Source organism: Bacillus sp. OTU530, from assembly GCF_038440375.1.
Genome location: NZ_JASATP010000045.1, coordinates 1 through 48,421 on the forward strand (window position 1 = coordinate 1; position 48,421 = coordinate 48,421).

Genomic DNA, 48,421 nt, shown 5'->3' on the forward strand with positions numbered 1-48,421 from the left:
TTTTTCATCACTTCTGCCATTTGTTGAGAATTTAAATCCTTTTCTTCATGGAGTTTATTAACGATGTTATGATAGTCCTCTTCATTACGATTTTGACTTAATTTATAGGACGCTTGAATTTCTTGTACCTTAATCTTAAATCCAACAATACCTTTTAATTCTTTTTCTAATAACTGAGGGGAAAGCTTATCCCATAAAACTGGGTTCTTACGGTGTTTTTCGTATTTTTGTAGCAACATTATAAGGTCTTGTTGCAACTCTTCTTCGTTCAAAATGCTGGCTGTACCATATACATGTACAGATTGATAGTTCCATGTTGGTACATTTTCATGTCCATACCAGGAAGAAGAGATATAAGCATGTGGTCCTTGGTACATAACTAGTATATCTTCACAGGTTTCGAGCGTTCTCCATTGGGGGTTCCCATAAGCCATGTGTCCCGTTATATAGTAATCATCTCCTTCTTTATTGAACTGTAATGGTAAATGAGTAGCAATTGGTTTACCTTGTTTTGTTGTTACAATCGTTCCAAATGAGTTCATTTGAACAAATTCTCGAATTTCATCCATATCCGTGACTCTAAAGTATTTAGGAATATACATAATCAGGTCCTCCTTGATTAGCTTCATCTGTAAAATATAGTATTATAAAAACTGACATGTAAAAAGGTACAATTTTAAATAAATATACATGTCAAAAGGGAGCATAAATGAAAAATACCATTTTTGTTTTTAGGGGTCCTGACGCATGCCTATCAAGCTAATTTCCATTTTCTCAATTTAATGCTGAAAAATTGGGCTTTTTCGTTATTCCCGAAAAGCACCTGCTTGAGTATATTTCTTCACAATCTTTTGAACATATAGTTAGTTTTTCTTTGATACAGATCCTTTTTTTGATACGGGAGCATTTTTGCCTAATATAACAGAAAAGACAACAATCACTGCTATTGCAAGAGTGAAAAATGTGATGGATTCATCTAGAAATACTGTTGCAAATAGAATCATAAAAAATGGTTGTAGGTATTGAATCTGACTAACTCTTGCTATTCCACCCATAGCCATTCCGCTATACCAAGCAACATATGCTAGAAATTGACTAACTACTGCGAGGTAAATAAAACTAACCCAAGCTTGTAAAGGTGCATGAATCATTTCAGTTGTAAGGTTTAGCCCAACTGGAATAATGAAAAATGGAGCACCTATCATAATTGCCCATGCAATCACTTGCCAGCTACCTAGTTCTTTCGCTAATCTCCCACCTTCTGCATAACTAAGTCCAAGTATAAGTACTGCTGCTAGTAAAGCTAAATCGGCAAGTTGTAATTGACCGAATCCAAGATGAAATGCATACATAATAACAGCCAAAGAGCCGACTACACTTGAAACCCAGAATTTGAGAGAAGGGATTTCACCTGCTCTAAACATAGCAAATCCGGTTGTTGCTAATGGTAACAGGGCTACTTCCACAGCACCATGAGAAACAGGCAAGGATTTCATAGCCCAAGAAGTGAGGAGGGGAAATCCTAAAACTGCACCAAAAGCAACAATAAATAGACTTTTGAATTGGCGAGGAGAGGGTAGTTTTTCTTTTCGAACAATCAATACCACCGCTACTATAATAGCGGCAACAACTGTTCTTCCTAAACCGACGACCGTAGTCCCAAAATACTCTACTGCAATACTTGTAGAAGGGAGCGTTAAGCTAAAACAAATGACACCTACTAATCCCAACAATAATCCAAATTTCTCTCTGGTTTTTCTCTGCATCTTATCCTACCCCTATCTTTTAATTTGTCTCACATCTGTACCATTTTCCGCTTTTAAAAAAAACAGTTCTGATATAATTAAAATGATAATAGGGTACATACAATAAAATAAATCATTCTTTTACCTATCTGTACTGGTACAATTGAAAGGAGATTAATATATGAGCTCAAAATATATCAGGATAATGGAAGAAATTAAGATTCGGCTTGCAGATGGATCGCTTAGTGCGGGTAGTAAACTCCCTTCTGTTCGTCAGTTATCTGAGTATTTTTCATGTAGCAAAAATACGGTTATTAAAGCATACACCGAACTAGAAAAAGAGCATTTAATTTATTCTGTTCCTAAAAGCGGCTACTATGTTGTGAATGAATTTCAAAATGCGACGAATGAAAACGAGGGGATTGATTTCTTGTCTGCTGGTCCAGATAAAAATGTTATGCCTTATCTTGAATTTCAACATTGTATGAATCAAGCAATTGAACAATATAAAGAAGAGCTTTTTACATACTCTGATCAACAAGGGTCTTACTCATTACGAGTACAGTTAGTGAAGTATTTGCAGAATTTACAGGTGTTCACTCAACCTGAAAGATTGGTCGTTGTATCTGGTTCACAGCAAGCCCTTAACTTATTAGTTTCTATGCCATTTCCAAATGGAAAAAACAATATTCTAATTGAACAGCCTACTTATTTCGGATTCATTGAGTCCATCAATCTGCACCAAACTACTACTTTTGGAATTGAGTTATCGATGGATGGGATTGATCTTGATCGTCTTGAATACATTTTTCGAAATAATGATATAAAGTTTTTCTATATTATCCCGAGATTTCACAATCCACTTGGACATTGTTACACGAATAGTGAAAAGAAAAAAATTGTTGAGTTAGCGGAAAAATACGATGTATATATAGTGGAAGATGACTTTTTAGGGGACCTTGATCCAAATGCAAAATCAGATCCTTTATTTTCTTTTGATCCGTCTGGGAGAGTGATTTATGTTAAAAGCTTTTCAAAAATCTTTCTTCCAGGGTTAAGGATTGCTACTGTCGTTCTTCCGACATTAATGATTAACAATTTTTTACGATACAAATTTAGTTCGGATTTTAATAGTTCAGCACTTTCTCAAGGCGCGCTAGAAATCTATTTAAAAAGTGGTATGTTTAATAACCATCTCAAAAAAATAAAAGAGGTATACCGTACTAAAATGCAACTCCTTCAAGAAGCATGTGAATTATTGCTACCGGCTAATACTCATTTTTCTAAACCGACTTCAGGATTCTATCTGTCCATCAGCTTACCCGAGAATGTGACAGCAAAACAGGTAGTTCATATGCTAAACGAGCAGCATATATATGTTGATGATGCCTCTAGAATGTTTTTACCAGAATATAAAAAGGAAAATCTCCTTCGATTAAGCATCTCTCAAGTGAACGAGAGTCAAATTAAACTAGGGGTAGAGCGATTGGCTCACTGTATTGCTTTAATTGATAGTAGAAAAAATCATATTACTCCAAATAACTTTTTACTCTTTTAGTATGTGTAAGTGTATATAGATGGTAGCATCAGGATCATGCGAATTTCCAACGCTAAGAAAATATGCTCAAGACAATGATTTTTGCGAGGGTCCTTCAATTAACTTGCCTCCGAAGTAGTGAAAACTGCCTCGTTTTGCAAAAAAAGTTCAACAAAAAGAGTGTTAATGCAGGAACATTACGCGTTATTTTTTTAGGTTTGCCCTCATTAAAAAGGAAATTTTTTGCTCATCTGTATTGTGGATCTGTTCCAGTTGATGCATAACTAGCTCTTGTCGATGTAATGAATGGTTTTGACTTAACTTCGCTTTCCCCTCTATCTTGTTGATTTTTATTTTGAATCCTTGAATTCCTTTGTTCATCCCAGCGAGAAAGTCAGCGTCTACATCTTGCAATTTGTATGAACTATTAGGAGCTTCATACTTCAATACCATGTCATACAAAGAGCTTGTTAACTCCTGTTCATCCTTAATAAGTTCGACTTCGCCGTATACATGAACAGTCACATAATTCCATGTTGGTACTGCTTGATTCGTCTCATACCAAGAGGGAGAGATATAACAATGAGGTCCATGAAAGACTGCTAAGACTGTTTGGTTTGCAATATCTTTCCACTGAGGATTCGAACGAGCAAAATGGCCATATAAATAGTTTTTCTCTTTATTTACAAGCAGGGGTACATGTGTCACAAAAGGCATTCCTTCATGCATGGAAAACAATGATGCAAAGCTATTCTCCTGTATTACATCGTAGATTGCTGTTAATTCTTTTATTTTAAATTGCTTAGGGATATACATAAAAAATCTCCTCTCAACCTTCATCTATAAAATATAGTATTATACAAATTGACATGTAAAAAGGTACAATTTCAAATAAATAAACATGTCAAAGGAGATCATAAATGAAAAACACCATTTTTGCTTTTAAAGATGACTCCCCCAAATACAAACAAATCTATGAGCAGTTTAAGTTATTAATTGAACAGGGGGATATACTTGCTGATGAACAATTGCCCTCCATTCGTCAACTTGCAGACTCCCTTCAAGTAAGTCGCAATACAACATTAATGGCTTATGATCAACTTGTAGCTGAAGGCTATATTCGCGGAGAAGGAAGAAAAGGTTATTTTGCAAATGAATTAGAGCCACTTTTATTCCAAGAATCGTTAATCCCTCATAATGAACATCAAAGAGAGTCGGTGACACCTACCCTCATTGATTTCCGAGCGGGCGCCGTGGATCAAACACATTTTCCTTTGAAAATTTGGAGGAGAATTGCCAATCAAGTATTAACGTTACAGGAGAGCTTTCAATATGGGGAACCCTTTGGTGAAGTGTGCCTACGTGAACAAATTGCCGCATACTTACTCCAATCTCGTGGGGTGAAAACAGATGCAAATGCCATTATTATCGGCAGTAGTACCCAACAAATGCTTATCAATCTTGGGCATATACTGAAGGTTGATTTCCCAAGCATTACAGTAGAGGACCCTGGATATGACGGCGCTAGGGAGGCTTTTCAATTTCATCGTTTTACGATTGAAACTTTACCAGTTTATGAAACAGGTGCTGATTTTTCGCAATTAGAACAAATGAAATCACGATTAATCTATGTAACCCCGTCCCATCACAGTCCGTACGGGGTAAGCATGTCCATTCAACAACGGCAAATGCTTATTCATTGGGCTAACAAGATGCATGGGTATATTATCGAAGACGATTATGATAGTGAATTTCGCTATACGCAACAACCATTTCCAGCTCTCGCTTCGATTGATTCTGCAAGAGTCATTTATCTAGGGAATTTCTCAAAGTCCTTTCTTCCAGGAATTCGTTTAAGTTATATGGTATTGCCACAGTCACTTTTAAACCGTTATAAAAATCAATTTCTTCATTTCGAGAGTACCACTTCCCTTCTTAGCCAGCTCACAATGGCTAAATTTATGGAAGAGGGAGAATGGAATCGGCATATTAAACGCATGCGTCTTGTTTATAAACGAAAAATGCAGCACTTGGTATCAGTATTAAAAAAGCAATTTGATCAAAATATATCCATTATTGGTGAGCAGTCTGGTTTGTATGTGTTAATCAAAGTACACCTGAAACATTCAGAAGAATGGCTAATTCAACAAGCTTCCTTTCATGGTGTTAAAGTGTATCCTACCTCACTCTACTTCATTAAAAACAATACCGATAAACCAGTTATAAAGCTTGGTTTTAGTAATCTTTCTTGTGATGAAATCAAGCTTGGCGTGGAGCTCCTAAAAAAAGCTTGGTTATAAAAACACACCCCGTAATTGTAGCTTATGTCTAATAATTACGGGGTAAATCATGGACTTTTAAAACACAGGTTCTTCTTCCACTAACGCACTCCATTTGTTTAAGTATATATTTTTTCACAATCTTGTCGAGCGCTTCGGTCCAGGCGCGCCACACGAGCTCACGGCGGGTATTCAGGGGGCGGGTAATGGTAAATAAAATGTAAACAGATTGTTACACCAATAGAATTGATGTGGCAGACCTCAATGTATACAATAGATACTTGTTGAGGAGTGATCGAAGATGAAAACCGTAACAGTAGATAAATTACAATTCAAGAAACATTTATCGCTGATTGAACAAATCACACTGAGAGATTTTCTGTATATCTGGGTAGGTGGCTCAACCAAAAGATTGGATGATTTTTTTCAAATTGAGTACACAGAAGATGTCTTTTCCAAAATGGAAAAAACGTCGAATGACACTGATTTGTTGATTTTTGATGATTATTATTTCAGATACATAACAGTGACAGAAGATAATCAAATTGTGATAGGTGTTTTAGATATGAATTCAGAATTAAAACATAAAATCATTTCACCAGATGAGATTAAATAATTCTTCCTTTTCTTTAAGACCATATAAAAAGAGGCAGCGTGGTTAACATTCTCTTCTTGATGTTAACCCGTTTAAAAAGAAGGTAAGTTATCTAAGTTATTTTCTTTAATACCATCAGGTTCACTACGTATAATATCCCTGCCATACCTATGAAATACGTCCACATGAGCTAACTTTCCTGCTTTTGCTTCATCAAGAGCAGTAATATAATCTAATTCTCTTCCACTACTTGTTTTAAAAGCAATAATATCATCCTCATCATTTTTACGAACCGCAACAATTTGTTCTACTCCTGAATCGACTTCCTCAACGACTTCCAATTGAGCTTGGTCTTCCCCTTGTTGTAAGTATTCATTATAAATTTTTTGAAAGTCTTTTTTATCCATAAAACCCACCTCCAAAACATTTTATTAGTATGTTCGGAAGCTATTAGTTTTATGTACTATGATCCTTAACAAAATGTATCGTTTTGACAGTTTTTCATACTTCCATTCCATAAATGCGAACCCAATCCAGCTTTTTAGCTCTTATTCGGCAGGTTGGAGTGTTAACGCAACGCTTTTAATGCGCCGCTTTGGGCATAATACAGGGTACATACGTGTTAGAGGAGGGATAATTTGAGACTGAAGGATGGAGACTTTTATACAAATGTTATGACCAATAAAGTGTATAGATTAAATGAAGACCGTGATGGCAGCTGGTATTTGAGTATGCCTAATGAAGAATGTAACCATCAAACGGCAAAGACATCGGGACGTGATATGTTTAAATCATTAAAAGGTTTTTATAAAAAAGCAAACAGCTGAAATAATTGGATGTTTTTTTATCAAATTGAGGTTTTTAAAAAATGAACCACCACAAAAAGCTGCCCTTTCCCGTCGGGTAGCTTCTGTGTCTCGAATATCGAATAGTACGTATTTAGATTAGAACCTCTTTAATATTTGTAAGAATGAAAGCATTGTATACCGAAGTACAAAATTAAGGCGGTTTTTATATCCGCCTCTTTCACTATTGCACTCGTTAGTTGAACAAGAAAAAGAGTCGCCGCTACGACTCTTGGTTAAACTCAAGCCCCCTTTCGAATCAGTTACTTCCTTATAGTTGGGTTCTATTTAAATTATCGATGGGCATAGTAAAAATGAGGTGAATAATGATAATCCCCTAATTTTTCAAAAGTTATTCTTTAATCCGATACGTTCACGAATGACATTCGTTTTATGATAAGTATTAAAACAGGTGCTTTCGTCTAAATGAAGACTGCACCTGTTTTCATTAGGATGGATTTTTATCGGCTACTATTTGTTTAGATAATCTTTTATCTATAACTCCAACAAGGAAAATAAGAAATAATGCTAAACAAATATAGTAAAATTGGTCCCACCACACGAGACTATGAAGAATTCCAATCTTTTCAAGAACTTGATTCACAGTATAAATAAATAAACCTGTTAAAATATATTTGATCCATTTCGGTTTCCAATTGATTTTAATCATAAGACAATAAAAAAGACTTGCGCATAAATAGTAAATTGCTGAGAATGCAATGGAATCTTTCCCTACATTCCCAAACCATCTAGGGCGATAAAATCTATTCAAGAAAAAGAGCATCGGAAGAATATGGGCACTGGCAGATATGGAACCCGTGATTAAATAGAGCATCAAATTGTGTTTGAATCCCCTTGAAGGGTGTAAAATCCATTTATAGAAAATCTTAGCTAAAGCAAAATATAAAGGGAGACCTAATCCTGTATATGCTAATTTCCACCAGTGCTGTGTATAGATATGAAGCTTTAAAAATAACCATTCAATCCCTACAAAGAATCCAGAAAAAAAGATGATCCAAAGCCAATTTAAGTGGAAAGTTGCTATCAAGGTTGCTGTGACCGGTAAAGCTAATGCGTTTGAGAAAAACGCTCCCAATTCACTGTCATAAAATGAATTACGCTTGATAATATTGGGGTTATAATCATAGCTTCCTAAGAAATTAAATATAGTGGTCTCGATGATATAACCAAATCCAACCATTGTTAAATAAAGAAACAGGGTTCGAGTGTTTCTTTTTTTTAATAAAATAAAACAAAACAGTATCGTGCTTGAAATGAGTATTGCAAAAAACCAATAACTACTATGCACACGGTTCACTCCAATACTAAAAGAATTCCTAAAGTTCATCCTCTTAATTTTTTTATTATTAGAGATTCTCTAATTTCTATACTTCATATTGATTCATTACGGTGAAACGTATCATAAATACGGTACATTAAAAATCATTTTTGTTGGCGGTACCTCGTAAAAAGGTGGCTTCCCCATCCCCATCTTAAGATACAAAGTCAATGTTACCGTAGGCAAAAATAAAGGATTAAACGAAGATATCATTATTCGATTTGTTTCCGCTGCATACGTTGAACTGGTGGAATGGTGGTTTAAAGAAGGAATACCTTATCCGCCACGCGTTATGGCAGAGCAAGTCGGAGAATTAGTAGAGAGAATATTATAATTACTAAAAAATATTAAAGCGCGGAAGTTCAACAGCCAGGTATGAACATGGCTGTTTTGTTCGCAGCAATAAATAATAAACTTTGTTCAAATCATTCAATATAATGGGTACTTAATTGATTTAGTATTTACACAATTTTAGAAATGCCTTTAATTTAGTTTGGTGACACCAGACAAATATAAAAAAAACGATTTTACTAACAAAGAAAGAATACTTTTTTCTTAATATTGTGAAGAAATACACTTAAACTAAACTGCCAGTTCGCTTAAGTGCATTTTTTCACAATCTTCACGATACAATAGAAAATGTTATTCAACAATCTGGCCCGTTTGCGGAACAACTTTATTGTAAAAGAAACGACTTTATTGTCATTCAACAAAAATAAAAAGCTACCTTTTCAGGTAACCTTCCATTCATAAGGTAGCGACATATAATTCTGAAGAAGATACGCCAAATAACAAAGAAAGTCACATTTATACTTACAATTTTATAATAAAATATGGTATATGAAATTATTTACAATTCATCTAAATAACAACAAAAGCTGGCTGACGGCAAAACGCAACTATTATACGATAAGGTGATTTTCGTAAAAGAAGTTCTTACTGTTGCTACGGTCAGACAACAAAAAAACAGCCCTGGATGAGCTGGTTAAGTCAGGTAAGAATCCGGCGCCTTATTATATTGCTACAATAGGTTTCCAAGAACCTCCCGCCGAACCGCCACATCATCCGTCCATTGTATTGCTCTTTTCCTAAACTCTACACGCATACGTGGCGTGCTCTGCCCCACACCCCCTGCCAGCCTAACAAAGGAAGTGCCAACCTGAATACAAGCAAAAATGCAGAAAAAACTTCCGAAATGTTTTACACTCTGTCCAATTTGTAGTCTGTCTTAACACAGTATAATGAACATGTTGGCAGAAAAGAGCAGGTTTTTCTTTTTTATCATCCCCAACCCAAAAACTAAGAGTCATAGGTAACAAAAAAGGCAACCTAAATGCGAGGGTTGCCTTTTTTGTTTATCTATTCGGTGTTCTGTTGCAAACTGATCTAATGCAGCCCCACGGTAGCATTTAGATAAATAGTCTTTCGTACTGGAAAATATTAAATCAGTATTTTACCTATTCGTAAAAGTAAACCTTTAGGAACGATCAAACATTGTATGAAACTATGCACTTCGAACAATATCTAAAAGATATCTCAAAAGATACATGTACCTTTAGGGGTACTGTTTCCAGCGTTGATGTATGACACCATTTGGGCCTTTCCTATTGTTAGGGTATTAATGTGGTGTCAATATTTATAAACAATGTCCCCCAGGTCACTTAGCTGAAGGACATTGTTTATTTACATAATTTAGCTTATAAACAGTGTATCCCTTTTGATTTTGTTGCGTATATATTTCGACATGTGAATGGCAGGATTTGACGAAGGATTAGTCACCCATGTGTAAGCGTTTTCTGTTATGATAGTAATTGGGTTGGATGGCGCGCGTGGCTGTCAAAGATATACAGCGTAGGTGGGGCTGGTATCAAGAGGAGCAGGACTTATGAGGTCCTTTTTACTTTGTAAGTACATTACCTTAGAAAGCTATCCAGGATTATGGACAGGCTTTTTTGTTTTTAGAAGAGAGAATCTTACTGTTGATTGACATAATGAACGAATCAAAAAGAGTGGTACCATGCAGGAAAACCTACCGTCAATAGACGGCAGGTTTTTATTTTTATAAACTTAATTTGCTCTGTTTCCGTATCCTACGAAGCACAAAATAGCATAACAACCCAAGCGGACCAAACATAAGGATGAGGAATAAAAGTATGGATTGCACCGGTAGCGGCACATACCGATGTTCCATGTTATCTCTATAAACGTAATGGCCGACCATTTGATCGAAGCAAAGCAAATGAAGCCAGACAAGTAAAGCAAAGTCTGGTTTTGACAACAGCCGGATGACTCCCTCCGCCGATCCGAAATCTTGAACGAATCCGAGGCTGGAGCCTGCGATGGCCGTTATAATCCCTACAATGTAAAGTGCAGCAAGATACATAGGAAAAATGGCTATGTTTGCAAGAAACCTTGTGGCCCGCCATGTCGGCAACAGTATCAAAAGAAGCCAGAACGGCATGGCTATGCTTGCGAGAGAAAACAATTTTTCATACACTGTTACGATGCCCCCTCCCTAGGAAAATATTTGTTTAATCGCTGTGCGACGATGGATTGGCAGACACCGCTGTCGGCCTTAGCAAATCAAATACAGCAGCAATAACTACGGCGAGCCAGACAAGCAGCATAGCACCGGAAAGGAGCGGCAATGCTGTCAATTCAAAAACAGAACGTCCGATGGCGGTTTGCAATCCGATCAGCAGGACGGCAATCGTCCAGGCAAAACTCCCGAAATGGATTCGCTGCAGGGCATGCTTCTTATCGGCAGCCCGCTCCGATAACCATCCCAGCAGCGGTAGCGCCTGCAAAGCATGAAAGCCGAGTCCATGAAGGACAATTAGATTTCCTGCCTCGCCCGTATACCGGCTCTGTAGCGCGATCATCCATATTCCTGAAGCAAAGGCAATTATCGTTGAGAAAAACGCATAGCGGATACCTAGCACTAAAAGCGGACGTTCACCCAATTGCTTTTTCCGATAAAACGGGATGGCAAGCAGCACAGTCGCGATGATGATCAACAGCGAATCAAGTCCGAACAAAGCGCCAGCAATTGAATCGGCTGTAGAGCCGACACGCGAGAACCGCGGATTGATTCCGCGAAAATGCTGGATCGTTTCGACCGCATAAGCGTATAGGACAGTCAGTGTGAAAACCCAGCGAAAAGCCGTACGTTTGCGGGAACTCAGCCCCGATACCGGCAAAATGGCTGCTATGGACAAAATAAACAATGCGATTGCGGCATCAAAAGAAAATGCCCTCTCCAAATTACCTTCTGGTGAAATGATCGCTCCATATATACCAATATACACAGCAATACCAACTGCAAGTGCAAAACCAAGCATACTCATCATTACGAGCAGCCTTTCTCCCTCAAAGAGCTTCATTTCCAGCATGACCTTTCGATTGCTCGCCTTCATCAATTGATCATTCCTTTCTCACGATTTCTTTTAATGGAATTGCCTCTCGATTATTTATTTATTAATAAATAAATAAAAATATGAATAAAATAGGCAGCATTGTTACTGCCTAGTTCGTCTGTTTCCGCTTCATTGATTTGAGCTGTTATTTCGTTTGATCCTTAAAATGGAGTAATTGTGGTAAATTCAAAACTTCTGATACCGTAATCAAGAGACCCATTCCGATAAATTCAGAAGCTGCCGCTTCTGCATTCGGAATTCCTGCCCTTTCAAATTTCGCAATTATACTTTCATGGATCATACGGAACTTCTCACTGACATACTCCCGAATCATTGGTTCAGAAATTGCATGAGCTTGCATGACCATGATAATCTCATCCCTATGAGATTCCATGATTTGAAGGAACGCGTGCCCCATCGTCTCCATCAATCGATCCGAAGGTGCTTCGACTTGGGTGAAGGTTTCATAAATCCGGGTAATTGCCCTGTCAATAACTGCTTTGAAGAGCTCTTCTTTATTTTTGAAAAAGTGGAACACATACGGCTGTGTTACTCCCACAGCTTTGGCCACCTGCGCTGTTGTCGCCTTGTAGTATCCAAGTTCCGCAAATATTCCTACGGCTTTATCGATAATTTGTTCTTTTCGGTCTTCGTGGCCGGCCAATATCCCTGCCCCCTTCCGATTTATTTATTTATTAATAAATAAATTGTATTCAAGTATCAAGTAAAAATCAAGAGTTCTTTGTGTATGATCTTAAACACTATTTCCCCCGTTAGAGGAGGAAAGTAGGAAAAGCTACAAAAGCCATGATTATTGCCCCTGCACCTTTCATGCCTTTCATATGACCTTCTTTGATAATGGCTTTACTTCCAAAGTAAAAAGGTTGGGGAACTAAACTCCCCAACCTATGACAACAGCAATCTTAATTCTAGGCTACGTTTTTAATTATTTTAATTTCATTGCTTTAAGAATTGCATCATGGATATAAGTATTCTCATACACACCTGTGAAGAGGTCTGCACCACGTCCCATTGCAGTAAGTGGTACATCTGAAGAAGTATGTCCGTCAGTAGTCCAATCTACCATAAATTGTTGATTAGAATTAGCAATGTTGAAAGGACCATCTTCTTTGGAAATGCCATCACCAGATTCATCCTTGTTACCTGTATCTTCAACCGCAAGGCCACCAGTTTCATGGTCAGCAGTAACAAGAACAAGAGTATCAGGATGATTTTTTGCATATGCCTTCGCAACTTCCACAGCCTTATCCAATTGTTGTCCCGCCTTAATAGTCAGGGAAGCATTATCATTGTGAGCCATTTCGTCAATTCCCTCTTCTTCAACCATTAAAAAGAAGCCATTTTTGTCCTTTGATAAGGTATCAATTGCTTTTTGTGTCATGTCTGGTAAGGAAACAACAGGATTATAAATATCCCCTTCTCCTTCAGGGTTTTGCTGGAACATTTCTTCGTTTGCAAACAAGCCTAGAAGTTTCTGACCTTTTGCTTGTTTCATTTCATCAGCATTTTTAACGTACGTATAACCTAATTCTTTCGCTTGATCTACTAGATTTCCATTTGTCCCCTTACTTGCTTCTTCAGTATCTTCAGGTGGGTTATCAGGATAAGAGCCAGGATTTCCTGCTGGGTACCAGTAGTCCTCCCCGCCGCCTAAAATCACATCCACTTTACTGTCTTCAAGATATTGTTTCGCAATATCACTTTGAGCGCTTCGATTCGCAACGTGCGCACCGAAAGCAGCTGGAGTCGCGTCTGTTACTTGGCTTGTCGTAACGAGCCCCGTTGCCTTCCCAGCCTTCTCTGCCGTCTCTAAAACAGTTTGAACAGGCTTTCCATTCATATCCACGCCAACTGCACCATTATAACTTTTTACACCTGAAGCCATTGCCGTTGCGGCTGCAGCAGAGTCCGTTACAAATGAACTTCCTGAAGCGGTACGAGCCATTCCTGCATACGGCATATCTTCCATAGCAAGTTTACCATTCACTCCAACTGTAGCTAGGCGAATTGCATCACGAGCGGCAGTTCCCATACCATCGCCAACAAAAACAATTACATTTTTAGCCTTTCCACTATTTGACTCATTAGCAGCTTGTACATCTGATTTAGACGCATTACCGAAAATTAATGCAGTCATCGCTGCAACTGATAACACAGCTGTGCCTACTAAACGTTTTTTCATGTTTACACCCTCATCTTTAATTTTAATTTTGAAGTAAGTTGCTAATATAATCGTAGATTATATATGTTAAATGTAGTTAAGGAGGGTATTAAAAATATGTAAAATACTTTGAACTGAATACAATCACAGGAAAATCATGCTATGAAATCGAATATGTTTTCAAAAGTGGACACAGTCGAATAGGAGGGCAGGAAAAAGTCACCTTTTTGCGGAAATACATTAACGTAGAAAACGGGAGGGAATATGCGACATCTTACACGCTCTTAGGGCTACTAAACTCGGAAAACATCGCTACGTAGACACTACATCAAAAAAAGAGGGGGAATGGACTCCTTATCTAGGACTCCATGAACTGTGTTTACCCTTGTTAGCGGAGAAAAAACGCTGCTCCAGCAAATTAGGTATGAAATTCTGATGATTACATGTATAATCAAGTTACAACATTATATTGTAAGCAAACTAGGTGCCCTTGTAAAAGCAAGGGGTAACAGGGAATCGGGTGCAAATCCCGAGCGGTCCCGCCACTGTAATTGAGGAGCTCTTTATCATTATGTCACTCAGCTATGTAGTTGGGGAAGACGATAGAGAGTGATGATGCAAAAGCCAGGAGACCTACCTAGGTTGTAACACCAAAGCAGCCTTCGCGGAAAGGAGAGGTGTACGAAAATGAAACGACAATCGTATTCTGCCATTTTGTCGTTTATTTGCACGTACCCATACATCCTCAATCTGTCATAGGTTGAGGATTTTTTATGTTGTACTTTTTATTTTTAGAAAAGGGAGGAATTTTTGAATGGAAACTGTATCACTTTTTTTACTTGTTTTTGTATTGGGGCTTCGACATGGATTGGATGCGGATCATCTTGCTTTTATTGATGGACAAACCCGTTATAATTGGCGAATGGGCAGTCCGTTTGCACGTTGGGTAGGTACACTATTCTCATTTGGCCACGGGGGAATGGTAGCTGTGACGGCTGGTATTTTGGGAATGGTGATGAAGAATTTTACATTCCCAGCTTATTTTGATAATTTTGCATCGTGGGTATCGATTATTTCTTTATTCCTCATTGGCACATTAAATACGTATAATCTATTACGTACGAGAAATAACAACGAAGAGTTTCAACTAAGCGGGCTAAAGGGAAAGTTTATTCCAAAAGTTGCGAAGGGAACAACGAATCCCTTTCTTATTATTTTAGTAGGGGCTTTATTTGCCTTAGCTGCCGAAACGGTAAGTCAAACAGCTGTCTGGTCCATGGCAGCAAGTAACACAGGTAAATATACCCCCTTACTTTTAGGCCTTGTTTTTATGTTTGGCATGATGATTACAGATACAATTGATTCCATGATTGTCCACAAAATGGTGAATCAATCAAGCAAACTTGGGCAAGCTGCTTCAAGAATAATGGGATGGGTAATTGTCGTCTTAGCGTACGGAGTTTCCTTCTATCTGGCATTTACCTTCTTTAACCCTTGGGCAGAACTCGATTTTGAAATTGTGGGAATCATTCTTTTCACTTTCTTAGTTGCTACATTTATCTTTATAAGCGTTCGGTCTAAGAGACAAAAAGTTGAAATAAATACTATGAATTAATAAATCAATGGCTCCTTTTCAGGGAGCCTTTGATTTTGTTCAGAAAGCCATGATTTTCTGAACATAGAAACCTAGTCAAAGTAGATGAATCAAATTTTTTAAAAAGATTCGCCGATTGGCGAGTCAAGTTTATACCATTTTTAAAACGGCACGGAAACGGGCTTGACCGGATATCATGTACTCATATGCTTCGTTCACCCGCTCGAGACTAAATGTTTCAATACTTGGGCGTACACCAGTTAATGCACTGAAATTCAAGGTATCTTCAGAATCCTTCGCATGGCCGCTATACCAACCTTCTACTGAACGTCGATAAAGAAGGAGCTGTAGAGGAGACACTTCGATTGGTTCACCCGATGCCGCTGCAATGAGGAGTTTACCGTTTTGAGACAGCCCATCGACAAGAGCAGAAATCGCCTTACTATTAGGAGCAGTGGTCAAAATCACGCGCGCTCCTAATAGTTTATTCAGCTCTTCTGTAACATTAGATATCTCTGTATTAATATAAACGTGAGCTCCGAGTTGACGTACAAGCTGTTCTTTCTCTTTCCCGTGGGAGAGGGCAACGGTTTTGAAGCCCAATTTATTCGCAAATTGGACGCCCAAATGTCCTAATCCCCCCATACCTTGAATCGCGACAACATCTCCACCCCTTGCGCCGCTGTTTCGTAGTGCGTTATACGTTGTGACCCCTGCACAAAGAAGGGGCGCAGCTTCTATAGAAGACAATTCATTTGGAATCAAAGCCAAAGCTTCTTGGGGAGCTACCATATACTCCGCATAACCGCCATCGTACGAAATACCGCAAGTCTGACGATTTACACAGTTCGCAAAATCTCCTTCACGGCAAACATTACATGTAAAACAATGACCTCCATGCCAGCCAACACCGACTCGCTGACCTGCACGCCACGTCGTAACTTCTTCACCAATTTTATCAATGTAACCAGCTACTTCATGACCCGGAATGCGTGGATACTGAATACCAGGGATCAATCCTTCTTTTACCATTTCATCACTGTGACAGACACCGCAGGCTTCTACTTTAATCCGTACCTGTCCACGACCCGGCTCTGGAATTTCCCTATTCACGAGTTCAAACTTTCCACCAGCAGTGGAGATTTGGGCTGCTTTCATTAGTACCGCCATACTTACACATCCTTTTTTTATTATCATTTTAAGGCCATCATCCATTATGGTTTGAGTTATAAATGATTAATTTGAAAAATGCTTATAAATGGCATGGAAAACTTCTTTAGAATTTTGAATTTGCTCAAGGGGGACACTGTATGATAAGCGGAAGTACCCTCTTCGCCCAAATTGGCTCCCAGGAACCGTAAGAACTTTAAATTTCTTAGCTACTTCAACACAAAATTCTATATCATCCTCAATTGGAGCTTTTGGAAAAACAAAAAAGCCTCCCTGAGGATCAATAAACTCAAAACCAGCTCCCCTTAAAATACTCACAATCAGATCTTTCCGAACTTTGTATGGGCTAGGGTCAATCTTTAACGTTACCATCTCACCAATTATCCTTTGCATAAGCATAGGAGCATGGATAAAGCCCAAAATTCGATTACAGTACACTAAAGCAGAAGTCAAAGTTTCCTTATTAGGTGTATCAGAACTCAGGGCAATATATCCAATTCTTTCTCCAGAAATCCCCAGTTCCTTACTAAATGATCCGATGAAAATTATATGCTTATATGCACTAAAAGGGTTTGAGTACACTGAATCAAATATTAATTGCTCATATGGAGTATCGTAAATTACATAAATAGGTTGATTGAATGTATGTTCATAATCATCTAGTAGCTTTCCAAGCTCATTCAGTTCTTGCTGTGTATGTATAATGCCGGTTGGATTATGCGGAGAATTAAGAATTATCGCTTTCGTAGTTTTTGATAAGGCTTGCTTTATAGATTCGAAATTTATACTAAAATCATTATTCAAAGAAACTGGGACTATTTTTCCATTAAAGTTCTGGATATATCCTTCGTACTCTAGGAAATAAGGGGACAAAACAATGACCTCATCTTGCTCATTTAATATAGTTTTTAAAACCACATTCATTGCACCTGCAGCACCAACTGTCATGACAATATGATTAGGTGTGAACTCTACAGAAAAACGCTCCTGTAAATAAAATGCTATTTTTTGGCGTGCTTCAAATATCCCTTGATAATCACCATATCCATGCTTTCCTTTTACAGGGCTTTCTATTACTTGATTCATTGCATCATAAAAATCCTTTGGTGGATTTAAGGCGGGATTTCCAATTGAAAAGTCAAAAATTTCTTTTTCTTCAAATTGCATTTTTAACCTTTTTCCCTCTTGAAACATGGTACGAATCCAAGAATGATTGTCTAAAGCTGTTGCAACCTTTGATGAAATCATAAAATCTTCTCCTCTCTGCCTTAAAAAGTAAAAGCTGCGTCTAAATAAAAAATCACATAATTAATATAATACAAATCAATGAAATTAAAAGTTACTGACCTCCTCTATTCCATTCGTTTACGTAAATGATTTACAAGAAATTAATTATTTTATGGTCAAATTAAAAGCTTAAAAAATTAAGATCCACACTTATCTGCAGGTAAGTAATGTTCATAAAGATTTACTGACACAAAAACAACTTTAACCGGTTGTACGTAATCTACCACACTAGCTAGCGGCCTTCCACCTCCCCTGTAATGCTCAATTTATACAAACTCCTCTCACTTCTACTTAGTTAGAGCACATAGTAAGTATTATAAACATAATTTTACATATTTTGAAATGTGTAACTTTTAACAATTGGTTATTAATGTAAAGATATCGTTAACATTCTTGAATTGGAATTTATAACCATGCTATATTTTGTTCTGTGATTGAAAGTACATTTTTAGGAGATGATGGAATGGTTCAAAATCAGGATGTAATTATCTCTCTTACTAGCCAAATCCGAACAGATTTAAAGAATGAAGTACAACCTGAAAAGGAAGTTGTCGAGCAGTTGATTGCAGAGATAAAAAAGCTTGAAGGGACTTGCTCAAGTGAACTCATTCAAGCATTCGCAGAGGAGACAAAATCCTTCTTGCTTGACGGGAATGCTCCGAACTATTCAAAGACGCGTGAATACACGAATGTGGCCCAAACCGAAATTTCATTTGTTGCCGGCCTGTTTCACTCTCCATATAATCCAAGATTCGGTTTTGAGTGTATTTTCTACAAAAAGCACGATGTGAATAATGTCGTGACAAAGCACTACCCGAGCTCGGTTGTCCTTCCCGTGACGGTGCTTGGATGCACAGAGGGATTTAAAGAAACTATGAATGTATCTTTATTTCCTGAGTTTTTTGTCGCGGATGCACCAATTGATGATAAAAACAAAGTTTTCTATTTTACTAATCGCTTTGAACAACGAAATCAACTACTTACCAAACCGGTGCTTGAGCGAATTACGACACCAGGTAGCCTTCAATTCATCAAATCCGCTTCTAATGAAGAGATTCAAGAGGCTTGCATTGCATGGGTGTATCTTCATGAGTATCACCATCGTACAGGCGTACTTCCTATCCCTAACTTTTTAAGTCTGAAGGGTAGCCGTTCAGCTGCTTCTTTAGAGGAGCTGCGTGTTGATTTGCATTCCATTCTTGCTTGTATGGATTTATATTTTAAAAAAGATTTCGAAAAAGGACTCTTATTTGCAGAAGTGATCTTTATCGAACGATTGCTTCGCTATCCAATTCAAATTGATCCGAATCAAAACTTTGACAGCCGTGCTTCTCAGTTGTTTTATACATTCTTATCGGATTTAGGGATTGAAGTTTTCGATGGAGAACTGATTAACATTGATATCGTTGAGGCGAGGGAGACGTTACAAAAGATGGTCAGCTTCATTGATATGTTCGAAAGACAGATTGCAAGGCTCACACCAGCGGAAGCCAAAACACAAATTGAACACCTTTGCCGCTCCTTAGGCGGATACAATGCAGAAACTAAGGAATACGAACGTATGCCGATGTACAAAAAGATGATTGAAGTATGCCAGAACAATAACATTCCGGTTGTTATGGCTCATTAATAAAATTTAATAAAAAGAAGGAATCAGTATGATAGTGGCTTATATCATTATGTGCTTCATCTATGGGACAACCTTTCTTGGCATTAAGCTAGGAATTATTGCAGGATTCACCCCATTCTTTTATGCAAGTCTGCGCTTTAGTATAGCAGGTATTCTGATTCTTGCCTTTTTGCTATTCAAACGAATAACATTACCAAGAGATACGAAGTTTTACACTGATGTTGCTTTTGTTGGCATGTGCATGACTGGAATTGAGTTTGCTGGTTTTTACTGGGCGGAACAGTACATCTCCTCAAGCTTTGCTGCATTACTAGCTGCCTCTACTCCTCTCATGGTTACTCTATCTAACCGTGTAATCGAGAAAGAAAAATCGAGCAGAGTAGAAAATGCAGGAATTGCAATTGGTTTCGTTGGAGTTCTCATGATTGTTTTCCCTAGATTACAAGAGGGATTCGAGCTAACCAACTATTGGTTATTAGGATCACTTGCAATCATTATAGCTGAATTGTTCTACGCAATTGGAACTGTAAAATCACGAAAAGTGCTTGCCGCAGGGTATTCCCCAGCCTTGATAAATGGATTTCAAATGTTTTTTGGAAGTTTATTTTTATTCACTCTTTCATTTCTATTTGAAGATCATCTATTAGAAAGCGGCGGCAACCTATTAGGCATATCTTCACTGGTGTATCTGGTTGTTTTTGGATCCATTATCGCGTCTGGTATTTACTACTGGTTAGTTAAAGTGACAAATCCGCTTCTTCCATCAACGTGGACCTATGTTTCCCCGTTGATTGCCTTGGTGGTTGGATACCTATGGTTAAATGAAACAATTCACTTTATTTCCTTTGTTGGAGCGATTGTTGTGTTAGGTGGTGTATTTTTAACAAACTATAAAACCTTTCAGACGTTCCTTGCTAAACAGAAGGCAGCATAGAACAAAGGAATCAGCACATAAATTTTTCCATATGACGAACCTGCCCATCTATATGTTACGGTATAGATCTTACTATACACTTGAATACAACTAAGGGATTGATTTAAAGTGAATCGTTTTTTTGGTCAGTTGCATGTTTATGCTTTGTTTGTATTACTTTGCTTCATAGGGGGAACTACTTGGGCATTTCAAAAAGTAGGCTTAACGAATAGCCTCCCACTATGGTCTGCTGGAATGAGATTTACGATTGCAGGGCTGCTAATAAGTATACTGTTATCCATTCAAAAGAAATATGTAATTTCAAAAGAGTTAATAAAGCTATCCATACTGAATGGACTCATGTACTTTGCTATACCATTTGGTACGGTCTACTGGGCAGGACAATATTTATCAAGCGGGCTCATCTCTATTCTCGCAGCAAGTATTTCGATCTTTCTGCTTCTTTTAAATAAATTATTTAAAGGGATACCCACTACTACAACACAGAAAATAGGCGTATTGCTATCCATCATTGGAATGATTGTTGTTTTTGGAAATCAGCTATCGATTAAAGCTTCATTGATAGAAGGAACAGCAATGAGTTTCGTTATATTAGCTATGTTTGGTTCTGCTTTTATTACTATTCAAGTGCAACAACGAATTCAAGATATCCCTATATTAACGTTTAATTCATTTTCTATGTTAAGCGGAGGATTCGTGTTGTTACTATCTAGTCTTTTTCTTGAGCATGGAAACAGAACGTTTTCTGGCATCAGTTTGGTGGCATTGTTATATTTAGCCATTGTGGGATCTGTACTAGGACTATGGATAAATATGTATTTATTAAAATCCTGGCATATCTCTAGAGCCACAATGCATTTATTTGTTTCCCCTGTACTAGCCTTATATGTAGGATTTGTTTTCTTAGGTGAACTGCTAAGTCAAAATATTTATATAGGCACTGTGTTTATTTTAACTGGTGTATTCTTAATTAACAGAAAAAAACAAGAAGGGGGAAGCTCTCATGTACAAAAACAAACATCTGGCTATCATATGTCAAAATAGCCGACTGCCTTTTATTTTTGAAGAAGCTCGTGAGATGGGAATCAAAGTAACCTTTTTCTTCCATTCCCAAGAATCTATGCCACATGAACTCCCAGTTGTATCTAGGTATATTGGAATTGACTTATTTAACTCCCCTGAAGAGGCGCTACTGGAAGTCAAGAAAGCATATGAGCAAGATCCTTTCGATGGTGTCATCACTCTATTTGAACCGGCATTGGCTTTTACAGCAAGGGTTGCGCAGGAGCTAAACTTAAGATTCCTGCCTCTAGAAACGATTCTAAGTTGTAGAAACAAGAATGAGACTCGAAAAATCCTTAAGGAAAACAACCTTTATACCCCGGTATTCTATGAAATTCATTCGGATCAAGATTTATTGTCTATAGATTGTGCATTTCCAATGGTTGTGAAACCGTCCAATGGATTCTCAAGTCAAGGCGTTGTTCGAGTTAATACCTATGAAGAATTGCTTGAAGCTGTTAGGAAGGTAGAAGAGATTAACAAGCATGACCTTAGTCAATTTGTACAAAATGAAGCTAAGATCATTGTTGAACAGTTTATTGATGGCCCTGAGTTTGCGATTGAGAGCTTTTCAATTCAAGGCGAAGTTCACATTCTATCAATCGGCTATAAAGGGGACTGTAAGGGACCTTACTTTGAGGAAGGGGTATATATTGCTCCAGCACAATTAGATGAAACTATTCAAAATGCTATCGTACAAGAGGTTAAGAGTGCAATTAAAGCTTTAGGAATCACTGATGGCCCTTCACACACAGAATTGAGGCTTCATCACGGAAAAATTCCGTATGTCATTGAAATCGGAGCCAGAATAGGCGGCTCGGGCATTTCCCATTATATTGTGAAGGAAAGTACAGGAGTTAATTATATACAGTTAGCTATCAGCAACGCCTTCGATAGCTTAGATAAAGATACAATTGACCAAGATGCTAAACCATTTAAGGTTGCAGGCAACTATATTATTCCTGTGCAGGGTTCGGGCATATTTGAAAGAATTGACGGACTAGATGAATTAAACGAAATGTCAGAAGTTGTTCGTGTTTTTCAATTCATAGACCCAGGTACTGCTATTCTACCTTATCCTCATTTTTCCGGTTATCCAGGGTTTATCTTAACAACCCACGATAGCTACGAAGAATGCGAGACGTTTTACCGATATCTGGACAGTTACCTTAAATTAGAATATAGAAATAATGTAATTATATAGGAGGTCAAAATGAGCGTAGTTAGTATCCAAGAAAAAACGAATTTAGGCAAACGGATTAAATCAATCCATACTCTGGGACCAACAGGAACAAACTGTGAAAAGGCTGCTAAATTATGGTTTGAAAGAGAAGGCATCAATGGAGAAGTTATCTTGCATAAAACTCTAGAAGAGGCAATTATCCAAGTTAAAAACACGGAAAATTCAGCATTATTAGGCTGTGCTGTGTATCCTAAGCTCCATAATCTTGTTTTTGCAAATCTAGCCCATATTGAACTGGTAGATAGCTTTATTATCCCTACATACAATATGGTTTTAGCAGCACGTAAAGAAACAGATATGCATCAGGATTGTAAACTAGCTTCTCATCCGGCTCCCGTTGATCTCGCTTATACCTTTAGTGACAACATACTATTGGTAAACAGCAATTCCCAAGCTGCCCTAGATTGTGCTTCAGGGAACGCAGACGCTTGTATTACCACCATAACAGCTGCTAGAAAAAATAATCTGGTCATTATTAAAGACTTTGGAGAAGTACCAATGTGCTTTACCCTTCATGCAAAAGGCAAATAATATAATGGGGAGGAATCCATCTTGTTAACACAAATCTCAAACCGTCATTTAGTAATCTATGTGAATGAATTAATTATACCGAAAGTAAATCAATTAAGGGAATATCAAGATCCAAAAGGCCCAATTACTACGAACGCGAGACATGCAGAAGAACTCTTACTGATTTTAGTACATGATGTAAAGAAAATATATAAACTTGTAAACTTAGAGTCTGTCGGGGAAGCATTTGAAAAAGATATACTCGCATGGATTCAAAGAGGTGTTAGCACAAAGCCTCACTTTGATCATAGCCTAAGCGCCTATCGGCCCCCTTTAAATAATGAAAGAACGTTCTTTATAGCTCCTATGCAAACACCGAACGGGCCGACAGATAAAGGATTTTATTTTGAAGCTTTTTTAGCTGTTCGAGATGAACCTAAATTTATGGAAAAAATTGAAGAAGAGCTGCCCCATCCTAAAAATGGTTGCCAATCGCTAAAAATTCTAGCTGGTACAAAGGGATTTATGGAAGGAAAATGTATCGTTTTCTTTCCAGAGAATGTTTCTGTAAGTGAAGCAGTCACATCCCAAAAGTTTGCTATCTTTTTCTTTAATAAATTTTATAAAATCTACTATAAAGATACGCTAAAGAGAGCTTCTACATTCTTTAAAAACTATCCATTCCAATCGAAAGCCATGACCGAAAGTCAGGTTTATGAGGCTAGGGTACTATGGGGATATCTTCATGATTACTTTCATCATGGTGGAGTAAAGCCTTTTGATCAACATATACAAGCTAAAATGAATTTCTTTGCAGGGATTCTGGAAGAAGTCAAAGTGGATTGTCAATCAGTTCTTCTGTTACATAAGAACAAGTATCCCTTTGCTGACCAGATTATTGAATTTGTATTATTTGAGCGATTATTAAGATACCCAAGTCAAATTGACGCTACGAAAAACTTTGACTCAGGGACTGGCTTTTTTCTTCTTAGCTGGCTATTTAAAAATGGTACTTCTATTCAAAAAAACAACGACTTTTTATCTTTAGATATAAAAGCTTGTTTGAAGGATTTAGAAAAACTGGTTCATGAAATTGAAACGCTAGAACAATTAAATGACGATGACTATAAAGCTGCCGCTGAAAACTATGCGCGGACGTACCTACCAGATTCCGGAAATCAAGATAGGTTTAAAATTCCCGATGCCTACTTTATCTATGACGAAAACTTAAAGCTTAATATTAATGACTTAACTTTTTATGAGTTAGGTAACTCACAAAGCTCAGGCATTTAGAAAGGCTCTGTTGTTCAATTCCCTACGATAGACTAAGGACATGATAAAATGTCCTTAGTTTGCCTAATAGGTGCTTTTTAATACAAAGGAAGAGCACAATACCTATCACAGATTGTCTAATACATTTTCATTTTCATTTTCTCTATTGAAGGTCAGAACCTTTTCAGCCGGTTCATAGGATTTTCCGTAAAAATGCTGGTCCCTATAGGTGTGAATCATATCATATGTTTTTTTCATTGCCTCATAAATCAGTTCTTCCGACGCTTTATTTGGCGCCCAATAAAGAATCTCCATCGTATTAACCTCTTTTGTCGCTAGAGATCTTCTTCTATACCCAATTGACATAGCATGCTCAAATCCTTCTCGCTTATAAAAGTACAGCCTTTTCTCAGTATCACTGTCTTCATAGTTAACTGGTTCTACTTCAAGTAGAATCGGTTTTCCTTTTCGCTTCATTTTTTCGATAAGTTTATGGCCTAGTCCCTGACCACGAGCATTTTTTGAAACAAAGAGATAATCAATAAATACAAAGCTGGCCAGTTCAGCATACATTAAAACATGATTAGGCCCCTCATCTTTATGATATATATCCGGACGATCCTTAAGCAATGTTTCCATGTGCTCTTTTGATTTCATTTCTTCCACAGGAAAGTATTGATTTAATTTTTCATACCAATGCATTGATATACACTCCTTTTTAACGGTTTCCTAAAAACTGGCCCACTAATACGGAACTCTTGTTATTGGAAGTATTTATTAACTTGCGAATTTAATACCCATTAATTTTAAATGCAAATAGAAAATCCTGATTTTTCCTCATAATGATATTTAAAATTCCTTAAGATTTGAATTTTATAAATATATGGTATGTGAAATTATAAAATCTTGTTCATAAAGAGTCCAAAGGAAGTTTTCTTTGAGCCTGTTTTATAGATTCACTTTTCTCAAAAATTAATCCCTTCATGTTTGAGTAGCATTTTTGAATCAAAAGCTCTAAGAAAACACACAGTTCTTACCCTCCCACTCAAAAGGAAGGTTATCCTTTTGCTTATTCCAATACTCTTCAATCTCCAAAGTTATTTTAGATAATAACATCTAAGCACTAATCATCGTGTTAAGAATACCTTCTACTCTTGCATCCTTTACCTCATAATAAACCTCCAAGCCTTTTCGTGTACTTGAGATGATCTTAGCAGCTTTTAATTTCGCTAGGTGTTGACTAACAGAAAGATTTTAGAAACAGTTTTATTATGTTTTCATCTTGCACTAACCTGACCCATTGAACAAGAAATAATGTATATTCTACACACGTCAGGTTTACATAGCCCAACATTATCGAAAGTTAATATATTGAGTAGACTACCAAAAGCCCTTCAATTAAATCGAGGTTAAAATTCCAAAAAATGTATTACCGTATAATTTTCGCGTTTTGACGTCGAGACCCTATGCCCATCAAGCTAATGTTTTCTAGTGCCCCCAGAACGAAAATTTTGTGCAATTCTCTCCACGATTTATGAATCTATGTTATTCATCCACTTAATACTTTGGCATTTTTTAACTAAGGCTACCAGATTGTTCAATATCCGAACCCCTTCAGTTTAATAAAAAAAGGCACTAATCCTACTTATAGGAAAGCACCCGTTTAGCTTAATAAGTAATATCCGTATATGACCAGTCTCTTGCATGTTTCAAAGTAATATCGATAAATGCTGATAAAGCTGGGGAAATCCACTTGTTTTTATGATAAGCGATTTGGGAGAAAATCTCTTTAAAACCACCTTCGCAGGGAATAATCTTTAACCGTCCTTCCTTGATTTCATCATTTACAGTCACTAAAGGTAAACAAGCGATACCAAGCCCACTCATTACACAACGTTTCATCGCTTCAATACTCCAAAGTTCCATCTTGTCGTAAGGGACGATACCCCGTTCCAGGAGGTATTCTTCAAACAATCTTCGATAACTGCATTCTTTCTCATTGGTAATCAAACACTCGCTTATCTTTTGATTTTCGTAGCTTTTATCTAAAATATTTAGCGAACAATCAGGGCTTCCAACAAGGATAATTGGTTCATTCAACAACGAATGGGTGATTAATTCTAAATCCTGCAACTGTGGCATCATGACAAATGCAATATCTGCACTACCATTAAATAATGCTTTTTTGTTATCTCCACATGTAGCGTTACTTAAACTGATGCTTACATGAGGAAACTTCTTTCTATATTCACGTAATATCGGCTCTAAACGATACACAGTTAAAGACTCAGGAGCTGCTATTTTTAACTCTCCCCGAACATCTTTCTCGTCACTTGCAATGCTTTCAATCTTGTTATAGGTATCTAAAATTTCTTGTGTATATGGCACCATCTTTTTTCCAACATCCGTTAGCATTACCTTTCGACCCATTCTTTCAAACAGGGGTGCACCTATTTGTTGTTCAAGTGCCTGAATGTGAGAAGTTACAGTCGATTGGGTGTATCCTAAATGCTCTGCCGCTTGTGTGAAGCTACCGAATTCAATGACCTTTTTAAACGTAACAAAATGACGCATTTCCATTCCTTCACCAACTTTAATTTTGATGTTTGTCCCTATAGTATCATAAAAACCAATGGGTTTATTCATAAACTTCAATTTTACAAATGGTTTATCATGCTTTATCGTAAAAGAAACTCGAAAAAAGCATCATAACTGTGATTATTCTTAGTTCAACAAGGAGGTATCACCGGTGGGCAAAAAAGCATTTTATTTCAGTAATCTCCATTACGGATGGATTGTCATCAGCGTCGTATTTTTAACCCTCTTAGTAGCCGCTGGTGTTCGTTCAACACCGAGCGTGTTAATGGTTCCCTTGGAAGATACTTTTGGCTGGGATAGGATGAGTACCACTTTTCCATTGGCTATCAATTTGGCTTTATATGGAATCTGTGGACCTTTTGCAGCAGCTATTATGGAAAAATACGGTGTAAAACGTGTCATGGTCTACGCACTTACGTTGTTAGTAATAGGGACAGGGCTTTCTGGATGGATGAAGACGGTTTGGCAATTCACACTGTTGTGGGGGCTAGTTGTTGGAGTCGGTACAGGATTTATGTCTACTGTACTCGGAGCTGTTATAACTAATCGCTGGTTTAAAGAGCGAAAAGGATTAATTATGGGAGTTCTAACGGCAAGTGGAGCCACCGGACAGCTTGTTTTCTTGCCATTATTCGCAAAATTGACTACAGAAGTTAGTTGGAAAATGACCGTTTGGGTTACATCTCTCGCCTCCCTGATTGTTATTCTGCTAGTTCTTATTTTCATGAAAGAGAGACCGAGTGATGCCGGAGTTATCCCATACGGTGCAACAGAAACCCGTAAACCAGTGCCAAGTTTTGTTGGAAATCCATTTCGTTCTGCTTTAGAAGGTTTGCGAATGGGAATGCATTCAACACAATTCTGGCTGCTTGCAGGAAGTTTTTTTGTCTGTGGTTTATCCACGAATGGTTTAATTGGGACGCATTTAATCCCAGCTTGTATGGAACACGGAATACCGGAAGTTACCGCAGCTAGTATGTTAGCGTTTATGGGGATTTTTGATATTTTGGGAACCACCCTTTCGGGTTGGCTTTCAGACCGCTGGGACAGCCGATGGCTATTGTTTTGGTACTACGGATTAAGAGGGCTTTCTCTTATTTTTTTACCAACCGCTTTAGATTCAACATCCATTTGGGGATTAACCGTTTTCGCTATCTTTTACGGATTGGATTGGGTTGCAACTGTACCGCCTACTGTTCGTTTATGTAATGATTTTTTTGGGAAGCAAAGCGGAATTATATTTGGCTGGATTTTTGCATCCCACCAATTAGGAGCAGCTACCGCTGCATTTGGTGGCGGAACTTTACACGTCTTGATAGGCTCATATACCTTTATTTTTATTTTTGCAGGTATTCTTTGTCTTGCTGCGTCAGGATTTTTTATTCAAATTCGCAGAAATAGGACACAAATTGTAAAAAGAAAAAAGGAGGCTACCCTATGAAGACGATATTGGATGCACTTGGAATTGAAATCGTTGAAGTGTCAAGTGAGAAGGTTGTTGCCACGATGCCTGTTCATGATGCAACTAGACAACCCTTTGGACAGCTTCATGGTGGAGCTTCAGTGGTCTTGGCTGAAACTGTGGCAAGTGTAGGAAGTTGGAATCTCTTGGATAGGGAGAAAGAATACGCGGTTGGATTGGAGATTAACGCCAATCATGTTCGCGGAAAGAGCGAAGGAACTGTGAAAGCGACTGGTATTCCAATCCATAAAGGAAAAACAACTATGGTGTGGGAAATTAAGATTACCGACGAGCAGAATGAAAAACTCATCTGTATTTCTAGATGTACAATGGCGGTCATAAAAAAAGATGAAGAAAAGTCCTAATTTTTGAATAGAGCAACCTTTATAAACACACTTGGAGGAATTAATAAATGATTACGGTTTACGAAGATAGATATAAAGAAGAAGTCATTAATTTAATATTGTACGTACAGAATGTTGAATATAGTGTAGGGATTAGTGTAGAAGAACAACCAGATATTCGGGATATTCAATCAAATTATATAAACGATGGAGGAAACTTTTGGGTAGCGTTAAACGATAACGGTGAGGTTGTAGGATCTATCGGTTTGCAAAAGAAAACTAACGAGGTTGCTGTACTAAAGAAATTTTTCGTTTATAAAGATTACCGTGGTAAAGAGTTTGGGATAGGAACAGGGCTTTACGAAGCTTTGCTTGATTTTGCGAAGAAACAAGGGTTTTCTAAGGTAATTTTGGACACTCCATCTAAAGCCACTAGGTCACACAACTTTTACAAAAAAGTTGGATTTAAGGAGATTGCTAAAGAGGATTTGCCAATTAAATATGATTATCCTGATAGAGATTCACTTATTTTTGAATTAGACCTAGCTGAGAATTAATCATCAGACAATTAGGATAAAAAATGATAAAAAATCCTCATCCTTTTCTGTAGGGTGAGGATTTTGCCTGTAATTTTAAGGGGCAAATAAAGCTAGCAACACTCGAATATATTTATTCTTCAATGACGTGGGTTATTCAAGTCAACTGCATCTTTAATTTAATAAGCCAGTTGTATCATTTCTTTTAAATACGATACCCATGAATCAGAAAAACGCTATCCTATTATTGTAATCATTAAAAAGGATGGCGTTTTTTTATGAATTTTTCACTTTCAAAAGAATTACAGCTCTTCGCTCAGGAACTCTATCGTCATTTATCTCCACAAATCCTTCAAAGGCTTGCAAGAGAGACAGGCTTTGTCCGCCGGACCAGCAAATATAGGGGGAAAGACCTTGTATCGCTGTGTGTTTGGCTTAGTCAAGAAGTGGCATCTGTATCTCTCAACCAACTATGCAGTTCGTTAGAGGCTGCGACAGATGTGCTCATCAGTCCGCAAGGACTGAATGAGCATTTCAATTCCGCCGCTGTCCAACTTCTGTATGATATTCTTACTGAACTGCTTCAAAAGAAGATTGCGGCACAACCTGCCATTTCTAATGCTCACACAGAGCATTTTCGTCGTATTCGTGTACTAGATTCTACCGTATTTCAATTACCCGATATATTTGCAGACAAATATGGTGGAGCTGGGGGAAGCGCTCATAAAGCCGGCGTAAAAATTCAGTTTGAATGTGATTTATTAAGTGGAGACGTACTTCATCTTCATGTAGGGGAAGGGAAAGAAAATGACCAAGTATATGGCTCCCAGTGTATAGATTCCTTAGAAGAAGGCGATGTTCGTATTGGTGACCTTGGTTATTTCTCCTTAGAGGATTTTCGAGCAATTTCCGAAAAAGAAGCCTACTTTCTTTCTAGACTTAAACTCAATACACGAATCTACTATAAGAATCCCAATCCAGAGACCTTTCGAAACGGTACAATGAAGAAGCATTCGGAGTACATTCAAATAGACCTCGAACAGCTCCTTGATACATTACAGCCTGGCGAAACAAAAGAATTGTCAGATGTATATGTCGGTATGTATGAAAAATTGCCGGTCAGGGTTATCGTTTATCGGCTAACGGAACAACAGCTGCGAAATCGAGAAAAGGACATGGTAAAGAAAGAGAAGAAAAAAGGCATCACCTACAAGGAAAGAAGCAAGCGCTTGAGTGCCATTAATCTATACTGCACCAATATTCCTTCGGAATATGTGGGAGTAAACCGGATTCATGATTTCTACTCCCTCCGTTGGCAGATTGAAATTTTGTTTAAAACATGGAAGTCCCTCTTCTCTATTCATGTATGCAAGAAGATAAAACTAGAGAGGTTGGAGTGTCATATTTATGGTCAACTTATCCGTATCCTTGTTTGTTCATCTACTATGTTTCAAATGAGAGAGTTACTTTTACGAAAAAGGAAAAAAGAGCTGAGTGAGTATAAGGCAATGTATATGATAAAGGACTATCTGCCATTGTTATATGAAGCCATACAGCAAGATGTCGAGCAATTGATAAGGATACTTCTTCGCCTCTATACACTCCTGGAGAAAAACGGGCAAAAGTCGCAGAGGTATGAGAAGAAAACTGTTTTTAACATACTGGGAGTTGTGTACGAACGAAGTGCAAGGAAAAAGAAAGCCGCATAATTTCAAAAAAGCACCAGTTTGGGGCTTCTTTGGTGTGTGAATTTTACAGAAAGCAGCAGAGGGAAACAAAGCGAAAGATGTACTGAAGCACATTTATATCTAAATCCCCTTATTACCCTCCGCTAGCTTGATGGGCATGCGTCGAGACCCCATGCCCATCAAGTTAAAAGCCCAGAGTTGCCCCAAAACGAAGATTTTGCACAGGTTGGACAATTTTATCGTTTTGGGGCATTGTGTTTTTGTTAAGTTGATGGCAATGGCCCCCACACTTAGATTTTCTATGAAGCATATAGTATTTTATACACTGTTGATGTAGTAAGGTTTTACAATATCCCTCATTTGAAGCATGGTAGACGAATAGATGAGGATACGGACAAGTTGACCATAGATATGATAATCTAACCTCTCTAGTTTTGTTTTTCTGTTTACATGGATAGAGAAGAACAAGGGATTTTATTTTGAGGCAGCTCTATGACGGAGAGATTGAAATAGGGTACCCAACCTGTGTATATCAGACTGTAAGCCGCTTTCAGTATGTTTTGCCTTCGTGCTAAAGTTTTAATGTTCTGCTGCTTTTCACTGAATAACTTTAAGCATCAAGGGTAATATATGGAAAAATGACAAAATATATGCATTAATATAACACACTAGTCTAGACTACCAAGATAAACCATAACGAGGAGTTTTATATTCGTTTATCTTTAAAAGGGAGACTATTATGAAGCAGGGAAAAATAAGTGCGCTCCAACTCTTTTATGTGATGATCGGATTTGAAATAGGGAATAGCATCATTTTCGGGACAGCGGCAGGTGCAAAACAGGACGCCTGGTTAGCTATTTTACTTTCTATGTTATGCGGTCTGATATTGATGTGGATATACACCAAGTTATCTGATTATTATCCAGGTGAGACATTAGTACAGATGCTCCCTAAGATTATAGGGAAATTTCTTTCCTATCCGCTAATTATAATTTACGCTTTATATTTTCTGTATCTTGCTTGTACAGCTTGTAGAGACTTCGGAGAGCTTATCGCCTCGACAATCTTAACAGAAACCCCAATGATTTTGGTAATCGGAATCTTTATGGTGTTAATCGTTTATTGTCTTCGCGGTGGAATTGAAGCATTTGGCCGAATGGGGGAAATTGTGTTTCCTATTTACGTACTTATACTAGTTACGTTATGGATTCTCATGCTAATGGGCGCCGAATTCGATTCCAAGCGCCTTACACCTGTATTGGGAAATGGAATACAACCAGTCTTGGGAGCAGCTTTTCCTCCTGTTCAGTCTACCTTAACCTTTCCGTTTGGTGAAACAGTTCTAATCACTATGCTATTCCCAGTTCTCAACAATAAAAACAATATCAAAAAAGTAGGCATGGCTACCATTCTTATAGGCGGAATATTGCTGGCTGTCAACTCAATTATCGTGATTTCTGTTCTAGGTCCTGATATTTATGGTAAAGAGTTTTTTCCGTTTTTTACCGCAGCCCAAATGGTTTCCATAGCGGATTTTCTAGAACGGTTTGATGCGCTTATTATTGTAATGATAGTGTCAGGTGTTTTTTTTAAGGTTGGTGGTTGGATATATGGTTCCTCCATTATCATCTCCCAAGTATTCAAGTTAAAAAGCAATGATTCTATACTGATTCCACTGGGAGTAATGGTCACCTGTTTTTCAATCTTGCTCGCCACAAGTTTTATTGAGCACTTGGAAATTGCTTTGAATTTTATCGGACCCTATTTACACATTCCATTACAGCTTGTGCTCCCTATTTTGTTACTAGGTATCGCATATACTCGCAAAAAATTCCAAGCATAGTTTTTAGCCCTTTCATGGAGGAGTTAGAATTGAAAAAAATTAGGCGGTTAAAAGGCTTCATCTCGACAAGTCAGAAAAATAAGCGGGAGCAGAACAAGGATCAAGAATGGGATGCATTAACCGGCGTTCTGCAAGACGATTTTCAGTGGTTAAAAACAAGGTTTGATCGATCTTCCGATTTCTCATATCGGAAATTTGAAATAAATTCTACTCACAAAGCAATCATACTTTTTCTGGATGGGCTTGTTGATATGGAGCTGGTTGAGTCGAATATATTAACCCCTTTATTAGCAGATAACAAACATGTATTACAGCAATCGATGCCTCTAATAGAAGGAATAGAGAAAGTGATTTGTTCAGCCACTGTAAACAAAGGAGAAACGCTGCAGGAAGTGGTCGATCATGTTTTGTCTGGAGATACGGTTTTACTCGTCGACGGTGTAAATCAATCACTATTCATCAGTGAGAAATCATGGGAACAACGGGCTGTTGAGGAACCAGCAACAGAAGCAGTTATTTACGGTCCACGAGAGGGCTTTACTGAAAATATCCGTACAAATACAAGCATGATTCGAAGACGATTAAAAACATCGCAGTTGAAAATCGAAAGTATGAAGATAGGAAAGCTTTCCCAAACCGAAGTTGTGATTACCTACCTTGATGGAATTGCGGAATATTCTGTAGTTGAGGAAGTTCGAAGTAGATTGAAGCGAATCAATATTGATGCCATTGAAGACAGTGGATATATTGTAGAACTTATTGAGGATAATCCGTATTCCGTTTTCCCCCAAGTGTTACAGACCGAACGGCCTGACAGAGTTGTTGGCAATTTACTAGAAGGCAAAATCGGTATTATGGTCAATAATACCCCGTTTGTCCTTATAGTGCCTTTGACCTTTTATCAACTCATGAATGCGACTGGAGATTATTATGAACGTTTTATACTATCTTCAGCAATTCGATGCTTGCGCTACTTGTTTTTACTCATTGCACTCTTGTTTCCTTCCATCTATATTGCTGTGACAACGTTTCATCAGGAATTATTACCTACAAGTTTATTATTTAGCGTTGCTTCTGCCAGAGAGACGGTTCCATTTCCAGCCATTGTTGCAGCTCTTTTGATGGAAATCTCTTTTGAAGCATTGCGAGAAGCTGGAATACGGCTGCCACGCCCAATCGGATCAGCAGTAAGTATTGTAGGGGCATTGGTGATTGGGCAAGCTGCCGTACAGGCAGGGATTATTGGCGCTCCATTAGTTATTGTTGTTTCGATTACCGGTATTGCATCATTTATGTTTCCAAGCTATAGCTTGACAGGTGCCATCCGCTTGCTTCGGTTTCCTATGATGATTTTGGCTTCTATACTAGGAATGTATGGAATATTGGTAGGCATTTTTTTCATTTTAATTCATCTCGTTCGTCTTCGGTCCTTCGGGGTTCCTTATTTGTCACCCATATCTCCTTTTAGTTTTAGTGGCTTGAAGGATATATTCATTCGTGCGCCATGGTGGGCGATGATCGAACGTCCAGATGATACTGGAAAACGGAATCCGAACCGGATGAGAGAATTTTTGCGACCGCGGCCTCCAAATAGAAAAAATTAGATCGCTTCCAAAAAGGCAGGATGATGTGTATGAGAAAGTTTATAACACCGCTAATAATGGTTATGATCATTCCATGTCTGGCAGGCTGTTGGAATCGCGTTGAGGTGAATGATATTGCCATCGTTACAGCAATAGGATTAGACAGGATGGAGAATGGCGATATTCGCTTATCATTGCAGATTGGGATCCCGGCAAACCTTGGTCCTATTGGGGCTGGCGGGGGGAACAAAGGCGGGAAGGGCACATTTGTTATTTCAGAGACGGGGGAAACGATAGCAGATGCTTACCGAAAACTTCAAGAGAAAATAGCAAGACGGATTTTCTTTTCTCACAGCAGAGTGCTGATTATAGGAGAAAAATTAGCTAGGAACGGTGTTTCTCAAATTATTGATTTTTTCCCGAGATATAAAGAACCGCGTATGAACAGTTTTATTATGTTCACAAAAGGACAAGCCTCTGAATTATTAAGAAGTAAGTCCAAATTAGAAAATGTCTCTTCAGAAGAAACGAGAGAACTAAATAAACTGAACGTAGGGCTTAAGGTCTCTATAAAAGGGTTTTGGGAGATGATGCTTGCCGAAGGAATAAATCCTACCGCTCCCGCGGTGAATCTTAAATATTTAGAGGTGAAAAACAAAAGCGAATCAAAAACAGAACATTCTCCATCTGAAAAGACGCAATCTATAGTTGGAGCGGCGGTATTTAAAAAGGACAAATTAGTTGGTTGGATGAATGATGCAGAAACTCGGGGGATTTTATGGCTCCGAAATACATTAGAAGCTGGAGTCATTACAGTCAATATTCCAAAGAAACGGGGAGGCGGCAAGATAAGTACAAAAATTATAAGTACTAAAACGGGCATTAACCCAAAATTTCAAGGTGGCCAACTTACAATAGAAGTAAACACTCGTTCTGAAGTGATTGTAGTGGAAAGTACATCCAAGATGAATCTTACTAAAACAAAAATGATAGAAATTCTTCAAAGTAAACTGGAAGAGGATATTAGGAACAAGATACAGTTAGCTCTAGATAAGGCACAAAAGCAATTTCATTCAGATATATTTGGATTTGGAAGAGCTGTCTATCAAACATATCCAAAAGTCTGGAATAGAAAATATAAAAAAAGATGGGATGAAGAATTTCCGAAGTTGAATGTTACAATTAAGCCCAAGGTAGAAGTAAAACGAATCGGTCTCACAATAGAAACAAAGTAGGACAATTCTCAAGTGATTTGTATCATAAGCTATCCCAAAAAATTATTGTCTATGGAAGAAGGAGATACTAAATGATTAAGCTTATCATGACTATACTCCTCTTTGTAATATTAACAGCTTGGGAATTACCAAACTTAAGGAGGAAAAAGGAGAAAAAGGAATGGATTATTTTTTTTCTGCTGATGTTAATAGGGTTAGCTTTAAGTGTTTTGCTTATATTCCATGTATCTGTATAGAAAAGTTATAAAGTGTATAAAAACCACTGGTAAAGCTTGCTTTTCGACATCGCCGTGCTTTTCTTCCATTTCGATTTACATCTTGAAAGAGCTTGGTAAGTACTAAAACAGGATGTTGGGATGTACTGAAGAGTGCGGCGTGTATCCTGATGAGATAAACTTGAACCATATAAGCACATTTCATCTCACTTGCTTCCTTCTGTTGCTTCTCCCACAAAAGTCTCCGCATTTGATAGGTAATGCTTGCAACCAGGCATAAACGCAAGAGCTGTCCATACTTGGCATCGTTACTCACTCCATAGTCCACTTCCAGTTCCATAAATTCCCCAGATAGGGGGTCGTATTCCAACTGAATTTTCACACCGGCTTCAGAGCTTCCCCCTCCATTTCCCCGCTTAGTTTTCATTACCAATTTAAACCATTTAGGAATATATACACATCCTCATATACCTTCTCACGTTCCTTATCTAGGGTAATAATGTGGCCGGATTGTTCATACCATTTTAGTTGTTTATATTTTGTTTTCAAGTTATCATAAATAACTCTAGCACTCTCAGTGTATAGATAATCATCCAAGCCTCCCTGTAAAACCAGAGTGGGAGAGGAGATTAAAGAAAGTTTTTCGTTCATATGATCAATCATTTGTTGAAGCTCTCTAAGAGAATGCATAGGTGTTTTTTTTAATTCGTTTATTTCGGTAGAGATTTGCTCTTCATTTTTCCCCTCAAGTTTCTTGTATCTCTCAGCGTAATCGAGGACACGCTTCCATAATCTATCAATGTTTTTACCTCGTACAGGAGCACACATTGAAACAACAGCTTTAACAGGTAATTCAGCTCCTGCTTTTAAAGAGAAAACTCCCCCTAGGGAAACTCCTACAACAGCAATCTCCTTGAAGCCTTCATCTTGAAGAAAATGATAGCCATTTAGTACATCTTGCCACCAATTTTCTGGATTCGTATGTATTAGTTCTTCAGGTTCTAGTCCGTGGCCTCTGTATAAAGGAGAATGGCAGGTATAGTCGCGTTCATGTAAATACCTGCCTAACATTTTAACGTCTCTCGTATTTCCAGTAAATCCGTGAAGCAAAAGAACAGCTTTATTTCCGCCTCTATATGTAAAAGGCTTAGCTGAAACTATCTTCATTATGTTATCTCCTTTATCCTGAATATTGTATTTTTAAGTTTAAATCGCCTATATCTAGAGTAATATAAGTTTTATATAGCACTTGTAAAACTCCATATGTTGTCTTTAAACATTAATCAAGTGGTTTTGGTGCAAAAATAATTCGCTAGAACTATAGAACAGCAATACCCTATTAACCTTGAGATTAAGCAACTAACTTAAATAACTTATGAATGACTTCAACCTCATTTTGGGTTATAGTTCACCCTTTGATGAATAATGTTTCCACTTAAATTCTGTTGGCTTTTTCACACGGATACACATCCCTTTAAGAGTAATAGTATCAGAATATCCAAGCTCCTAGATTTTTTGCACCAGAACTGAAAAAACAACTATTTCACACCTGATTTTTCCAATTTCTTAAGTGAGAATTGAATAAGATAAATAATAGCTTGTGTACGAGTTGTAAAATCATTCTTTTCCTTAAAATCATCAATACGTTTTAATAATTCCACCGGATAACGCATATTTATAAATTGTTTCATTGTTTAATCCTCCATGTGTATGAAAGTAATGTATGATAAACTGGCTATATCTCCTAACGATTTACAAAAAGGATGTGACACAATGTTCATCCATAAAGCTTGTACATTTTGTCTAGATGCTAAAAGGAATCACAAACAACATTAACTAACAAACTAATTGGTTACATTCAGTATATGCATGGGAAAATTCGTAGGCTAACGTACTTGTGTAAAGCTCTTTTAACCGCTGAACCGCGTCAGTGGCTGTGTTGATGCCTTTCGGCGCATTCTCCCAAATTACAGAAGATGGTATCGCTTTTAAATTTTCTTCTGTCAGATCATATTTACTAAGATGGAAGAGCACTTCCTCTTTGTTCTTTTCTCCAAGCGGATTTATGGATGCGGCCAGATGACCGTGAGCTCGAATATCTTCGAGCAGCTTCGCTACCTGAAGTACTTTTTTCATATATACCGTATTGTTAGAGATAACAGATACAGGTTCGATATCTCCTTTTATATGACTTGTCTCAAAGGATAGAGGTGATCCCCATGTAAAAAAAAGCTCCTTCAATTCTGGATCAACATTCTCATCACCGTTCTCATGTCGCTCATATTGTTCCATCACATAGCTAAGGCTTGGGACATGAAAGTTTCGCCATGGACTTTTGTGGTTTTCCTGTATTCTTATTCACAATACCCCCATGATTTGTACTTCTTCCCCATTGTTTTACATTATTTAAAGTAGTAATTATCAATTGCTTAAGGCTAAGGATAATGCAATAATTGAAATAAATAAAATGTTAAAAAATTATACGTACTTATAAAAAAGTTTTATATGATATAGATTTTTTGGGGAGAGAGTAATGGATTACCGGGATTGGGAAATACTGAAGGTTCTCTATATGAACTGCCGGTTCTGGTGCGAAAACTTCAAGAAACAGGATCATTGTTTTATAAAGAAGCGAGTTCGTTCTATGTTAGGATTGAAATCATTTCGTACAGCCACTTACATACTGATTGGCATAGAAGCGATGCATATGCTTAAAAAGAAGCAGCTTCATCAAGGGGTGAAATCTGCCCAAAATCGAAAAGAATTCATTGCTAAATTGATGGCTTATTTTAAATTATCCTTCTCAATATCTTGAAACGAAGGAAATAAACAGCTAATAATAACAGAGGCATAAACAATCCCAAAGTTATACTAAAAGGAGTCCAAATTTTGGTATCCCAATTCATCATATACGTAGTATTAGGGTAGACTATCTGAGAAAAAACGATTAGGATAATACCCATTGGAAAAGTAAGGACACGAGAATCACTTAGTTTTAAGATTTGGGACAGACCTTCCACACATACATAAAAATACAGCGTTAATTTAAAAAAAATGGTTATAACCCATAAAGCGCCCACAATAGCATCAATTCGTTGCAAAAAATCTCCTATCCTAATCATTCTAGCTAGTGCATAACTTGGATACAGATGTCTCGCGGTCATTTCTACGCCAAGTACCGAAATGGTTACCTCCGTTATGATTAAGATCACAACCCCAGAAAAAAAGCTACCAAGGTAAAACCCTTTTTTTGCCTTCTCAAAGTTATTTACCAAAGGGAATATCATAAAAAAAGATATCAGTGTCAAGGATGATATACAAATGTAAGATAATGTAGCGCGCAATACCGACTTCAATTCTGTCTGGAATAGAGGACGAAGGTTGTCAAAATCCACCTGCGGAGCAACGAATATGATCATCCCAATATAGAGTGCTACAAACCATGGAAATAAAATTTCCGCCATTCGGGCCAACGTTTCAATACCCAGGCGCAAGGCAACCACAACTGGAATAGCAAAAAGAATCATAATTGAATGTATAGGGGACCCGACCATAATTTGTGTCGTCATAAAATTACCTACGTAAAATAGGAGGGTGGCAGCGCCGTGAAAACCCCAAAAAATTAACAAGAGTGAAACCATCTTACCCAACCATTTTCCAAGAATGACTTCACTATATTCTATAAAGGTCATTTGCGGAAAAAGACAAGCCACCCTATTATAGAGATAGATGGTCAAAAATGATATGATCATCCCAATAATGATAGCAATTAGGGTATCCTGCTTAGCATTGGCAGCAAGGCCCGACGGGACACTAAGAATTGTTGTGCCAACTGAATATAAAAAGACTAATAAAGTAAATTGGCGAATACTCATTTTTATTTTCATGCGGTTTTCCGACTCACTTTCCTTCTTCGTTTCTCATATTTATTTCAAAAGCCCGAACAACCAGTCACCAAAAGGAGTAAAAACGATGCTAATCAAATCAGAGGGATTGAGAATCTTCATTTGCAATGCTTGACCCATACTTATTCCTGCTGCAAGGATCATGAAACATATAAATGCCCACTTCTCTTTCTTCCCCTGATCTTTCAATAGAGTCTTACATTCCACCCAAGACAAAAAAACAAATAACAACAGGATTCCGGTGACTGATGCCATTTTTTCATTCCCTTCAATCAATATCCTCTAGAATAGAGTTTGTTATTGTACCCATCTGCTTAATTTTGGCTTCAACATGAACCTGTACGGATAAATCAGGAAATTCCTTCAACCAAATTCGTTCGAGTTTCTCCCACTCTTTCGGTTCATCCCGTTCGATTGTTGAACCAAAACCAAAGATATCAACTTTTAATTCTTCTTGCGCTTTTTGGATCGACTGCTCTATTTTTCGTTTGATGTTTTGTTCAACCCGATTTTCTAATTCATGAATGGCTTTGCTTTTCGTAAGATCCAGGTCATTCGTTTCAATATCGGAAACATTCCCAGTCACTTGTATTTCAATAACGACTTCTGGTTTTCCGTTTCTTACTTTGCTGTGGATGGTTTTCTTCGCTTCAATAATCTCAATACCAACCCTCCCTTTCTTATAAGCGACGTCTTCAATGGTACTTTTTACTTTTCCCTGCGTATAGTTATATCCTTGGCTTTGATCCTCATCGAGCCATCCTATCAGCTTATCTTTGTTAAAAACAGCCAAGCCAGTATAGATGAGCTTAACAGGCACATCAATCCTCTCTACAGATTCTTGTAGATTCCCTTTTTCTCGTTCTCCCTGAATGCGGATTCCTGTTACTACCGGCGCTTTTTTTCCTTTACTGGTTAAACTTTTAATTAAATCAGCCAATGTAATCGTTCCCGTAGCAGCCCATTCCTTTTCGGATGTTCGAAGCTTTGTGAAAATCTGCTGCGCAGGGATTTTTTCAATAGGAGTCATTACTTTTAATACACTCTCCGCTCTTTTTCCTTTGCTGATTATAATATAGAAATCAGGTCGAAATTCCGGGTTTCTACTAATAAAGTCTAGGACTTTCGCTATCCCTTTTGTCGCTAAATCCTCTCCGATAACGACCATCCTGAGATGAGCAAAATAAATTTTCCGAGGAGACTCCGTCGTCAATCTTCTTATTGCCTCAAACATAGTCGTTCCGGTTGCTTCAAAAGTATTGACTGGTGAGCGCCCCCCTTCTCCAGTTTTTGCACTTATTTCACCAGGGTTTACAAGCTGGACGGTTACTTTATATTTTTTCCCAACCTTGTCGATCCCCATTCCCATCGCAATTCCGAGTTCATTTAATTCCCTTTTATTTGTACAACCTGTAATACATGTCAATAATAAAACCATAATAAATAGGAGCCAAGCTTTTCCCCGCATAAAACCACCTTCTTCACGATTTCCTTGGCTTTGCTTCCGAGGCCTGTTGTTGACGGATGATATTTTTCTGATTGATTAAGTGTGGGCGGGAAAACATGGCCCATAGTGGAAAACGAAACATAGCATCTTTTTGGTCAGACGGGATAAATGGAGCAAATGGGGACATATAGGGTACTCCAAAAGAACGTAAACTGGCCAGATGCAACACTAAGAGAAACAGTCCTACTGTAATGCCAAAAAGCCCGTAGGTCGCACTTAACACCATGAATACAAATCGCAATAATCTCACTGAAATCGCCATATTGTAAGAAGGAAAAACAAAACTGGCAATGGCAGTCATAGATACCACGATAACCATGGCCGCAGATATGATTCCTGCTTCAACAGCCGCTTGACCGATTACTAAAGCTCCAACAATGGAAACAGCTTGTCCAATTGCTCTCGGCATTCGAATTCCAGCTTCACGTAATATTTCAAACGTGACTTCCATTAAAAACGCTTCTACCATAGCCGGAAAAGGTACTCCTTCACGTTGGGCAGCTAAACTTATCAGCAGATGTGTCGGCAACATTTCCTGATGAAAGGTGGTAATGGCAATGTATAAAGACGGTGCCAAGAGAGCCAGAAAAAAACAAAGATAACGTAAGATTCGAATTAACCCTAAATCAGAACGTTGATAATAATCTTCAGCGGATTGGAAGTATTGCGCGAATAATGATGGAACGACTAGAACAAATGGCGTTCCGTCAACGAGGATGGCTATACGTCCCTCTAGAAGAGCTGCCGCTACAACATCCGGTCGTTCGGTATTACTCATTGTAGGAAAAGGGGTAAACGTTTCGTCTTGGATTAGCTCTTCGATATAGGCCGATTCCAAGATCCCATCAATATCAATGCGATCAATACGATTTTGAACTTCCTCCACTATCTTTTCATTGGCGATACCCTTGATATACATAATTGCAACATCGGTTTTTGTAACCCTGCCGACAGGTTTTGTTTCTAATCTAAGGTTAGGGTCTTTAATCCTCCTGCGAATTAAAGCTGTGTTGGTCCGTATCGTTTCTGAAAAAGCTTCCCGTGGCCCGCGGATAACATTCTGAGTAGCTGGCTCAGTCACCCCTCGGTCTTTCCAACCCTTCAGCCCCAAGATCAAGCATTGGGAAAATCCATCAATCATGACGGCCGTATCACCTGATAGAATAGCGGTTAAAAGAGTATCGATATCCGTAGCATCTTTAACCTCCCCTACAGCTAATGCATGATCTTTCAAGATTTGAATCGCATTGTTATGTGAGAAGTGGGGAACTGAATCCAACATGATGGACTCCAAGATGAAATTATTCACTGACTTAGAATCAGCTAAACCATCTGTGTATAAGATCGCTACCTTTACTGCTTCTTGACCGACGTATAATTCTCTAATAATAATATCAGAACTGTTACCAACAGCTTCCTTTACTATACAAAGATTATTTTGAAGATTTATATCTAATGGTCTTTTTTCATTCGAACCGTTATGGGAATCCCCTTGGCTTCGAGAGGTTTGTTTGTTCATTTTGTTCAGAATAGTCTTGATGTTAATTTTTATCCCTCCTCTGTATTACTATTATCGGCAACACAGTAAAAATTATGTAGGATTAAGATCATCTTGCACTTGAAGAATGCCTATTAATCAATGACTTAAAGTTAATTGAAGGAACTCTATCATCCTATAGATTGCATCCATGCTAGGCGCACATGAACAAAAACCGTTATTTTTAAAATCGAGGATAATACAATCAAGAGAAAACAGAAAGCAGCCTCGTTTGAGACTGCCAATTGATACAACATTCCAAAGGGGAAATTATTTGTTTTTTAAGGGATACTTAATAAGCTATCTAACAAGGTTTAAATTGCCTGCAAGTATACCAAATAAATTGGATATGCTAAAGCTGAGTACCATAGTTTCCATCCACATAAAAAGCACTCCTAAGGGAATACTCTAATTTCTTATAACTGCTTTTTTACTTCTTCAATTCCTTTTTCCTCAAACTCTAATTTTTCGGGGAAAATCTCAAGCACGTTATTATTGTACTTTTCATCCTCCATTCCGCCCTGATGAAAAGCTTCTTCCTCGTTAAAGCGAATATAAGCAAGATTTTTAAGTTTATGAAGATGGTAAGCAGCATGTTTACTGTTTTCAAAACCTAGTTCTTCAAAATTAACTTTTTTCTCGTAATTGAATTTGTATTCATACAAGGAAAGTAAAAAATTCATATCAAGTTCATCTAACACTCCAATACCTCATTTCTATATTCTTACACCCGACAATTAAAAACAATATCCTCTCATCGTCTCAGTAAGTATTTTTGTATTGTGAAATTCAACATAGCGTTCTATTTTCCCCTATGCCGCTTTTTGTTCCCTGACGCCAAAAATTTCACCAATCATGTAGGAAACGCCCCATACAGATGAATCACGAAAGCCTGATATGTATTTTAAGCTGAGTTTTTGATGTTAATCTTAGAAATTTTCAAACCTAAGTGTAAATTCTCTATTAGGACAATCTAAATAACATTTTCATTTAAGGTTAAAGCTGCAATGACCCCAGCCTTATCAACAAGGCTGCCAACAAGATCTTCCTCTAACGTATCATTCGTTTTATAATTGTCCAATTCAATCACTATTTCCATGTTTAGTCACCCCTTTTTTGAAAATTTCCTCGTTCCCAATCCATATTGCACACAATTTAAGAGCTTTATACTTACCGAGCTACCTCTATTTATCGCATCTGGCTTCTTAACTTCTTTTTTTGTGCCTTATAGTGTTCAGAACTAAACTGCATATTTCTTTATTTAATTTTAAAATAAATACGGTAATTGAAATATTAAAACCCTGTTCAATTAACCTAAGTCAATTTTCTAACAATAAAGTTATTGTTAGTATTAGTATTAATATGATTTTTATCATTTATGTTAATTTAAAATCACCTTATTGGCATTGTTTTGTTTAATGAAACGAATAAAGGAACAATAATTGATTGAGCCATCATCAAAGACTTCCTTCGTTCGGAAATAGGCAATAGCCAGTCGTGTAATGCACGAATGAATCAATTGGAAAGATTCTTATCATTTGTATTCAGGTCAGAACGTTCCAGCGGTAAAGAAGGAAATTTCAGCATTGGCCGTTTTGATCGTGCAAACAGGATTCGAGGAAAGTACTGCTGGATTTGTTGCAGAAGTATTTTCGTTTTCGATATGTAGACGGGGACAATCGTTAGTTTTTGTTGTGGCATATGAAAAGCACCCTACTTAAATTAATACATTTATCGTACCAGGGTGCTGCTCTTTCATATAAGTTGTTTGAATACAGGCTTACTTTAAAGATTAATCATAATTATTTTGAAGTTTTTGCAACAAAACCTAAACAGGATGAATTATTTTCAAGAAAAAATAACTATTTCACACCTGATTTTTCCAACTTTTTAAGTGAGAATTGAATAAGATAAATAATAGCTTGTGTACGAGTTTTAAAATCATTCTTTTCCTTAAAATCATCAATACGTTTTAGTAATTCCACTGGATAACGCATATTTATAAATTGTTTCATTGTTTAATCCTCCATGTGCATGAAAGTAATGTATAATAAACTGGCTATATGTCCTAACGATATCCAAATAGGATGTGACTCAATGTTCATCCATAAAGCCTATACATTTAGTCTAGATGCTAAAATGAATCACAAACAACATTAACTAACAAACCAATTGGTTACATTCAATTTGTACTCTTCTATTAATAAAGATGACGTTTGTTAATTATTTTTTGTAACATAGCAATTTTTAATAACATAGTTCTTACAACTAAACAAGTTGAAAGCCCTATATAAATTCAACTTACCTTTCCTCTAATCTTAGGGGGCCCGCTATCAAGATATATTCTTGAAATGTGATATCCCAAGTTAGTTTTTTCCGGGCATATCTACTTAACATGTCTTATTAGAAACTAAATAAAACAATTATTCGCTTTCATTACTATTGTTTCCGTTGCCATGAATATATAGCGAATTTGCTGAAGAAGCATAAAAAATATAAAGTGTAATCAATATATTGAAGGAGATAATTCTAATGAAAAAACTTTTAAATGTAGTCGCTTTGGTAATGGAAGAATGCATAAAAGCAGCAGCATACGGAAATACCCGAATTGGTAGTAAATAAATTTCTTAACTTAAGCAATCAAAAACGAGGAGTAAATCATAATTTTTTATCTTCTCATTCTTTCTTTGTATAGGATAATTCACCTCAAGTTTCCATAACATGCATTCTCGGTAATTAATTCACTAAAGCACTCTATCAAAAATATTTGATATTCCCGTTTGATTTAAGTGAAAACTTTCACAATTCTTAAGGGACGTTCTATGCCTAACTTTATTTTCTAAATAAAACTGCGTATTTCATTTACCTTGGGTTAAATGCATCAAATGGTGATTTTTTACCACATACAAATAAGCCAAAAACAGACATGTTTTAAATAAAGACATGCATGTTTTTGGCTTATCAGAGTGATTCCCTTTTCAATAATCGTACGTTTAATTGAAGAGGCTATCAACCAATAAATTGCCTTAATAGCTCATTAAACTTGTCACGTTCTTCCCAGAAGGAACCATGACCGCTGTAATGAAACGGAACAAGCTGTGAATTTCCTATTTTTTGATTTAGTTCCTGAGCTTGTGCAAATGGAATAACTTTGTCGTGAACACCGTGAACTATTAAGGTAGGGACAAGTATTTTTGGCAAATCGGCATAAAGCGTCTCATCTCTTAGTGTAATTATGATCGCTGCCGTTGACCAGCCTGCTGCTTGTAAGCCCAATTGAAAAAACCACTCAGAGAATGCGCTTGTTATATATTGAAAGAAAAAGGCGTCTGTCACTTCTTGCATCATCTTAGGACGGTCATTTAACGCTTGAGTAAGGAATCTAGTCGCAGTTTCTGTAGTAAAGCCTGTAGGAGCTGCAGCGTCTACAAGGACAAGGTTGGATACTCCGTAACCATTATGTCGGGACATATACCGAATCGCGATTGCGCCACCTGTAGAGTGACCTACAAGAGTGAAATTGTCTAATTGAAGTACACCAACTACTGCACATATATCATCTGCCAATCGGTCAAAATTGTAACCAGTTATTGGCTTATCCGACTTTCCGAATCCTCTCCAGTCAATTCCGATACAGCGATAACCCATTAAGGCAAGAACATCAAATTGATACTCAAACTGTTTATGGCTTAACGGCCAACCATGTAAAAACACGATCGTCTTACTGCCCTCGGGATATATATCTTCTACATATAATTTTACGCCTGATTCTACAGTAACATAGTATCCCACACCGATTCCCCCTAAAAATGGCCTTGACAATAAGATATTCATTTAAGCAAACATAGGTGAATACCTATTACGTGTTCGAATGCCGTGTCGGTGGTAATGGACGATGCTTATTGAACGTTACTGACCTTTGTTGAACAAGAAATAACGCATATTATATTCATTTTTAGTTTCATAACGCGATATTACAGAAATTCAATGTATTTAGGAGACTACCAAGAACCCTCCAATTAAGCTATCTGAAGGGCTTTCGTGTTCATATAAAATGTCTTATTGGAAGTCCATTTCATGAAGAAAGAGGAATTACATCATGAGACAGGCTACTATCCATGCATGCCTTTTACATCCTAACAATTCCACTTACTCCAGGCGGAATAAATACACTTCTAGGCTTTTCTGGTAATTTATATTTTTCAGATGGTACTCCCGGTTCTGGTTGTTCAGAATTACGTTCCTCTGATTCAGAGTGTTCTATCTGTTGCAGGTATAAATTTTCTATAGTTGGATCTTCTTTCTGTTGTTGATAAGAGTGGTTTAAATAAGCCTGTTGAAGTTGTTGGTAAAGTTGCTGTTGCTGTGAAAAAGTTTCCATAAGGTGATTTAATTGAAGTTCTATATTTGCTATCCTTTGAGCAATATGTCGTGACTCTGATCTTGTCTTTGCATGAGTATTATTGTAATCAAATGAGTTCCAATGATGATACATAATATCCCTTCTTCCGCACTCTTTCATTGATTAAATCATTAATACAAATCACATTCGCAATTTCGGTTTTCCATCTTAATTTGTATACTTGGAATTACATACGTACAATTATTGCTCCACCACCACCACCAGTCATTGTATTTGTATTTACATTATTCTGATGCATGTAACGAAGCATCTGATTATTCTGTTCGACCATTTTAATAAGCATCTCTAGTTGCTTCTCAATATTTGTGATTCTTTGATGGATATTTATTTGATCCATATGGGCATATCTCTGTTGATTCGCGTAATAAGGATAGTATTGCGGCGAGTTCATCTGAGCATTCACTCTCCTTTATTTTAAAAAAGGTCTTAGTATTACTTGTTATTTTATGTAAAATGTTTTAGGGCGTTCGCCTAAATTTTTTAGGGCAATGATTAATAACTGCTTTTTTTTTTCAAATGATTTTTCTCGGAATGGTATTCCATAAGTTGTCTAATTCGATAACTTATAAAAACAGGAAAAATCTTTATATAACAAGCTTTCACGACATATTTCCATAACATTTATATCTCATTCTCTATATAGGCTAAAAATTGCGCAAGGAACGGGAGGACTGTCGCCATTCCTTTTTCTTTGTTGTCCTTGCGAAACTTTTTTCGGCTCGTTGTGGCTCTTTTGCCAAGCCACTAGACCAAAAGCAAGATTCGGGCTATCGGCCTGCACGAGCAATGATACGAGCCGAACCGCCAGATCACCCATCATTTTATGTTGCTCTCTTCCAATATGCCTGTACGCATACGTGGAGGGCTCTGCCCAAAAGCAAGGGAAGTGCCAAAATCTTAGTAAA

At 37.4% G+C, this 48,421-nt stretch carries 48 protein-coding genes, 1 pseudogene and 1 riboswitch; of the genes and pseudogenes, 20 read left to right on the forward strand and 29 right to left on the reverse strand.

All coding sequences use genetic code 11. The features are described 5' to 3' along the window. Window positions 1–602: FMN-binding negative transcriptional regulator (locus tag AAHB12_RS24040; RefSeq protein ID WP_342047565.1), on the reverse strand; the 602-nt coding region annotated here is incomplete at its 3' end. Window positions 603–863: 261 nt separating this feature from the next. After that, window positions 864–1,766, reverse strand: a complete 903-nt coding sequence (locus tag AAHB12_RS24045) for a DMT family transporter (protein WP_342047566.1) — start codon at window positions 1,764–1,766, stop codon at window positions 864–866. A gap of 160 nt (window positions 1,767–1,926) precedes the next feature. Here AAHB12_RS24045 and AAHB12_RS24050 point away from each other — a divergent pair, with 160 nt between their 5' ends. Further along, entirely contained in the window at window positions 1,927–3,303 is a 1,377-nt protein-coding gene (locus tag AAHB12_RS24050) for an aminotransferase-like domain-containing protein (RefSeq protein ID WP_342047567.1), read from the forward strand. Window positions 3,304–3,486: 183 nt separating this feature from the next. Here AAHB12_RS24050 and AAHB12_RS24055 read toward each other — a convergent pair whose 3' ends face one another. Then, window positions 3,487–4,098 (reverse strand): FMN-binding negative transcriptional regulator, encoded by a 612-nt coding sequence (locus AAHB12_RS24055; protein WP_342047568.1) that lies wholly within the window; start codon window positions 4,096–4,098, stop codon window positions 3,487–3,489. Window positions 4,099–4,202: 104 nt separating this feature from the next. Here AAHB12_RS24055 and pdxR point away from each other — a divergent pair, with 104 nt between their 5' ends. Together pdxR and AAHB12_RS24065 are read left to right on the forward strand one after the other, a co-directional pair. Next, the gene (gene pdxR, locus AAHB12_RS24060; RefSeq protein WP_342047570.1) at window positions 4,203–5,582 is read left to right on the forward strand and encodes a MocR-like pyridoxine biosynthesis transcription factor PdxR; all 1,380 of its coding nucleotides are present in this window, start codon (window positions 4,203–4,205) and stop codon (window positions 5,580–5,582) included. A 280-nt stretch (window positions 5,583–5,862) separates the two neighbouring features. After that, window positions 5,863–6,177 carry a hypothetical protein gene (locus AAHB12_RS24065; RefSeq protein ID WP_342047572.1) on the forward strand — a complete coding sequence of 105 codons (315 nt, stop codon included), beginning with the start codon at window positions 5,863–5,865 and terminating at the stop codon, window positions 6,175–6,177. A 71-nt stretch (window positions 6,178–6,248) separates the two neighbouring features. Here AAHB12_RS24065 and AAHB12_RS24070 read toward each other — a convergent pair whose 3' ends face one another. Further along, window positions 6,249–6,563: a DUF3892 domain-containing protein gene (locus tag AAHB12_RS24070; RefSeq protein ID WP_342047573.1), complete on the reverse strand. Its 315-nt coding sequence runs from the start codon at window positions 6,561–6,563 to the stop codon at window positions 6,249–6,251. A gap of 231 nt (window positions 6,564–6,794) precedes the next feature. On the opposite strand from AAHB12_RS24070, the gene AAHB12_RS24075 reads away from it, so the two are divergent. Continuing rightward, window positions 6,795–6,983 carry a hypothetical protein gene (locus AAHB12_RS24075; protein WP_342047575.1) on the forward strand — a complete coding sequence of 63 codons (189 nt, stop codon included), beginning with the start codon at window positions 6,795–6,797 and terminating at the stop codon, window positions 6,981–6,983. Window positions 6,984–7,449: 466 nt separating this feature from the next. On the opposite strand, the gene AAHB12_RS24080 is transcribed toward AAHB12_RS24075, so the two are convergent. Then, window positions 7,450–8,349 carry a hypothetical protein gene (locus AAHB12_RS24080; protein WP_342047577.1) on the reverse strand — a complete coding sequence of 300 codons (900 nt, stop codon included), beginning with the start codon at window positions 8,347–8,349 and terminating at the stop codon, window positions 7,450–7,452. A gap of 142 nt (window positions 8,350–8,491) precedes the next feature. Between AAHB12_RS24080 and AAHB12_RS24085 the strand changes: the two genes are divergently transcribed. Beyond that, window positions 8,492–8,674, forward strand: a complete 183-nt coding sequence (locus AAHB12_RS24085; protein WP_446715606.1) for a TetR-like C-terminal domain-containing protein — start codon at window positions 8,492–8,494, stop codon at window positions 8,672–8,674. A 1,725-nt stretch (window positions 8,675–10,399) separates the two neighbouring features. Here AAHB12_RS24085 and AAHB12_RS24090 read toward each other — a convergent pair. From AAHB12_RS24090 to AAHB12_RS24105, 5 genes are all read right to left on the reverse strand, one after another. Then, window positions 10,400–10,837 (reverse strand): ABA4-like family protein, encoded by a 438-nt coding sequence (locus tag AAHB12_RS24090; protein WP_342047579.1) that lies wholly within the window; start codon window positions 10,835–10,837, stop codon window positions 10,400–10,402. A gap of 34 nt (window positions 10,838–10,871) precedes the next feature. Further along, window positions 10,872–11,756, reverse strand: coding sequence for a hypothetical protein (locus AAHB12_RS24095; protein ID WP_342047580.1), 885 nt, complete (start codon window positions 11,754–11,756; stop codon window positions 10,872–10,874). Window positions 11,757–11,901: 145 nt separating this feature from the next. Then, window positions 11,902–12,420, reverse strand: a complete 519-nt coding sequence (locus AAHB12_RS24100; RefSeq protein ID WP_342047582.1) for a TetR/AcrR family transcriptional regulator — start codon at window positions 12,418–12,420, stop codon at window positions 11,902–11,904. A 109-nt stretch (window positions 12,421–12,529) separates the two neighbouring features. After that, on the reverse strand, window positions 12,530–12,661 hold the full coding sequence (locus tag AAHB12_RS31930) for a DUF1541 domain-containing protein (RefSeq protein WP_446715605.1): 132 nt from the start codon (window positions 12,659–12,661) through the stop codon (window positions 12,530–12,532). 41 nt (window positions 12,662–12,702) lie between these two features. Next, the gene (locus AAHB12_RS24105) at window positions 12,703–13,959 is read right to left on the reverse strand and encodes an alkaline phosphatase (RefSeq protein WP_342047584.1); all 1,257 of its coding nucleotides are present in this window, start codon (window positions 13,957–13,959) and stop codon (window positions 12,703–12,705) included. Window positions 13,960–14,403: 444 nt separating this feature from the next. Continuing rightward, a riboswitch (cobalamin riboswitch) is annotated at window positions 14,404–14,593 on the forward strand. A 159-nt stretch (window positions 14,594–14,752) separates the two neighbouring features. Between AAHB12_RS24105 and AAHB12_RS24110 the strand changes: the two genes are divergently transcribed. Continuing rightward, window positions 14,753–15,553: a HoxN/HupN/NixA family nickel/cobalt transporter gene (locus AAHB12_RS24110; RefSeq protein WP_342047585.1), complete on the forward strand. Its 801-nt coding sequence runs from the start codon at window positions 14,753–14,755 to the stop codon at window positions 15,551–15,553. Window positions 15,554–15,682: 129 nt separating this feature from the next. On the opposite strand, the gene AAHB12_RS24115 is transcribed toward AAHB12_RS24110, so the two are convergent. Together AAHB12_RS24115 and AAHB12_RS24120 are read right to left on the reverse strand one after the other, a co-directional pair. After that, complete coding sequence (locus tag AAHB12_RS24115; protein WP_342047586.1) at window positions 15,683–16,702, reverse strand: alcohol dehydrogenase; 1,020 nt, start codon at window positions 16,700–16,702, stop codon at window positions 15,683–15,685. A gap of 66 nt (window positions 16,703–16,768) precedes the next feature. Next, the gene (locus AAHB12_RS24120) at window positions 16,769–17,950 is read right to left on the reverse strand and encodes a pyridoxal phosphate-dependent aminotransferase (RefSeq protein WP_342047587.1); all 1,182 of its coding nucleotides are present in this window, start codon (window positions 17,948–17,950) and stop codon (window positions 16,769–16,771) included. 502 nt (window positions 17,951–18,452) lie between these two features. On the opposite strand from AAHB12_RS24120, the gene AAHB12_RS24125 reads away from it, so the two are divergent. From AAHB12_RS24125 to AAHB12_RS24150, 6 genes are all read left to right on the forward strand, one after another. After that, window positions 18,453–19,619 (forward strand): DUF6421 family protein, encoded by a 1,167-nt coding sequence (locus AAHB12_RS24125; protein ID WP_342047589.1) that lies wholly within the window; start codon window positions 18,453–18,455, stop codon window positions 19,617–19,619. Between the two features lie 28 nt (window positions 19,620–19,647). Further along, window positions 19,648–20,553: a DMT family transporter gene (locus tag AAHB12_RS24130; protein ID WP_342047592.1), complete on the forward strand. Its 906-nt coding sequence runs from the start codon at window positions 19,648–19,650 to the stop codon at window positions 20,551–20,553. 108 nt (window positions 20,554–20,661) lie between these two features. Then, a complete protein-coding gene (locus AAHB12_RS24135) occupies window positions 20,662–21,597 on the forward strand; it encodes a DMT family transporter (RefSeq protein ID WP_342047594.1) in 936 nt (311 codons plus the stop codon). Beyond that, the gene (locus AAHB12_RS24140; protein ID WP_342047595.1) at window positions 21,557–22,819 is read left to right on the forward strand and encodes an ATP-grasp domain-containing protein; all 1,263 of its coding nucleotides are present in this window, start codon (window positions 21,557–21,559) and stop codon (window positions 22,817–22,819) included. The genes AAHB12_RS24135 and AAHB12_RS24140 overlap by 41 nt, the downstream gene beginning before the upstream one ends. Before the next feature lie 9 nt (window positions 22,820–22,828). Then, complete coding sequence (locus AAHB12_RS24145) at window positions 22,829–23,389, forward strand: hypothetical protein (RefSeq protein ID WP_342047596.1); 561 nt, start codon at window positions 22,829–22,831, stop codon at window positions 23,387–23,389. 21 nt (window positions 23,390–23,410) lie between these two features. Then, window positions 23,411–24,661 carry a DUF6421 family protein gene (locus AAHB12_RS24150; protein WP_342047598.1) on the forward strand — a complete coding sequence of 417 codons (1,251 nt, stop codon included), beginning with the start codon at window positions 23,411–23,413 and terminating at the stop codon, window positions 24,659–24,661. 105 nt (window positions 24,662–24,766) lie between these two features. On the opposite strand, the gene AAHB12_RS24155 is transcribed toward AAHB12_RS24150, so the two are convergent. Further along, the gene (locus AAHB12_RS24155) at window positions 24,767–25,342 is read right to left on the reverse strand and encodes a GNAT family N-acetyltransferase (protein WP_342047600.1); all 576 of its coding nucleotides are present in this window, start codon (window positions 25,340–25,342) and stop codon (window positions 24,767–24,769) included. A gap of 966 nt (window positions 25,343–26,308) precedes the next feature. Then, window positions 26,309–27,286, reverse strand: a complete 978-nt coding sequence (locus tag AAHB12_RS24160; protein ID WP_342047601.1) for a LysR family transcriptional regulator — start codon at window positions 27,284–27,286, stop codon at window positions 26,309–26,311. A 103-nt stretch (window positions 27,287–27,389) separates the two neighbouring features. On the opposite strand from AAHB12_RS24160, the gene AAHB12_RS24165 reads away from it, so the two are divergent. The 7 genes from AAHB12_RS24165 (at window position 27,390) to AAHB12_RS24195 (ending at window position 35,929) form a co-directional block, all read left to right on the forward strand. Then, window positions 27,390–28,679, forward strand: a complete 1,290-nt coding sequence (locus AAHB12_RS24165; RefSeq protein WP_342047603.1) for an MFS transporter — start codon at window positions 27,390–27,392, stop codon at window positions 28,677–28,679. After that, on the forward strand, window positions 28,676–29,065 hold the full coding sequence (locus tag AAHB12_RS24170; RefSeq protein WP_342047605.1) for a PaaI family thioesterase: 390 nt from the start codon (window positions 28,676–28,678) through the stop codon (window positions 29,063–29,065). The genes AAHB12_RS24165 and AAHB12_RS24170 overlap by 4 nt, the downstream gene beginning before the upstream one ends. Window positions 29,066–29,112: 47 nt before the next feature. Continuing rightward, entirely contained in the window at window positions 29,113–29,601 is a 489-nt protein-coding gene (locus AAHB12_RS24175) for a GNAT family N-acetyltransferase (protein ID WP_342047607.1), read from the forward strand. A 257-nt stretch (window positions 29,602–29,858) separates the two neighbouring features. Continuing rightward, entirely contained in the window at window positions 29,859–31,289 is a 1,431-nt protein-coding gene (locus AAHB12_RS24180; RefSeq protein WP_342047608.1) for an IS4 family transposase, read from the forward strand. A gap of 718 nt (window positions 31,290–32,007) precedes the next feature. Next, on the forward strand, window positions 32,008–33,111 hold the full coding sequence (locus AAHB12_RS24185) for a GerAB/ArcD/ProY family transporter (protein ID WP_342047610.1): 1,104 nt from the start codon (window positions 32,008–32,010) through the stop codon (window positions 33,109–33,111). A gap of 29 nt (window positions 33,112–33,140) precedes the next feature. Then, window positions 33,141–34,715: a spore germination protein gene (locus tag AAHB12_RS24190; RefSeq protein WP_342047612.1), complete on the forward strand. Its 1,575-nt coding sequence runs from the start codon at window positions 33,141–33,143 to the stop codon at window positions 34,713–34,715. A gap of 29 nt (window positions 34,716–34,744) precedes the next feature. Then, window positions 34,745–35,929: a Ger(x)C family spore germination protein gene (locus tag AAHB12_RS24195; RefSeq protein ID WP_342047614.1), complete on the forward strand. Its 1,185-nt coding sequence runs from the start codon at window positions 34,745–34,747 to the stop codon at window positions 35,927–35,929. 213 nt (window positions 35,930–36,142) lie between these two features. Here the strand turns inward: AAHB12_RS24195 and AAHB12_RS24200 are convergent, their stop codons facing one another. From AAHB12_RS24200 to AAHB12_RS24215, 4 genes are all read right to left on the reverse strand, one after another. Beyond that, on the reverse strand, window positions 36,143–36,571 hold the full coding sequence (locus AAHB12_RS24200; protein ID WP_342047615.1) for a hypothetical protein: 429 nt from the start codon (window positions 36,569–36,571) through the stop codon (window positions 36,143–36,145). Further along, complete coding sequence (locus AAHB12_RS24205; protein WP_342047617.1) at window positions 36,571–37,311, reverse strand: alpha/beta hydrolase; 741 nt, start codon at window positions 37,309–37,311, stop codon at window positions 36,571–36,573. Before AAHB12_RS24205 ends, AAHB12_RS24200 begins: the two co-directional genes overlap by 1 nt. Before the next feature lie 371 nt (window positions 37,312–37,682). Beyond that, window positions 37,683–37,835 carry a hypothetical protein gene (locus AAHB12_RS24210; RefSeq protein WP_342047619.1) on the reverse strand — a complete coding sequence of 51 codons (153 nt, stop codon included), beginning with the start codon at window positions 37,833–37,835 and terminating at the stop codon, window positions 37,683–37,685. Between the two features lie 145 nt (window positions 37,836–37,980). Then, window positions 37,981–38,439, reverse strand: a complete 459-nt coding sequence (locus AAHB12_RS24215) for a hypothetical protein (RefSeq protein ID WP_342047620.1) — start codon at window positions 38,437–38,439, stop codon at window positions 37,981–37,983. A gap of 256 nt (window positions 38,440–38,695) precedes the next feature. On the opposite strand from AAHB12_RS24215, the pseudogene AAHB12_RS24220 reads away from it, so the two are divergent. Next, window positions 38,696–38,959, forward strand: a pseudogene (locus AAHB12_RS24220) (DDE-type integrase/transposase/recombinase); the annotation flags it as partial. Here the strand turns inward: AAHB12_RS24220 and AAHB12_RS24225 are convergent. The 11 genes from AAHB12_RS24225 to AAHB12_RS24275 all read right to left on the reverse strand — a co-directional run. Next, complete coding sequence (locus AAHB12_RS24225; protein WP_342047622.1) at window positions 38,934–40,031, reverse strand: GerAB/ArcD/ProY family transporter; 1,098 nt, start codon at window positions 40,029–40,031, stop codon at window positions 38,934–38,936. The pseudogene AAHB12_RS24220 and the gene AAHB12_RS24225 sit on opposite strands and share 26 nt — an antisense overlap. Before the next feature lie 39 nt (window positions 40,032–40,070). Further along, window positions 40,071–40,325 (reverse strand): hypothetical protein, encoded by a 255-nt coding sequence (locus tag AAHB12_RS24230; RefSeq protein ID WP_342047623.1) that lies wholly within the window; start codon window positions 40,323–40,325, stop codon window positions 40,071–40,073. Next, window positions 40,318–41,517, reverse strand: a complete 1,200-nt coding sequence (locus tag AAHB12_RS24235) for a Ger(x)C family spore germination protein (protein WP_342047624.1) — start codon at window positions 41,515–41,517, stop codon at window positions 40,318–40,320. Before AAHB12_RS24235 ends, AAHB12_RS24230 begins: the two co-directional genes overlap by 8 nt. Window positions 41,518–41,530: 13 nt before the next feature. Continuing rightward, a complete protein-coding gene (locus AAHB12_RS24240; RefSeq protein WP_342047626.1) occupies window positions 41,531–43,075 on the reverse strand; it encodes a spore germination protein in 1,545 nt (514 codons plus the stop codon). 434 nt (window positions 43,076–43,509) lie between these two features. Further along, entirely contained in the window at window positions 43,510–43,794 is a 285-nt protein-coding gene (locus tag AAHB12_RS24245) for a hypothetical protein (RefSeq protein WP_342047627.1), read from the reverse strand. Window positions 43,795–44,066: 272 nt separating this feature from the next. Next, the gene (locus AAHB12_RS24250; protein ID WP_342047629.1) at window positions 44,067–44,192 is read right to left on the reverse strand and encodes a hypothetical protein; all 126 of its coding nucleotides are present in this window, start codon (window positions 44,190–44,192) and stop codon (window positions 44,067–44,069) included. A 763-nt stretch (window positions 44,193–44,955) separates the two neighbouring features. Continuing rightward, window positions 44,956–45,108: a hypothetical protein gene (locus AAHB12_RS24255; RefSeq protein WP_342047631.1), complete on the reverse strand. Its 153-nt coding sequence runs from the start codon at window positions 45,106–45,108 to the stop codon at window positions 44,956–44,958. A 994-nt stretch (window positions 45,109–46,102) separates the two neighbouring features. Next, entirely contained in the window at window positions 46,103–46,885 is a 783-nt protein-coding gene (locus AAHB12_RS24260) for an alpha/beta fold hydrolase (RefSeq protein ID WP_342047633.1), read from the reverse strand. 337 nt (window positions 46,886–47,222) lie between these two features. Beyond that, window positions 47,223–47,588 carry a hypothetical protein gene (locus tag AAHB12_RS24265; protein ID WP_342047634.1) on the reverse strand — a complete coding sequence of 122 codons (366 nt, stop codon included), beginning with the start codon at window positions 47,586–47,588 and terminating at the stop codon, window positions 47,223–47,225. 94 nt (window positions 47,589–47,682) lie between these two features. After that, window positions 47,683–47,919 (reverse strand): hypothetical protein, encoded by a 237-nt coding sequence (locus tag AAHB12_RS24270; RefSeq protein WP_342047636.1) that lies wholly within the window; start codon window positions 47,917–47,919, stop codon window positions 47,683–47,685. A 225-nt stretch (window positions 47,920–48,144) separates the two neighbouring features. Continuing rightward, on the reverse strand, window positions 48,145–48,421 hold a 277-nt coding region (locus AAHB12_RS24275), incomplete at its 5' end, for a hypothetical protein (protein WP_342047638.1).

What these genes read in the sequence shown, in the direction of transcription:
- AAHB12_RS24045 (WP_342047566.1), bottom strand. Translation starts at nt 1,766, where the DNA reads ATGCAGAGAAAAACCAGAGAGAAATTTGGATTATTGTTGGGATTAGTA.
- AAHB12_RS24050 (WP_342047567.1), top strand. Translation starts at nt 1,927, where the DNA reads ATGAGCTCAAAATATATCAGGATAATGGAAGAAATTAAGATTCGGCTT.
- AAHB12_RS24055 (WP_342047568.1), bottom strand. Translation starts at nt 4,098, where the DNA reads ATGTATATCCCTAAGCAATTTAAAATAAAAGAATTAACAGCAATCTAC.
- pdxR (WP_342047570.1), top strand. Translation starts at nt 4,203, where the DNA reads ATGAAAAACACCATTTTTGCTTTTAAAGATGACTCCCCCAAATACAAA.
- AAHB12_RS24065 (WP_342047572.1), top strand. Translation starts at nt 5,863, where the DNA reads ATGAAAACCGTAACAGTAGATAAATTACAATTCAAGAAACATTTATCG.
- AAHB12_RS24070 (WP_342047573.1), bottom strand. Translation starts at nt 6,563, where the DNA reads ATGGATAAAAAAGACTTTCAAAAAATTTATAATGAATACTTACAACAA.
- AAHB12_RS24080 (WP_342047577.1), bottom strand. Translation starts at nt 8,349, where the DNA reads ATGAACTTTAGGAATTCTTTTAGTATTGGAGTGAACCGTGTGCATAGT.
- AAHB12_RS24095 (WP_342047580.1), bottom strand. Translation starts at nt 11,756, where the DNA reads ATGAAGGCGAGCAATCGAAAGGTCATGCTGGAAATGAAGCTCTTTGAG.
- AAHB12_RS24105 (WP_342047584.1), bottom strand. Translation starts at nt 13,959, where the DNA reads ATGAAAAAACGTTTAGTAGGCACAGCTGTGTTATCAGTTGCAGCGATG.
- AAHB12_RS24110 (WP_342047585.1), top strand. Translation starts at nt 14,753, where the DNA reads ATGGAAACTGTATCACTTTTTTTACTTGTTTTTGTATTGGGGCTTCGA.
- AAHB12_RS24115 (WP_342047586.1), bottom strand. Translation starts at nt 16,702, where the DNA reads ATGGCGGTACTAATGAAAGCAGCCCAAATCTCCACTGCTGGTGGAAAG.
- AAHB12_RS24120 (WP_342047587.1), bottom strand. Translation starts at nt 17,950, where the DNA reads ATGATTTCATCAAAGGTTGCAACAGCTTTAGACAATCATTCTTGGATT.
- AAHB12_RS24125 (WP_342047589.1), top strand. Translation starts at nt 18,453, where the DNA reads ATGGTTCAAAATCAGGATGTAATTATCTCTCTTACTAGCCAAATCCGA.
- AAHB12_RS24130 (WP_342047592.1), top strand. Translation starts at nt 19,648, where the DNA reads ATGATAGTGGCTTATATCATTATGTGCTTCATCTATGGGACAACCTTT.
- AAHB12_RS24140 (WP_342047595.1), top strand. Translation starts at nt 21,557, where the DNA reads ATGTACAAAAACAAACATCTGGCTATCATATGTCAAAATAGCCGACTG.
- AAHB12_RS24145 (WP_342047596.1), top strand. Translation starts at nt 22,829, where the DNA reads ATGAGCGTAGTTAGTATCCAAGAAAAAACGAATTTAGGCAAACGGATT.
- AAHB12_RS24155 (WP_342047600.1), bottom strand. Translation starts at nt 25,342, where the DNA reads ATGCATTGGTATGAAAAATTAAATCAATACTTTCCTGTGGAAGAAATG.
- AAHB12_RS24160 (WP_342047601.1), bottom strand. Translation starts at nt 27,286, where the DNA reads ATGAATAAACCCATTGGTTTTTATGATACTATAGGGACAAACATCAAA.
- AAHB12_RS24170 (WP_342047605.1), top strand. Translation starts at nt 28,676, where the DNA reads ATGAAGACGATATTGGATGCACTTGGAATTGAAATCGTTGAAGTGTCA.
- AAHB12_RS24175 (WP_342047607.1), top strand. Translation starts at nt 29,113, where the DNA reads ATGATTACGGTTTACGAAGATAGATATAAAGAAGAAGTCATTAATTTA.
- AAHB12_RS24180 (WP_342047608.1), top strand. Translation starts at nt 29,859, where the DNA reads ATGAATTTTTCACTTTCAAAAGAATTACAGCTCTTCGCTCAGGAACTC.
- AAHB12_RS24185 (WP_342047610.1), top strand. Translation starts at nt 32,008, where the DNA reads ATGAAGCAGGGAAAAATAAGTGCGCTCCAACTCTTTTATGTGATGATC.
- AAHB12_RS24195 (WP_342047614.1), top strand. Translation starts at nt 34,745, where the DNA reads ATGAGAAAGTTTATAACACCGCTAATAATGGTTATGATCATTCCATGT.
- AAHB12_RS24200 (WP_342047615.1), bottom strand. Translation starts at nt 36,571, where the DNA reads ATGAAAACTAAGCGGGGAAATGGAGGGGGAAGCTCTGAAGCCGGTGTG.
- AAHB12_RS24205 (WP_342047617.1), bottom strand. Translation starts at nt 37,311, where the DNA reads ATGAAGATAGTTTCAGCTAAGCCTTTTACATATAGAGGCGGAAATAAA.
- AAHB12_RS24210 (WP_342047619.1), bottom strand. Translation starts at nt 37,835, where the DNA reads ATGAAACAATTTATAAATATGCGTTATCCGGTGGAATTATTAAAACGT.
- AAHB12_RS24225 (WP_342047622.1), bottom strand. Translation starts at nt 40,031, where the DNA reads ATGAAAATAAAAATGAGTATTCGCCAATTTACTTTATTAGTCTTTTTA.
- AAHB12_RS24235 (WP_342047624.1), bottom strand. Translation starts at nt 41,517, where the DNA reads ATGCGGGGAAAAGCTTGGCTCCTATTTATTATGGTTTTATTATTGACA.
- AAHB12_RS24240 (WP_342047626.1), bottom strand. Translation starts at nt 43,075, where the DNA reads ATGAACAAACAAACCTCTCGAAGCCAAGGGGATTCCCATAACGGTTCG.
- AAHB12_RS24250 (WP_342047629.1), bottom strand. Translation starts at nt 44,192, where the DNA reads ATGGAAATAGTGATTGAATTGGACAATTATAAAACGAATGATACGTTA.
- AAHB12_RS24255 (WP_342047631.1), bottom strand. Translation starts at nt 45,108, where the DNA reads ATGAAACAATTTATAAATATGCGTTATCCAGTGGAATTACTAAAACGT.
- AAHB12_RS24265 (WP_342047634.1), bottom strand. Translation starts at nt 47,588, where the DNA reads ATGTATCATCATTGGAACTCATTTGATTACAATAATACTCATGCAAAG.